Origin of the sequence: Lacisediminihabitans sp., assembly GCF_036569425.1 — a bacterium.
Taxonomy (GTDB): Bacteria; Actinomycetota; Actinomycetes; order Actinomycetales; family Microbacteriaceae; genus Lacisediminihabitans.
The window spans coordinates 1-54,184 of the sequence record NZ_DATCQQ010000076.1; the positions used below are offsets into that span (position 1 = coordinate 1).

The following is a 54,184-nucleotide window of genomic DNA, read 5'->3' on the forward strand; positions in this document are numbered from 1 at the left end:
GCAGCATAACCACCCGCGTTGCCCCCACCACTTGACAATGCCGGGTGTTGAGGTCGGTTTTCACACACAGGGTTTAACACCCTCCGCCAACGATTAACAGCCTCCACGCGGCCAAGCCCCGATTAGGACTCACTCATCTAGTGTCCTGCGCCGTTATTTAGTTTCCTAATTGTAGAATTGGGGTATGGCTTCTGTTGGGCGTCCGAAGGCGTCGTTGGTGTTGTCGGTTGATGAGCGTGAGTCGTTGTCGCGGTGGGCGAGGCGTGCGAAGACGGCGCAGGCATTGGCTCAGCGGTCTCGGATCGTGTTGGCCGCGGCCGAGGGGTTGACGAATCTCGAGGTCGCGGATCGGGTCGGGGTTTCGGCGCACACGGTTGCGAAATGGCGGGCGAGATTCGTGGCCGATCGTCTCGATGGGCTGCTGGATGAGCCACGTCCTGGCCGGCCACCGCTGATCAGCATCGACCAGGTCGAGGAGGTGATCGTGGCGACCCTGGAATCCACGCCGGTCAACGCCACGCACTGGTCGAGGGCGTCGATGGCGGAGCGCTCCGGCCTGTCGAAGTCGACGATCGGACGGATCTGGAAGACGTTCGAGCTGAAACCGCACCGGGTCGAGGGGTTCAAGTTCTCCAAGGATCCCCTGTTCGTGGAGAAGGTCTACGACGTCATCGGCCTCTACCTGAATCCGCCGGAGACCGCGGTCGTGCTCTGTGTGGATGAGAAGAGCCAGGTTCAGGCGCTGGACCGATCGCAGCCCGTGTTGCCGATGATGCCCGGGATGCCGGAGAGACGCACCCATGACTATTTCCGGCACGGCACCACCAGCCTGTTCGCCGCGTTCAACATCGTCGATGGCACCGTGATCTCCTCGATCCACCGCAGGCATCGTGCCGTGGAGTTCAAGAAGTTCCTGACCAAGATCGATACCGAGGTTCCGGCTGATCTCGACGTGCACATCGTCTGCGACAACTACGCCACCCACAAGACTCCGCTGGTGAAGAACTGGCTGGCCGCCCACCCGAGATTCCACGTCCACTTCACCCCGACCGGGTCCTCCTGGCTCAACCAGGTCGAACGCTGGTTCGCCTACCTCACCAGCCAACTCCTCCAACGCAGCGTCCACAAAAACATCCAGACCCTCGAAGCCGACATCCGAGCCTGGGCCGCTGGCTGGAATCAGAACCCGAAACCCTTCATCTGGACCAAAACCGCCGACCAGATCCTCGAATCCCTCGCCCGACTAATGAAACGAACTACCGGCGCAGGACACTAGTTGGCGACGGCAGATGTGACACGAAAACAAATCACCGGAATCACTGGGCAGCAGCGCCCGTCGTGGAAAAGTTTGGGTTTCCACGTGGAATGACTTTTTGCGGGTCCCGCCACTCCCCCGTGTTCGCGGGCTCAAATGGATTCTCCGAATTACCCACAGCGTGAAAATGGCCTCTGATCTCGGATTTTAAGTCCCGGGTTGGGGGCCATTTTTCGTCGAGGTGCTGAGAAAAGTGCTAAGCCCCATTCAGGTGCTGCGTGAGTTGCGGAGCCTGGTCATCACGCGAACCGAAGCGGCGCAGGCACTCAGCGTCGATCCCCGCACGATCACGGTGGGGGTCGAAAACCGTACGATCCCCTCGGTCCGGCTCGGCCGCCGCGTGGTGATCCCGCGCGAGAGGTTCCTGCGGCTGATCGACCCAGATAGCGAGTGACCGGTCGCTCGCACCCGCGCGCATCCGCACGGTCAGGTCCGCGTATTCGGGGTCGGTGAAGCGGTGCACGGTAGTCATGTCGAACGTGCGGGCGCGGAGTTGTGCGGCCATATCAAGGACGCCGCCCCGACCGACCGCGGGCAGCTGCGCACGATCCCTGACGAACGCGAGAGTGGCGCCGGCCTCGTCCGCGATTGTCAGGAGGGCGAGGGCGGTGTCCTGGTCGAGCATCCCCGCCTCGTCCACCAAGACCCGTTCACCCCGGACCAAGCGGGCGTCCTTCGGCGGGCCGCTGTACGGGCTGCCGTTCTCCGGGTCGGTGCCGCCGACCGCGAGCCGGGTCCAGACGCCGTCTCGGTTCCCACGCCACGCCTCCGCCGCCCACACGCGAGTGCCGATCTGAAGTGGATGTGCCGGTGCGGGTCGCCCGCCCGCGACGTCTTGTGGACGACCGAAACGGTCTCAAGCTGCTCGACCGCCACCACTTCCTGCCTCCCCCGCAGGCCCACCCGAGTGACCGAATGTTGCCCGAGCCACCCCATCGCGTCCTTCTGCGCCATATCGAGCGCCGCCGACCCGTCCGGATGCAGGGCAGCGGTGATCGACAGCGACTTCGGCGCGTTGACCACCATCTCCGCAAACCGCGGCGACCCGCGCCGACCCTCCCCGGCCGCCGCGGCGTACCCATCGACTCGCCTGTGAAAGGGTTGATCCAGTCCACCCAGGACGAGTACTGGTCGGGGGTCAGCGCGCCCTCGCTGACCACCTTCCACCAATGTTTGACATGACGCCATTGTCGCTCATGCAGGCAGACGGGCGTTCCCGAGCGCCGTCCTCAAAAGCTGTCAATAGCCCATCCGAACTTGGTGGCATGGCCACTAACAAAAAGCCCCTGTCCCCTGCTGACACATCTGATTCTGCCGCTAGCGCAGTGAAGTCCGTCTCGGCCAGCAACGGCCTCAACTCACGATGCTGGCAGGAAGTCGCGGTTGACGAAGGTGGAGTAGTTGGGAATCGTCGCGCTCGACGGGAGGTTCCCGGCGGTCTTAGCCCACATACCTAGGGACGTCAGCCCGGTCGGTAGGTCGGACGGCAGTTCAATGGTGTAGTCGAACTCCGGCAGGATCGTCTTGACGAGATCAGGTGAAAGTTGGGTGGCCTTTGCCACGGCGCTGACCGCGCTGGCCTTCTGGCTCGTCAGATCCTTGCTCGCCTTATTCAGTGCTAGCTCAAATGACTTGAGTGCACTCGCCTTGTTTTTCACCGCGCTTGTCGATGCCAGGTAAAGACTTTGTTGAACATACGTTCCTGCCGCCGGCTTGAGAACGACTGCGTCGCTTCCCAGAGCGGCGATGACCTGCTGCTGGAACGGTTGGAAGATGGAAACCGCGGGCACGTTTCCCTGTTGCATTGCGGTCACGATGGCCGACGGGGCGACGTTGATCAGTTGAGCGTTGGCGCCGGATTCCTTCAGGAAACTGGAGCCGAAATATGCGGCGCTGGTTCCGAGAGGCGTGCCAACCTTCTTGCCCGCGAGGTCGGACGCGGTTTTGATGCCAGCTTTCGCACTGCCCACGATGACGGAGCCCTTCCAGCGCGAGCCGTCAGCAATGATGTCCATGTTCTTGGAGCTGGCAAGAACTGCGGAGACGGGGACGTCCGCAGAAGTGGTGACGTCGACTTGCCCGGCGGCAAGAGCTTGGAGTGCTTGAACTCCCGTGGAGAAGTCGATCACCTTCACATTCAGGCCTTCGGATTTGAAGTACCCGTTCGCTTCGGCGACAGGCACTTGTGCCCATGAAGGGTCTGGAACGAAGCCGACGGTCAAGGTTTTGGACGAGGCGCCGTTGTTGGCAGCGGTCGTGTTCGAAGCGGAACAGGCGCTGAGAGACGTAGCAACGATCGCCCCAAGGGCGAGTACGAAGACGCGATTTGCGATGGGCCGGCGAAATGTGGAGGGCATGTGAATTCCTTCTGTATGCGGTGGTGGGAAAGGGGGTGTGGTGTTAGTTGAAGACGGGAAGAGAAGAACAACTAATTGGGCATTTATGCTGTTCTGATGTCGGCCCCCTCATGAAGTTCATCGTGGAGTCGACGACGGAGGTCGCTGTAGCCTCCGGCGTCCGCCAGCTGGCCAGCCGGCCGTGCGGGCGGCAAGGGGTTCTCGATCGTGGCGGCCAGTCGGCCGTCTCGGAGAACGAAGATTGTCTGTGAAAGCCGGATGGCCTCGTCCACGTCGTGCGTGACGAAAACAACGGTTCGGCCTAGTCGTGACCAGAGGCCTGTTACGAGGTCCTGCATCCTCAGGCGAGTCTGTGCATCGAGGGCGGCGAAGGGTTCATCCATGAGCATGACCTCAGGCTCGCCGGCTAGCATTCGGGCGATGCCAGCACGTTGACGCATTCCTCCGGACAAAGCAGCGGGACGCTGACGCTTCACCTCGAGCGGCAGTCCGACAACGGTCAGGAGCTCGTCGATGATCGGTTCCATGTCCCGTTTCGGCGTGCCTTTGGCCTGCAGGGCGAACGCGATGTTGGCTCTGATGGTTGCCCAAGGAAAGAGGATGTCGCGCTGGAAGACCATGCCGCGGCTCGGGTCTCTTCCGAGGATAGGTTCGGCGTCGGCGGTGACGTGTCCGCTCGTCGGGCTCTCTATCCCGGCTAGGCATCGTAGGAGAGTGGACTTACCGCTGCCGGAGGGGCCGACCAGCACCACGAACGAGCCGGACTTGATTTCGAGGTTCACCCCGTGAAGAGCAGGTGCGGCTTTGCCCTTGTATGTGACGCCGAGGTCACGAACTGTGAGATCCATGTCAGTTCTCCTCTGAGGCCCAGGCGGTGAATGGCCGGGCCACGTTGACAATGAGTTGGTCGCAGATCGCTCCGACGACCCCCAGAACAGCCAGCAGGAAAATCAGCCGGTCGGCTTGGGAGAACAGCTGTGCCTGTGAGATTCGGTAGCCCAGACCGTTGGTGGTCCCGGTCATTTCCGCGACGACGATCACGACGAAAGCCGTCGCGCAGCCGACGCGCATGCCTGCGACGATGTCGGGGAGGGCTTCCGGCAGGATGACCCTCCGGAGTGTTAGCCAGCGGGATGATCCCAGGCAGCCGCTGACCTGCAGGTAGTCGGACGGCGTTGAGGCAAGGCCCGCGTGAGCGTTGATCCAAACGGGAACGAACACGCCTAGTGCGACGACCACGTACTTGCTTGTGTCGCCGATGCCGAACCAGAGAATCGCGAGCGGAATCAGGCCGATAGTCGGAATCGGCGCAAGCAGCCTCAGGACGGGCTGAAGGATAAACCTTCCCGCCCTAGTCGTCGCAGTCGCGAGCGCCAGGGCGATGCCGAGGACCGTACCGATGACGAATCCAACAGCTGCCTCTCGAATGCTTGCCGTGATATCGGGGCTGAGCACGCCCTCTTGCCACATCTGGACGCCAGCACGCCACACAGCAGGCACGCTCGGAAACAGATTGTCCGGGAACAGACGGGCGGCGTAGAGAACGGACCAAACCGCCATGAGAAGGGCGATTCCGAGGATGGCGCCCCCTCCGAATGTCCCGGCAAGACGTGCCAAGTTTCTGGAACCGGTAAATCGAGGGCTAGAAGATTTCTTCGTCCACTGCCTTACCATCGGGTCCGCGCCGAGGCCGGGACGCGTGGCAACCGTCTCCTTCAGCATGAGCGTTGCTGCTCGACGAACTCGCCGACCGGTTCTGTCGCGGCCGGTACCCATTCGAAGGGCACCGCCTGCGACCTGTAGACGAGCTTGGTCATGGAGAGGCGGTCGACGCCTGGGACGGTAGCGGCCTGCACCTCGGGTTCACCGGCGATGCCAGGTGCTTCGTATGGGGAGTGGTACTCCCAGACGATCTCGCCGGCTGGGGTCACCTGGAACAGGCGCCCTCTCATGCCCTCAGTGATTAGCGTGTTGCCGTTGGGTAGGCGCTGAGCGTTGCTGACGAAAGAGCTGTGGAACTCCCAAGACGGGCGCCCCGAGTCCTCGGCCGTGTACTGCCACACGATTTCTTTGGTCGACGGGTCGATCTCGAGGACGCGCGATCCCGCGTAGATGCCGAGCGGGGCGGGCGGATAGCCAGCGCCGCCCTGATTGTCGAACACGAGGATATTACCGGCGCCGGGCAGCCCCTCGGCAATGAAGTGCGGGTTGTGCTGGCCGGAAATTTGGTCGACCGGGCGCGGTACGGAGAACCGGTTGATGCGCTGGTGCTCCGCTCCGGGCTCTTCACGGTAGTAGGGCCCGATGCGCCAGACCAGAGCACCCGTCGCCTTGTCAATTATTCCGATGACGTTGGCCTTTCGTGTGCTGAAAATGATGTTGTCGGGCTGAAAGACAGTCGTCGGATCGGCGTCATGCCATTTGTTCGGGCCCAGCGTCTTCATGCTGTTCATCTCGAGGTAGCCCCATACATCGTCGGGGCGACGGGCGACGGTCGCCCGGAGGTGCTCCCAACCGGCGACGGAGAAGCCGAACTCGTTCAGGTGGTCACCAGCGCGCCAGGTCCAGACGATGTCGCCGCCCGGTGTGACTTCGTAGATGCCCTGATCGCCCACGATGTGCTCACCGAGGTCGGGAACGACGCGGGGCATCGTCACCAGGAACAGGCGGTTGCCGTTTGGGAGAAGCTCCCAGTCATGGTTCTGGCGAGCTGCGCCGCCAGGCGCCTCGCTGCCCCACTCCCACAGGATCTCGCCACTCCATGACACCTGACCGACAGTTCGGTTCGCGTAGATGCCGCCCGGTGAGCCCTCGACTTCAGAAATCTGCACCCCGATGTCGCCGATCCTGCCGCTGTTCATTTCGGGATCGATGATGCGCGCCGGGACACCGTAGAAGGGCCACTCATGCCGGACTTCACCGTCAAGATCGATCAGCCGAGAGATTCCGTCCGGTCCGCCGAAGAGAACGTAGCTGTCATGGACCTGGGTGCGGTCGAAGTGCACGACACCGGTTGCGGTTTTCACGGTCATTCTTGATTCCTTTGTTGAATGGGGCTTCGGGACAATGCTCGGTGGCGTGGCGTCAGGGATGGCCGTTCAGGATCGGGGGCGGGTTCCCCGATCGCTGTGCCCGGTCATGGCGGCTCGGTCGCCGCGCAGTCGGAGGAACTCAAGAGCGAGGACGCTTCCTTCGTCCAGCCGTAGGACGCGATCAACGGAGAGCACCGGGTCTCCAGGGGCAATTTGGAGCTGGCTTGCCAACGCGGCACCCGCCGTAGATGCTTCGATGACGAGATCGGCGCTCCCAAGGGGGAGGCCGAGCTTGTCCTCCAGGAGTGACACGAGATCGTAGCTCTCCAGCACGCAGTCAAGGAGGCCAGCAGCGAGATCGACATTCAGGTAGCTGGTGTCAAGTGAGAAGGGCTGATTGTCCAGAATGCGGACTCTTTCAATCAAGAGCACCGGTGATCGAGCTGGAAGGTTGAGGGCGGTGCTGATGGCCAAAGGCGACGAGACCACGTCGGCCACGAGAACTCGGTTCGTCACTCGTCCACCATTGGCACTCGCGGACTCGTTCAATCCGCGAAGCTCGGCAAGATCCGACCAGTCCCAGTGTCGGCTGATCGTGGTGCCGATGCCGCGACGGCGGGACACGACGCCCTGTTTCTGCAACGCAGCGAGAGCCGCCCGGATCGCGTTCCGGCTAGCACCGAATTCAGAGATCAGCGCTTCTTCGCTCAGCGCTGTGGGCGTTGCCGAGTTGCGAGCTTCAGCGCGCATGAGATCGCCAAGCCGACGAGAGGATTGCTCTCGATCTCCTCGAAGGAGGCCATCGATGTGCGGATCGAATTCCATGGCCCGAAGCTACGCGCGAGTTGTGTCACCTGCGTGTCCGTCACATTGTGGATAAGTTTCGCCACCTGTTTTGGCTTGACTCCGAGGGGCGAATTGAGGTATCGCCGGAAACTTTTTCTCTTCCCTGCGATAAAAGGTGTCGCGACAGCAATAACGGGGGCCTCTGTGCTGCCGCAGCGAACGTTCTTCATCCCTCCCTGAGCGACCTCCAAAAGTCTCAATTGAGAGCCCTCCGGGATCCCTTGTCTGTGCGGCATCTCGGCTTCCACGCATGGTTTCGAGGGTGCGTTGAAAGCCATCATCGGAGTTCTGATATTGAGTCGTTGAAGTCCTCATACGCGGCCACATCGTCAAGTTTCTGCGCGGGCGTGAACGACCGCCGCGCAGTCGGACCACCCACGCGCGGACCGGGATTGCTGCTCTTACTCGTCGGACTATCGTCGCGCACAGCGATCAACGATGGACCGCACATGATCGGACTTCCTGATTCTCAGTAGTTGGCACACTCGCCGGCGCACGAAGGGGGCCGAAGTCGGAACTGCCTTGAGGGCCTCCTCGGCGCGCTGCTCACCGCAGGCCAAGCTGGTCAGCACTGCTAAAAGTGCTAACTCAGGTGCTAAGCGTTGTGTAGGTGCGGGTATCTCGATGCAATTGTCCACAGGAGGACCCGCCTACTTCCCTTTGTTTGTGGACAAGAGTGCCGATTCGTGATTCTGCGCGCGAGGGGCAACAGAACAGTTCAAGTCCCCCTTCGCGCACAGAGGGTGGTTCGGCCTATTGGGCTGTGCCAGTTCGGAAGATGGGTCGCGACAATCGGTTTCGGTTGTCCGGCCCATTTTTTGCGCCCGAGCGAGATACCTCGAGTCCCTATGGTCTGGAGTTGGGAACCGCCGGAGCGCCTCCCGGCTCAGCCATCCCCGCCTGCCCGAGTTGCCTGGACGAGAAGTTGTCGCGGCCGCGCACTCCGCCGACCAGAACCAGAACGATGGCGACAAGCCCCCAGCGCGCGACGAGCATCACCACGTCGACGGGCAGGGTGGGGGCAACGCTCGATTCCGCCAATTTAAGGAACCCCACTACGGCTCCGTAGGACAGCAAGGCGAGGCAGACCACTGCGAGCGACAGCGCTTTCACGCGACGTGGGTTCGAGTGGCGGTTGAAACCGGAGAGGGCGAGGACGCAGGCGATGACCAGTCCGACAATGAGCCACGCACTGAGCATGGTGGCAACCAGATCCTCGAACTTGACTTTGAGCGTCAGCCAATCTTCGAACGTAGCACGGTTGGCATCGGTGAATGCAAGGTTGAACCTCAGGGGTGCGCGTGCAGCCCACACAATGCTGGCATCAGCAAAGCCCAGTACGAAGACCGCGGCAACGACGAAGCCCCCCAGCGCTGAAAGGAGCAGCGAACGGGAGCGGGGCTCCGGCCGTGGGTTCGGCCCAAGGGGGCGGTATTCGCGCCACAGGTTCGAACCGGCAACTATGACGAGGGCGATAGCCGCGAGATAGACGAGGTTGGCCGCGGAGATGAACGGCACGCCGGAATCCAAGAGAAATTGCCAGTTGATCACGTCCCGGAGGGCGGAAACGGCGCTTGCAAGCACCAGTAGTGCAACTCCGACGCGCACCCGGGAGGTCACGCCCCGGGTGGCCAGAACCATCACCAACGCGACGACCGGCGCGAGGATCGAATAGACAGCCAAATAGGTCGATAAAGTCAAGACGGCAGAGTCGTACAGATCTGGGCCGGTCCGCCCGTCCCCGGTCCCGACGATGGCGTACTGGGTTATCGCGACGATCGCCGCGCTGAGGGACAGCCCGACGGCCAATCGCGACCGTCGTGTCACCGACTCGATCGTCACGCGCGCTCGACCCGGAACCGGACGGGCGAGCGTCGCGGCGAATGCGATCGAGCCGATGGCAATCTCTGACGCGCGGATTCCGACCCCGGGTGCATCGCGCAGCTCACCAAGCCACTGTTCCCGGTACCGGTCACGTGAATGCCGCGGGAGCAGCGCTGCGGCCACGCGCACGATGAGAGTTGGGGAGGTGATCATGCGGTCACCACCGAAGGTATGACGAGGCGCGGGGTCGTTGCCGGATGGACTCGCAACGCGAAGGCAGCGATGGTTTCTCCCGCAGCTGCCGCGCCGCCCTCAGTGAGTTCGTAGTAGCGGCGGCGCGGACCCGACCGGGAGTCGTCTGCCTCCCACGAGGAGGTGACCCAGCCCAGGGATTCCAGGCGTTCGAGGATCGGGTAGACAGTGCCGGCGGGTCGCCCGCTCGACTTGATCACCAGCAGGCCCCAGCAGGGGTCAGAGGATTCTTCCAGCACGCGGAGAACGTCGACTGTGGCGGGGGTAACTCGCGCTAGTGGGTCCATAACCCAAACCTAGCTATATAGAGATAGAGACGCGTCCCCCAGTCCGAGGGCCGGCGTCACGACAACTCCACGGGCGGGCCACGAAGTTCGGCCGCTGCCTCACACTCGGCGCAGCGCAGCGTCCAGGTCCGCGATGAGGTCGTCGACGCCCTCGATTCCGATCGAGAGGCGAATCAGGCCGGGGCTGATGCCGAGCCGGTCGCGTAGCTCCTGGCTGAACGAGAAGTGCGTGGTCGTTGCCGGATGCAGCGCCATCGATCGCACGTCGCCGATGTTGGTCATGCGGCTGAACACGCGCAGGCCGTCCAGAAACCGTCGAGCGCCATCCTCGCCGCCCCGCACGGTAACCGCGAACACCGACCCGGTCGCTGCGCCGTACAGGCGCTGCGCGAGCTCGTAGCGAGGGTTGCCTGGCAGGCTGGAGTAGTCCACCGATTCGACCCGCGGATGCTCCGACAGCCACTCTGCGATCGCCCTCGAGTTGGAGAGGTGGCGCTCCATCCGCAACGAGAGCGTCTCGATCCCCTGGTGCAGCAGGAACGAGTTGAATGGCGACAGCGCGGGTCCCATGTCGTTGACGACCGCCTCACGGGCGAGTCGGGCGTAGGCGGTGCGCCCGTGCCGTTCGAGCACCGAGGGCACTCCGGGCGACTGCGCCTCCGTGAGCATCGGGTAGGACCGCTCAGACCCGGCCCAGTCGAAGTTTCCGCCATCCACGATCGCGCCAGACAGCCCAGCACCGTGGCCACTGAGGAACTTCGTGGCGGAATGGACGACGATCGCCGCACCGTACTCGATCGGACGGATCAGGTAGGGCGTCGCGATCGTGTTGTCCACCACCAGCGGGATCCCGTGCCGCGCGGCCACCCGCGCGAGGTGCTCGATGTCCACGATGTCGTTCTTCGGATTGGGAATGGTCTCGGTGAAGATCGCCTTCGTGTTCGGCCGGATCACACGATCCCACTCGTCGTCGTCCGATTCGTCCCAGACGTAGTCCACCGTGACGCCGAACCGGGCGAAGCTGCGCCCGAAGAGAATGCGGGTACCACTGTAGATACTCGCGGTCGAGACGATCCGCTCACCGGACTCGGCCAGAGCGAACAGGGCCGTCGTGATCGCCGCCTGCCCAGAGGCGACGACGATGGTCTCGGTGCCACCCTCGAGCGAGGTGATCCTGCGCTCGGCGACGGTTCCGGAGGGATTCCGTTGCCGAGAGTAGATGAGCCCGTCCGCCTTACCGGAGAAGCGATCCCGGCCATCGGCAAAGGAGTCGAATCGGTAGCCCGCCGTCATCGCGATCGGCGTGATGCGGGCGCCGCTGTTGCGCTCCTCCTGCTCACCGGCGTGAACCTGGCGGGTCTCGAACTGGTAGCCGTGCCAGTCGTACTCCGGGTCGAGTACCGCGTCGGGGTCCGAGTCGAACCCCTGCTCGTGATCGGTCATGAGGGCAGTTCTCCCGCGCGGTGGCGGGCGACAGCATTCGCCATGCCGATCACGGCCTCCTCGAGCAGCGGCCTGGGCAGCGCGAAGACGAGCCGCACGTACTGCTCGTACCCTCGGCCGCACTGGGCGCCATCGGTGAGGCTCACGCCCGCTTCCGTGCGGAAGAAGTCTGCGATGGAGCCGTCGATACCCAGCCCCGAACAGTCCAGCCAGGCGATGTAGGTCGCGTCGGGGAGCGAATATCCCACCTGGGGCAGGTGGCGTCGCAGAAGGTCATCGAGCAACCGCCTGTTGCCGTCGAGGTAGTCCACCACCTCGTCGAGCCACGGCCGCCCCTCGGTGAATGCGACCGTCGCCGCGACGAGCCCCAGCGGAGAAGCCCCCTGAAGAGCCGCGAAACCGAACGCGCCGAAGAGTTCCTCGTCGGCGTCGTTCGAGGTGATGAGCTGGGCGGTCTTGAGCCCGGGAAGATTCCACGCCTTCGACGCGGACGTGGCGGTGATGGTGTGCGCCGCGGTGACCTCCGACAGCGAGGCGTACGGGATGTGGCGCTGGCGCCCATAGAAGAGCGGGGCGTGCACCTCGTCGGCAAAGACGCGACCGTGGTGCGCCTCGACGATGGCCGCGATGGCCTCGAGCTCGTCCCGGGTGAGCGCGGTGCCGGTGGGGTTCTGCGGATTACAGAGCACGAGCGTGCGGGCGCCGGCATGAAAGGCCGCGTCGATGGCCGCGAGATCGTGGGACCACCGCCCGTCGGTGACGATGCCTGGCACCTCGAACACCTCGCGACCCAGGGCCGGAATAACGCTGAAGAAGGGCATGTAGGCGGGAGTCGGCACGATGACTCCGCTTCCGGCCGGCGAGAACTTCGTCACCGTGAGCTCGAACCCGGCCATCACGTCGGCCACGGCGTGAACGCGCGCCCAGGGGATGTCCCAGCCGTATTCGCGTCGGTGCCAGTCGGCGGTGGCGCGAGCCATGTCCTCGACCACGGAGGGTGAGATGTATCCGAAGTGGCCATCATCGATCGCTTCGTGCAGTCGCCGGGTGATCTCCGGCGCGGTTCCGAAGTCCATCTCCGCCACCCAGGCCCCGACGGTCTCCGGGTGAAGGCTCCACTTGCGACTGCTCGGCCGATTGAGCTGTTCGCGGGTGAGTCGGTCGAAACGACTCGATGACGATGAGATGGGGGAACCTCCGGTCTCGACGCGGGCCGCAGGGGGCAACCGAGGTTGGCTCAGCCTCGAAGTCAGTGTCGGCAAAGCAATCTCCTCGATTCAAGCGGCTCTCCGCCTCATAGTCGAGTCTGATCTAAATCCCTCCCGGTGAGCGAATCGGTCGGGCCAAGGTGACCGAGTGTGACGAACAAGCCGATCGACAATCGACACTCGTGTCCAGCCCTGTTGCGAATTGAGTCGGAGGTTTACCGAATGTGACCCCCCGTGAGCGTCGGGACCGCCCGGTGCCTACGGTCGAAGGATGAGTCAGAGTGACAGCAGAGGCGATGCTCCGGTTCGTCGCGGGACCATGATCGTCGGCGCCACCGTGCGCACGCTCGGTGCGTGGCCCTCGGGCTGGCGGTACCCGGGCGCCCATCGGCACCCGTCGGATGACCCCCGCGCGCTCCGCTCCCTCGCGCTGACCGCCGAGGCGGCCGGGCTCCACTTCCTCTATTTCGGCGACTGGCTCGCGACCGGTCCGGAATTCGAACAGACCGACCCGTATCTCCTCGCGCGCATCGAGCCGCTGGCGGCCATCAGCTTCCTCTCCGCGGTCACCGATCGGATCGGGCTCATCGCGACGGTGAGTTCGGCGCATTCTGAGCCATATTCGACGGCCCGGGCATCCGCGTCGATCGACCTGCTCAGCAACGGGCGTGCCGGGCTCTCCATTTCCAGTGGCGCGGAGCCGCGCTCGGCGGCGAACTTCGGACGGACGAGTGTGCATCCCGATGAAGACCGGATCGAGGCCGCCGGCGAGTTCATCGAGATCCTCTGCGGACTCTGGGACAGCTGGGAGGACGACGCGTTCGTCGCGGATGCCGCCACCGGCCACTTGATCGACCAGGAGGGCGTGCATCAGCTCGGCTACGTCGGGCGTCACTTCTCCTCCGCGGGCCCGCTCAATGTCGTGCGGCCGCCGCAGGGGCATCCGATCGTCTCAGTGGTCGGCAGCGCACCGAGCGCCCGTGCCCTTGCCGCTCGCCAGGCCGACATCTCCTTTCTCGCGCCGATGTCCCTGGCGGAGGCGGTCGACTTCTATCGGGCGACGAAGGAGCAGGCGCGGGATCTCGGGCGCGACCCAGCCCACTTTCTCCTGGTCACGCCGATTCTCCCCATCGTCGCCGAGACGCGGGAGAAGGCCTGGAGGATCTACGACGACCTGGTCGACCTGGTGCCGGTCGAGACGGCCGCCGGCGTGGACAATGGGGTCACCCTCCCCGCGAATCGCACCATCCGCCGCCTCGCCGGCCTGCTCGGAGTGTCCCTCAACGGAGTGATCATCGACGAGGCCGTACCTCCCAAGATCGCGGCGAGGTTCAGCCCGCTCGGCACCGAGCTCGTCGCGCTCGTCACCTCGCGCTCCGGTCGCACCGTCGGAGGATATCGCCCCGTGACCTACCGGCACCTGCTCGTGGCGCACGCGGTCGCTGCTCCCGTGCTGGTCGGCTCGGGAGTCGATGTCGCCGACTACATGGAATCCTGGTTTCTCGCCTCGGCGACCGACGGGTTCACGATCCTCTCCGCCTATCTCGGCGGGCAGTTCGAGAGCTTCACCGCACTCGTCGTTCCCGAGCTCAAGCGCCGCGGCGTCTTCCCCGAGAACTATGCGGGGGCAACCCTCCGGGAGAATCTCGGCCTGCCTCGCCCCGCCAACACTCTCACGCCGGGAGCGTTCGGTATTGAATCTTCGCGGTCACTCCGCTACCGCTAGATTTCGTCCCTCACGAAAGGCCCCGATGTCCGCCGTCTCTCCCATCACTGCCGCCGCCGCCGCGCGCAGCCTCATAGAGGGCGGTGCCCTCCTGGTCGACGTTCGCAGCAGCGGCGGGCGCGCCTCGGCCGGCGCCATCCCGCAGGCACTCGTCGTGGCCAAGGATGACGTGGCGTCCTTCGCCCAGTCTCAGGACCCCGACCGTGAGATCGTGGTCTTCTGCGGTTCGACCGACGGCTCCGGCCCCTTCGTCGACTACCTCGATGCGCACGGCTTCTTCGCCGTCTCGCATGTCGACGGCGGATTCGATGCGCTCACATCGTCGGGGCTGGCAGCCGACGCGCCCACCGGACAGCCGGGCTGACCGATGCCGAGCACCGCGGATGTTGTGGTCGTCGGCGGCGGCGCGATGGGCTCGGCCGCCGCCCGAGAGCTGGCCCGCCGCGGTCGGGACGTCACGCTGCTCGAGCGCTTCGAGCCTGGTCACGTCAACGGAGCCTCCCACGTCCCCCGCGGTGTTGCGAACGCCCCGCCCGTTCCACCGGGCTCCCCGGTGAAGGCGACGGTGCGGTCCACGGTGCCGTCGATGATGCCGCACCGCTCGAGCCGAACGGGGTTGTCGCGACTTGCTGGGCTTTTCAGTTAATGATTGCTAACCTTGCATCACAGTTAACGCTTCCTAACTGAAGTCCCGGATCGCCATCGCGAGAAACACATCCGCGAGAAACACATCCACGAGAAACACATCCACGAGAGGTCAACGATGACCGAGGGCCTGACGACGGGGAATCTCCCCGACGAGTACCAGCAACTTATCGACAGCGTCGCTGACTTCGCGAGAACCGTGGTCGCGCCGGTCGCCGCGCAGCACGACGAAGCGCACAGCTTCCCATACGAGGTTGTCGCCGGAATGGCCGAAATGGGGCTCTTCGGGCTGCCGTTCCCCGAAGAGCTCGGCGGAATGGGCGGCGACTACTTCGCCCTCTGCCTCGCGCTCGAAGAACTCGCCAAGGTCGACCAGAGCGTGGCGATCACCCTCGAGGCCGGCGTGTCGCTCGGCGCGATGCCCATCTTCCGCTTCGGCAACGTCGAGCAGAAGGAAGAATGGCTGCCGCAGCTCACGAGCGGCGAGGCCCTCGCGGCCTTCGGCCTCACGGAGCCCGGCGCGGGAAGCGACGCCGGCGGGATACGAACCCGCGCGGAGCTGGAGGGCGGCGACTGGGTGATCAACGGCAACAAGCAGTTCATTACCAACTCGGGAACTACGATTTCGAAACTCGTGACCGTCACCGCCGTCACCGGCACCGACGCCCAGGGCAAGAAGGAAATCTCGACGATCCTCGTGCCGACGTCGACCCCGGGGTTCACGGCGGAGCCGGCGTACAACAAGGTGGGCTGGAATGCGTCTGACACGCATCCGCTCAGCTTCGTCGACGCGCGAGTGCCGGAAGAGAACCTGCTCGGCGAACGCGGTCGCGGCTATGCCAACTTCCTCCAGGTGCTCGATGAGGGACGGATCGCGATCGCCGCGCTGAGCGTCGGGGCGGCGCAGGGCTGTGTCGACGAGAGCGTGAAATACGCGAAGGAACGCGAGGCCTTCGGTCGCCCCATCGGCGCTAACCAGGGCATCGCCTTCAAGATAGCGAGGATGGAGGCGCGAGCACACGTCGCGAGAACGGCATACTACGACGCGGCCGCGCTCATGCTCGCGGGAAAGCCGTTCAAGAAGCAGGCGTCGATCGCCAAACTGGGCGCCTCCGAGGCCGCGATGGACAACGCGCGGGACGCCACCCAGATCCACGGCGGCTACGGCTTCATGAACGACTATCTCGTCGCCCGGCACTACCGAGACAGCAAGATCCTCGAGATCGGCGAGGGCACCACCGAGGTGCAGCTCATGCTCATCGCACGGGACCTGGGGCTGTAACGCACCGAGTCGCGTCCCGTGCGCGCAGTGGGCCCCCGATGATCGATGGGCGGAGCGTTGCCCCGCGCCGGGAGCCCGCAAGCGGTCGCAGGACCGCCGCGCTGCGACCGCTCTCGAAAACGCTGTACGGCCGCGGGTCTATTTTCTGCCGCTTGCCACCGGGACGGATAACTCAACGGCGAACCTCCCGCGGCCGAACGAAGGGCGATTCTCTCGAATGGGTTCGTTTCTCGACATCAGCATCATCGACGGACCGGTCGTCATCGGCTTTGTGGGAGTCGGCGATCGCGGGACGGTGATCTACGTGAAGGCCGACGCCGGGGTCTCGTCCAGCGCGCTGAAGGACCGCCTCGAGCCGCTGAGAACGGATGTGAGACTCCAGACCCCCGAGCAGCTGACGGCGGCCATCCAGGATCAGATCGGCATCGAGTGGGCCATCGGGATCACCGCCACGGCGACGGTAGGCAACTACGTGATCAAGACCAGCGTGAACGCGATAGTCGGAACGCTCGTTGGCCTCGCCGTGTTCGTGTTCTCCATCACGCCGTTCGTGGAAAGCCACCCGTTCCAGTTTCCCAATGGACCTGTCACCCTCGCCCTGGATGCCCAAGAGGCCGCCAGGAACATGGTCGTGCTCGTCGTCGTTGCCGTCGTCTCCGTGTTGATCCCCGCGCTGCAGGCGATGCGGATGAAGATCCTCGACGCGATCTGGGGTACCTGATACCGCCGGGAGGCGGAGATCACCGCGCCGTAGTTGCGTGGAGGTGAACAGATACTGAATACTGGTGCTCGCCGAGCCAGTTCGGGTCTGTCACGGCGTGTCCTCGCGGAGGACGGGTGCGGGCTCGGCCATGGGCCGAGCCCGCATTCGAACTTCCGCGTGCGTCGGAGCGTAATCGTCGTCGGTCCGCTGGGCATCCGCGACACGGGACCTTCCTCCGTCCGGTGTGCGAATCGGCCCGGTCTCCCCGAAGAATGCAGTCTGCACGGTGATCCCCTTCACGACCAGCGACATACGGATGCTGCGGCATCACGACCAGAAGTGCGTTCGCGATGTGGTGGGCTGACCCCGAGGCAGCCCGGTACTGACGAATACTGCTGAGTCTGGGCCGAACATGATCGATTGTCAATGGACAGATCATGGGGCGGGTCGGCTGACCGTCGCCACCAAACTCGCAGCCGGCGATGCCAGCATGGAGTCATCACCCCGCACACACGCAAGGAAGAAGCCCCATGACTGTCATCAAGATCAACGCAATAACGGTTCCCGGCGACAGCGGCGACGAGTTGGCGCAACGGTTCGCTGCCCGTGCCGGCGCGGTCGATGATCGGCCGGGCTTTGAGGGCTTCGAACTTCTCAAACCCACCGACGACCGGAATACGTGGCTCGTCGTCACTCGCTGGTCTGACGAAGAGTCATTTCAGTCCTGGGTAAATTCACCCGCATTCGGGCACGGTCATCGCAGCGAGGCCGAGCGGTCCGGGGGGCCGGCTCCGGCGCACGTCGGCATCAGCAGCGAACTGTGGTCGTACGAGACCGCCGGGGGCAGCACCCGCTGACCAGTGTCGCCGAGCTGGTTGTCTAGCCCTTCGGCTGCCTCCACTGGTTCGCGCGCCGCCCCTCGGCGGCCTCCGCGGCGGTCGTCAGCACCCGCTGCTGCCTCGTCGACTCCGCCCGGGCCGTCGATATCCACTCGAGAATTGCCTGTTTAGTCGAGCCGGGAAGACCGTCCCAGTTCGTTCGGGCTCCCGGTTCGCTGTCGAGGGCCGCCGCCAGATCATCCGGTTCGACGAGCCGTTCAACCTCGTCGAACGCGCTCCAGCTGCCGTCGGCTGCACCGCACGGATGACGGCGGAGGCTTCTTCCGGGATGGCCAGTCGCTCGGCTGGAAGTGGTCGCGCGGTCCGGCCGCATTCGAAGGACTTAGGACCATAGACCGCCGCACGGCTGCCGTCACTCTTGAACAATGAATGCCCCGGACTCGAGTGACCAGCGAAAGCCGGGCTTCTTCGGCAGGCACCAGTGGATCCGCTGGGTCGCGCTCTCCGCGCTCCTGATCGCCGCCGGTGTCTACCTCTTCTCGATCGGTCTGCCCGGGTCCTCCGCCGAAAACCTGAGCTACTCCAAGTTCCTCACTGCCGTCGAGGGCGGCAGGGTCTCCGAAGTCTCGATCTCGGCGGATGGCGAGGCCGCGGGCACGCTCGTGTCCGGCGCCCTCTTCACCACGGTGATCCCGGTCGTCGACCAGAGCCTGCTCGACACTCTCAAGGCGGAGAAGGTGGATGTGACCGCCATTCCCGCCGCGACCTCATCGATCTGGTCGACGCTCGCCGGATGGGCCTTCACGCTGCTTCCCTTCCTGGTGCTCGGCTGGCTGTGGTGGCGGATGTCCAGGTCCCAGGGAGACGCGCAGGGTCTGTTGGGGTTCGCCCGCTCGAGGGGCAAACTTTTCGAATCGACGGGCCCGAAGACCACCTTCGCCGATGTCGCGGGATACGAGGGGGCGAAGGCCGAGGTCTCGGAGATCGTCGACTTTCTCCGGACGCCCGATCGATACCGCAGGCTGGGAGCGAAGATCCCCCGTGGTGCCCTGATGGTCGGTCCACCGGGCACGGGCAAGACGTTGCTCGCGCGGGCGGTGGCCGGCGAAGCCGGGGTGCCGTTCTTCTCCGTCGACGGATCGAGTTTCGTCGAGATGTTCGTCGGCGTCGGTGCCTCGCGCGTGCGCGACCTGTTCAAGGAGGCCCGCTCCCGGGCTCCGGCGATCGTCTTCATCGACGAGATCGAGTCGATCGGTCAGCGGCGATCGGGCACGACGTCGTTCGTGTCGAACGACGAGCGCGAGCAGACCCTCAACCAACTGCTGGCCGAGATGGACGGTTTCGACGCCGCCAGTGGCGTCGTGGTGCTGGCTGCAACGAACCGGCCGGACCTGCTCGACGCGGCCCTTCTTCGCCCGGGGCGCTTCGACCGCAAGATCAGCGTTCCTCTTCCGATGGTCTCGGAACGGCGGGCCATCCTCGCCGTGCACTGCCAGGGCAAGCCGATCGAGACGGGCGTGGACTTCGACGTCATCGCGCGCGGGACTCCCGGCTTCTCGGGGGCTGACCTGGCAAACCTCGCCAACGAGGCCGCGATCGAGGCTGTGCGGAAGTCCCGCGACAGCATCACCCAGGCCGATTTCGACGCGGCCCGGGACCGGTTGGTGTTGGGACGCCGGGACAACTCGACCGTGCTGCTTGCCGAGGAAAAGGAGGCGATCGCCGTGCACGAGTCCGGGCACGCCCTGGTGGCGGCGTTGTGCCCCCGGGCCGACCCCGTCTCGAAGATCACCATCCTGCCGACCGGTGAGAGCCTGGGCGCGACGCATCAGTTGCCGGAGGTGGAACGCCATCTCTACGGGCAGGACTATCTCACCGACGATCTCGCGGTGCGGCTCGGTGGCCGGGCCGCGGAGCTCGTGGTCTTCGGTCAGGGCTCGTCCGGCGCGAGCAACGACCTGCTGGGGGCGACTTCCGTGGCGACGAGGATGGTGCGCGAGTTCGGCCTGTCACCGCGCCTCGGCCCGGTGAGCTACTCACGGGCCGACAACGGAAGCGGTTCGGTCTTCGATCGGCCCTATTCTGACGACACGCAGGCCGCCGTCGACAGCGAGGTGGCGCGACTCCTGCGGGAGGCCGAGTCCCGCGCCATCCAACTCATCACGACCCACCGCGGAGTTCTCGACTTGCTGTCAGCGCTGCTCATCGAACGCGAGACGGTGGATGGCGCCGTCGTCTACGACCTCATAGTAGCGGAGCACTCCCCCGCGACCGGCGTCGGCGACCAGCTCCGTCGAGCGTGAGCGAGAGGTAGGCCAGCAGGGACAGCGGGATCGGCAGCCAGTACTGGAGCAGGCGCCACCCGATCACCGCCAGAACCGCCGTGGAGTGCGGGGCGCCGAACGCGACCGTCGCCGGAACGAGTACGCCCTCCACGATCCCCAGCCCACCTGGCGTGATCGGCAACAGGGCGAGGATGCTGCCGACCCCGTACACCGTGAGGAGAGGCCCGAGCCCGAGCGGGTGCCCGAATGCCGCGAAGAGAACCCCCAGCGCCGCGGCGTCGAGGAGCCAATTGGCGACGGCCAGTGAGAGCACCACGGCCATACGCCTCGGGTCGGTGAGCAGTTCGCGCACCCGGCGTGCCATCGTGCGCACAACCGACTCAGCGCCGGCCTCGGTGACGATCGGCACCCGCCGGGCGATCCAGCGCGCGGCGCGGACGGAACGATCGGTATGGCGCGTGAGCGCCCACACCGCGAGCGCCGCCCCGACCAGGAGCGCGAGCACGGTGGAGGCGGCCGCGACGTAGTAGTCGTTCTCACCGAATTCCTTCAGGGACAGCGCGATCCCGGCCGCGAAGACGACACCGAGAACAATGTTCGAGCCGGTCGTCTCGATCGTGGCCGCGGTCAGGGCGTCTGCCGGGCGCACGCCCGCCTTGCCGAGCAACCGGAACCGCGTGGCCGCCGAAGTGGCGCTGCCGCCGGGCAGGACATGGTTCACTCCGAGAGCCGTCAAGTCGATGCGCAGCAGCGTGAAGTAGCGGGGCGACTCTGCACCGAGCAGCGACGAGGTGAGGGCACTGTAGACCAGCAGCGAGGCGAGCTCGAGCGCCACGGCAGTCACGGGCAGCGGCAGGGATATGCGCGCGAGCGAATCGAGAGCACTCGCTGCCGCGACGAACTGCGGCACGACGATGAACCAGACGACGAGCACGAGCAGCACTGTCGGAACACCGATCCGGAGCCAACTCGGAATCCGCGGCTTGCTCTCACGGTGTGGCTCTGCGCGCCGAAGGGAGGGTATTCTCATCGCGAACCTTCGGCGACCTGCGGGCGGTGGGGCTATTTCGGCGCGGCGAAATGCACGGAGAGCGGAGTGGCGGCGGAGACCAGGAGCAACTCGACGCCCTCGCGATGCAGCAACGGCACGAGTTGCGTGTCACCGTCGTCGATGAGCCGCTGGGCGTGACGCAGGAAGATCCCCGCCATTTCCGCCGAGGCGACGAACCTGCGACCGCCGTGATGGATGCAGACGGGGCGAGGGTTCCTCGTCGTCAGGGCGCGATCCTGCGACGTCTCGCCGAGCGGCACCCCCGCGATGCTGATCACGGGTGGACATCCATGGTTCGCTCCAAGGGTCTGTTCGCTCCGGTTGTCTGGGGAGGTGTGGCCGAGCGGATGGATAACGCCCAAGCCGCCTTGCACCTTCGATCCTTCAGGACTTCCCAGGGGCGATTAGGGGCTTAGGTCCCCTCTCCGACGGAATCCGCGAACGGGGAGGTAGTCCCGCGGCCGGCCGGCGCTGTTCGGGTCGGCGCCGCCCGGCCGCGGTGTCCTGGGGGTGGCGGGCACTGGGCCACTCCCGCGAGCGTCGCATGCCGCACGGATCGCAAATGTGTCGTAAGTCCCGAACCGGCCTTGGGCGCTCGGGTCGCTTCACCGACGGTCGTTCGGCACGCCGAGGTGCCATTAGTCCCTGTCGGGCGGTGGGCGCCGAGTGGGACCGTTGGCCTCGAGGCTAGCGATTGTCCGTGACGGAGGTAAGTGACCATGGGAGACGAACCCCGCGTGTTTTCACCTGGAAGTGTCGATTTTCCCGATCCTGAGCATCCCTATGCACCGGTGCCGGCCCTGTCGGCACCACTGCTGCGCGTGGTCTCCTCGCAACTCATCGATCAGGTTCAGCGCTCTCTGCGACATGCCCGCCCTGGGCCGCACCCGATGGCCCACCGGCGGAGGGCCCACGGCTCGCAAGGCTAGACCGGGGCTGCCGCCGTATCGGGCACGGTGCCCGCCAACACGATGTCGTCGAGCCATGCCAGCCGGACCACGTAGTGGATCGCGCCGTCGAAGTCGTCGAAATACGGGCACTCGGACGGAAAGCGGACCGAGCTCGCGCCGTACAGGTTGCCTATCTTGCGCACGTTCCCGATCAGGCGCCGTGGCGTCTCGGCGGTTCGGCGCAGGTCATGGATTCGCCAGAGCGTGTTCGAGATCTCCACCACGGCGACACCTTTGAGCATCCATTCGCCGGCCACGGCATTCATCGCCATTCACGTCTCGCTTCGCGGAGACGACCCGAGACGCCGACTCAGTCACACCGCAGGACTCCTGAGGGGAGGGCCTCCGGGACTTTGGTCCGGCTGGTCGGCGCTGCCGGCCTTGTGTGCGGGGATCCAGCGCCCCCGATCCGTCAACGTATCCCCTGGTCGATCCTTGGGGCGGGTCGCGGCAATCGTCCCCCGCGCTCGATACGCTTCTCCCAGCGAACCACGCCGGCAGGAGCCCATGTGCCTCATCCATACCCACTCCATGTGGCGATCGACGCGGAGTGCTACTGCTGCCGAATGGCACAGCCGTTCAGGTTCGCCTCACCAACCGACCAGGTCGTCTGCGCCTTCTGCTCGCGGCACGTCGGCGGAGACAAGGCCGAGAAGCGGGACGCGGATCACGTGGCGATGTGGGCTGAACGGTACGGCGAGGCGGTCGAAGAACACCGCCTCTTCGTCGCCGAGGCAACCGCCGAGCGGCTTGCCGACGATGCCGTGATCGCGCAACTTCGAGCACGGGTCGGCGAACTCACCAGGTCCATCGCCGACTCGTTCGAGGGTTCAGACCTCGGCGGTGCGCACAGCCTCGTCGAGACCGAGGTCATCAGGCGGGCAGAAAGAAAAACCGAACTCGCCCAGCGCCTGAACGATCGAATCATGGCCGCGCTGTGGCGGGTCGAACGCCTGCACCGGGACGCTGACGCGGGAGGCAACTCGTGCACGTGCGGCCGGCCCACCGCGACCTGCGCGGAATGGAGGGCGGTCGAACCGCAGCGGCGGACACTGCGCGACTGGGAGGCTCGAAACGTGGCGTTGCTGAAGGGCGGCAACCGCCATGCGCTCCCCGAGGAGCATCCGGAAGCGCGGGAGGCAGGCGCCTCGCTCCGGTGACGCGCCTCCGCCCGTGCTCGCGCCGGCCGCGAGATCTGCGGCAGCGTCGCGAAATCATGGTGTCAGTTGCCCTTGACATCATGTCGAACTGACACTGCAAAGGCGATGCCCCGCTCGGACCAGGATGCCGAAGCACGGCAGGCGGCGTTCAGGCTCGTGCGCCGATCCAGCCTTTGACGCCATCACGACATGGGTGCAAAATTAGCGAATGGATGCCGCTAGGGAAGCTGAGGCCGTCGCCCAGGTCATCGACCGTCTCGCCGACAGATTCCCCGGGCTCGGCCGCGACGAGGTCGAGCGCGCCGTCCAAGCTGCGCACGAAGCTTTCGACGGGAATCCGATCCGCGACTACGTCCCGGTGCTAGTCGAACACGACGCTAAGCCTCGATCCACCGTTCGGTTTTGGTGAGCGCGGTGGCCCGGGTTTGATTTGAGTTTCCTGTTGGTGGGCGTGGTGAAGGGGCCGGCCTTGCTGCCGGAGTGTTCCGTGGGTCTTGGTTGCGCCGTGGGGCTGTGTGGTCAGATGGTCGCGGTTCGGGGTGGGCCGCAGGCGGCCGCGAACAGTGTGGTCCATCCGGTTTCCCAGGGCCAGCGGTCGGGCAGGTGCAGCACGATTCTCCGGGCCGAGGTTGAGATGCGTGCCGGGATGTTGATGAGTTTGCGGCGGATGGTGCCGCTGCGCGCTTTGCCCAGCTCGGTGCTGGCGAGAGTGCCGATGGTGCGGGAGAGGTTGAACGCGATCGTGGCCAACACCAGCCAGGCCGCGTTCGCGGTGAAGGTCCCGGACGGCAGGTGCGCCAAGGCACTGTCTTTCAGATCGGCGTTGACTTGCTCGATGATGGCATGCCCGCGGTGTGTTTTGTCCGCCGTGACCGTGTCCAAATCGCTGGTGGTGAAGAAGGCGTGGAAGCGGTGGGTGTCGAACAGGGTGGGTTGCCCGTCGCCATCGAACGGGTTCAGTTCCGGGATCCGTCCGATGACCAGGCGTCCGACGATGCGTTCGCTGGTCTTGCGGGAGCTGAACGCCGTGAACGGTATCTCGGCGACCTCGGCGGAGGAGATCCAGGTCCCGGTCGTCTCATCCCGGATCGCGTCCGTGTAGTTGATCGTCGTCCAGGCGTCGTCGGCGATCGCGGCGATGGCACGTTTCACGGCCGGGTCCATCCGGGCGGTGATCGATACTTTCGCGCCGGCCCGGTGGGCGGCGGAAACGACCGCGTGGCCGTAGAACGCACTGTCAGCGCGTAACAGTACGAGCCCCGACGCGGACGCGGAGCGCAACCGCCGAACGGTGGCGAGGATGTCGCCGACGAACTTCCCCGCCCCGCGCGGGGACCCGGCTGCGCCCTTGCGGAGCCGGGACCCGATGATGATCGGCGCGGACGTTGTCGTGGAGACGATCCCGAGCAACGCGTTCAAGCCGCGCACCCCGGAATAGCCGTAACCGGAACCCTGCTTCTGGTAACCGTGGACTTCCTTGATCGTGTCGTCAATATCCACCAGCGCGTACTCATCGATCCCGGTCACGATCGGAGCGGCCGCGGCGACGTTGACCAACCACCGGCAGGCGATCGCGTCGAGTTGGCGGACATGGCCGAAGGTGAACGCACGAAGGAATGATCCCAACGTGGACGGGGCATACGCGCCGACGAAGAGTTTCTTCATCCCGCCGTGGCGCAGGATGGCCATGTCGTCGATGGAATCAGCCCCGGCCAGCATCCCGGCGACCAACGCGGTGACCTTCAGCCCGGCGTTCGCGCCGAAATAGTCGGGCACTGTCAGCCACTTGTCAGCCAACTCGGGAAGGCCGCTCTTCACCGCCAACGCCATCGCCGGGACGAGCCCGGCGGCCGACACGAGATTCGTTTCGTCGAAGGTCGCTGACAGGGACGCGGATCTATGGAAAACTTGCATCTACGAGATGTCCTCTTGAGCTGGTCGATAGTTGTTGTGGTAACCACTATTTTTCCTGATCAACAGGACATTCTCTGTTTAACGCGCCGCTACCGACCCAAGCCGAACGGTGGATCGAGGCTAAGGAGCAGCTCAGGCGGGTCATCGCGGGCGATCCCTCTGAGCTGACGCTGACCTGAGCCGGCTCGATGGCTACTGGCTCGCGTTGTAAACGTCGAGGCCGAAGCGGTTGAGTCCTGTGCTGCCCGCGTAGCCGAGGTACGGCAGGGCGAAGGCGTCCTCGATGCTCGCAAGCAGGCTGTAGTGGTTGTAGGGGGTCGTCGACCACGTGCCGCCCTTGACGAACGGCGACAGCACGAGCGCTCCAACCCGTCCACCGCCCGGGCCGCTGATACCGGGAAGCAGACTATTGGGCCCTGGTCCCTCGCCGCAGCATGCGGTCGCGTCGGACTGCGGGCTGTCTGACTCATCGAAGGTGATCACGAGCATCCCGTCGTTGCGGAACGCCGGCGACCCGGTGATCGTCGGCACCCATCTCTTGAGCCACCCGTCGGCGCTCGCCAGCCCGCCGGGTTGGCCGTCGACGCACGGCGCGTCGTGCCCGTCGTGGCACAGGTTCGGCGTGATCATCGAAAGGTTCGCTGTCGTCGCGATTGACGCAAGATCTGACGTGAGACCGGCGAGGTCGACATCGTTTTTCGCGCAGTCCGGCGAACTCGTGATGGCGGCGAAATACACGAATGGGTTGTGCCTGGCAGCGTATTGGTCACTCACTCGGGCCTTCTGGGTGTCGTCGACGGCTCCAAGCGCCGGGTGACGGCACGCCGCCCCCATGTCTTCTGAGTAGCCCTTCCAGGTTCGGCCGGAGCCACTGAGCTGACCGGCGAGTGTCTTCACATTCGAGGGATAAACACACCCATCGCCGACGGCCTGGCCGGGCGCCACGGTGCCCGTGCCCACGAACGGCGAGTACGTTTGGCAGTCCGCCTGTGTTTGTGCGTTCGGACCCTGGCCCGAGATCTGGGCGATGTAGTTCGGCAGGGAGTTGTGGGCCACGCCGAAGTACTGGTTGAGCAGAACTCCCTTGGCTCGCAGAGTCTTCGACAGGTATGGCGCGGCCGAATCGGCTCCCCAGGCGCTGTCGTATCCCTTGTTCTCCAAGTTGATCACGAAGACGTGCTTTACCCCCGGCAGGTACTGTGCGGAGGCGACTGCTGCCACGGCCGGGGACGGGCTGACGGGTTGCCAGAGCGACACCGAAACCAGGGCGGCGGAGACCAGCGCCACCGCGGCAAGCGCTGCGGTTCCTACGATTCGGCGCGCTCTCACCGCGGCACTCATCTGCGCGGCGGGCCGAGTGAGACGTGGATTCACGGCAGTGTCCATCCGTCGGCGAGTGCTTTGTCTTTCAGGCCGGACCATTCTTCGGCGGCGGGAGGGCCGACAGGTGCGCAGGCCGGTCCTGCGACGAAGGGGGCGACCAGGTATCGGGGTGCGAGCAGGTTCGGAGGGCTCGTGAAGTCCAGGACCTCGGCGATGTTGCGCGCGGCCCTGTCCCGTGGGGTCAGCGGCGCCAGATTCCAGCGCCACTCGATCGCCCGTAACACCGAGGTGTGGTCATACGTCTCGTGGGCCACGTGCCGTCGACGGGCTCGCGGCGAGATCACGAGTGACGGCACCCGAAAGCCGCGGAGCGCGTTCGCCGGGTCGGCATCCGGAGCCGTCGACGGGGCGACGTGGTCGTAGAAGCCGCCCCACTCGTCGTAGTTGACCACGAGCAGTGTGCGACCCCAGGCCGGACTCTTGGTGACAGCGCCGTACACCTCGGCGAGAAACTGTTCTCCGGCGCGGACATCGGCGTGCGGATGATCGTCCCCCGACGTGCCTGATCCTTCGTCGCTGAACCGAGGGTCGAGGAACGTGACCTCTGGCAGGTCGCCGGACGCACAGTCGGCCAGGAACTGTGGGTACGGATGGGAGATGTCCAGGTACTTCGTGCCCCACAGCGCCGTGAATGGCACATCGTTGAAGTAGTAGCGGCCGCGAAGCCCGGCTGTGCTCAGGCGATCCCAGATCGTGGGGAGCGTGCTCGTCACCGTGGAGTTGTGCGAACGGTCGGTCGCGGCGGAATGCTGGTAGAAGCGATTGGGATATGTCTCTGCCATCGTCGCGGCGAAGTACCGGTCGCATACCGTCCAGTCAGGACCGGCCTGCCGCCAGAAATCCAGGTCGCTCGAGTCGTAGTAGCCCACAGCGAAGTCGTCGTTCTCCCCCGCGCTCAACCAGCCATTGCACCTGCCGGCGTTGAACTCGATGCGCCCGCCCTCGTATGAGTGGTCGGGGTCGGGATGGCCGCAACCCTGGAAGTCCCCCAGGTGGTGGGTCGAGTGCCGTTGGCCGTAGCGGTCGACGTAACTGAGTCCGGACTGCGCGCCGTCGGCCCCGGGCAGCCAGCCCACGAAGTGGTCGAACGAGCGGTTCTCCATCATCACCACGATGACGTGGTCGATCCCCGAGTCAGCCGGCGGAGGCAGGGTGGACACGGTAGCAGACGAGGCTCGTGGTGCTGCGGTGCCCGCGGTCGCCACCGCGCCGACGGCGAGCATCCCCGCGGCCGTCAAGAACTGTCGTCGGTTGGAAGTCATTTGAGCGATCAGATCACGAATTGGTCACGAAGCCGAGCGGATACACCATTTGGAGCGCACCTGTTGATCCGACGTTCACGCGCCGTTGGCGTGCCAGGATGGTGATCGCCGTGATGCTCGGCGTCGCGGTGCGGCTCCTCTCGAACGTGCGCGTTCCCTGGCTGGCCTGGATCTCCATGATCGCTAGGGTGGCAGTCGGCGTGCTGGACATCGTCATCGCCGTGACCACGGCACCGTCCTCTGGCGCAGCGGGTGGCGTGTTGTCTCCCCTGTCCGTAGTAACGCTGGTGCTGCCCTGGGCATACCTCCTCGGCGTCCTCGTCACCCTGGCTGGCGCGGTGATCTGCATCCTGTGACTCGTCGCGTCGCGTCGCTCGAGAGAAACCGGCGATGATCGCGCCACCGGCGAAACGAGAAGCTCGGGTCTTTGTTCCCTACGCGACCGGCTCTCCTGCGCGCATCATGGCCGCATGAATACCTCACTCGATTCCCAGGCTGGCGACGATCTCACCGTGAAGGAGGAGGTCGAAGAAGAACTGCTGTGGACTCCGGAAGTGGATCCCGCCCGTATCGGCGTGTCGGTGCACGACGGCGTGGTTACCCTCAGCGGCGAGGTGCGCACGTTTGCCGAGCGGATCGCGGCGACCGAGGCTGCGATGGGAGTTCGGGGCGTCTTGAGCGTGGCGGACGACCTCACCGTCGACCTCGCTGCCGAGGCGGCCCAGAGCGACGCGCACGTCGCTCGCGCCGTGTTGGACGCGCTCGCGCGCGACACCGCGATCCCCGGCGGCGCCATCACGGCGGAAGTGAGGGACGGCACGGTCACGCTCAAGGGCGAGGTCGAGTGGAACCACGAGCGGGAAAGCGCGCGGCGGGCCGTCGAACACCTGCCGGGTGTGCGCTTTCTCGATAGCCGCATCGAGCTGAGCAGACGGCCGTCGGCGTCCGACACGGAGGAACGAATCCGCCGCGCCATCGTGCGCAACGCGCAACTGGACGCGAGCCACATCCACGTCTCGATCGACGGAACGGTGGCGACGATCACCGGGGAGGTGCGCTCGTGGGCGGAGAAGAGGCAGGCGTCACTCTCGGCCTGGCGCTCACCGCATGTCACGTCCGTGCACAACGAGATCAAGGTCAAGCCCAGCTATTGAGAGACGCCCCGACTAGTCATGGCCGCCCGCGGACCGCGACCACCTCGGGCGGAATTGCACGCTGATTCTGGGTCCGACGGCCTGTTTCGTCTTGAGGATGGCGTGTTCGTGGGTGCGTTGGCAGCTGCCACCCATGACGATGAGGTCCCCGTGCCCGAGGGGAAACCGCTGCACCTCTCCCCCGCCCCGTGGCCGTACGGAGAGGGTTCGCTCGGCGCCGACCGAGGCGATGGCAACCATCGTGTCACGCTCGATGGCGCGGCCGACCCGATCGCCGTGCCAGGCCACGCTGTCGTCACCGGTGCGGTAGAAACACAGGCCCGCGGTCTCGAATACCTGTTCGCGGGGCGCGTCGTAGTAGTCGTTCAGAGCGATGACGGCTTCGCGGAGGAGCGGATCCGGAAACGACTGCGGCGAGCCGAACCACGACACGAGCCGCGGCACCGCCACGACCCGGTCATACATCTGCCGGCTGTCGGCCTTCCAGGTGACCCGGTCGACGAGTCGCTCGAAGAGTTCGTCGGAGTTCGCCACCCAGGCCGGCCTGAGGTCGAGCCATGCCCCGTCCTGGAGGATGATCCGGCGCACCGTGCCCGCGAGCGGCTCCAGGGTGGCGGTGGCACCGGGGACGTCGAAGAGGGAGTTCTGGAAGGCGATGGTCATGCCTCGAGCGTACGTCGGTTCGAACATAAATTCGAAACTAGAGCAATCGTGGCACTGGCGCGCCCCGATAGTGCGACGTAGTGTGGAAGGGAGTTACCCCAGACCCCGGCGGCTCCACCTGCTGGGGCGCCGTTTTACCGAGTGGCGGGAGCAGTCGTGGCCAACCAGATGGAAGTGACCGATGACCGGGCGCGCCGTCGGCCGGCCGCCGAAGGCGCCGCCACAGCGCCTGTCGACATAGCGCGCTTCGACACAGCACACTTCGACACTGCGAGCGACGATCGCGCCGCCCTGCGCGTTGTGCTGAGACGCCTGGTGACTGCAGCGGTTAACGCAGGGGGCGCCGATTGTGGCGCCCTCGCGCTATTTTCACCGGAGGGCGCACTCACCGAGTTCATTTCCGTCGGTCGACCCGAGAAGGTTGATCCCGCCGGTGCCGTCGACTCGCCACTCGGAATCGTCGACCTCATTCTCGACGATCCACGACCGATAAGGCTTAGCGTCCGGGTCCCCGCCACGGCATCCGGAACCGTCTCCGAGCTCCGCACCGTCGAGAGCCTGTTGGGAGTGCCGGTCGCAATCGGCGAAGAGGTTTTCGGCTGCCTGTATCTGTGCAACCACGAGTCCGGGCTGTTCGGCGACCGCGACGAGAGGATTCTCGAGGAATGGGCAGCGGCCGCGGCGCTGGCTGCTGACCACGGTCGTCTGCTCGCGGAGGTGCGTCGCCGTCGTGACTGGACGGCAACCTCCGCCGAGGTGGCCTCCGCGCTCGTCATGAGCGCAGACGGCGAGGCGATGGACCTGTTCACCGACCGGCTGCTCGGACTGACCGGCGCGGACTTCGTGGCGCTGCTCCAGGTGAGCCAGCTCACCGGTTCCCTCGTCGTGAGTGCCGTTCGCGGGCTGGAAGAAGACACCCTGGACGGCGCGGTTCTTGCGGTGCCGGGCGCGCGTGCCCGCGGCATCTTCGAGGGTCGGCACCCGATCATGATCGATGACTGCGTCGAGGCCGGACTCAGCATCCTGCGGGAGGGCGCGCTCGGGCCCGGCATGGTGATGCCACTCATCGCACCCAACCGGGCGGAGTCGATCCTGCTGGTGGCGCGTTCATCCGGGGCGCCACAGTTCCGCGGTACCGATCTCGAGATGACGGCCGATTTCGCCGAGCTTGCCACGGTGGCGCTCACGCTCGCGACGCCGCACGCGGCGCTCTGAGCACACCCGCGGGCAGGCATGATCGGGGCCGAAGGTCCCTCGCGGTGATCTGGCGACCGGCCCAGGTTGGATCCGCATCGGCGGTGATCTGGTGACCGGCCCAGGTCGGATCGCATCGGCGGTGATCGGTGCCGTGCTGCGGGTGAACGAGAGCGGAGCATCACCATGAACGTCGAACGAGTCGAGCTTGAGCCGCGCACAATCTGCGGCGTGCGCGAGGTTATTCCGATGAGCGAGATGAGCGAGTTCTTCGGGCGCGTCTTCGCCGAGGCGGTGGAGGCCACGCATGTCGGCCCGTAGGATACCCTCGCGGAGACCTACGCTCAGATCAGCACATGGATGGCGGACCAGAAGCTCACTCCCACCAAGGACATGTTCGAGGAGTACCTCGTGGGACCCGATGGCGAATCCGACCCGGCGCACCCGGATCGTCCTCCCACTTGCCTGACCGGTCACGCGGAGTCGGCCGGTGCGCACACGATGATGGGCACCCGGTAGCTGAGCGAGCCGCTGTACAGGCGAATGATTGCGGCGCGGGATTGAGCCTCGCCGCAATCCCCCGGGCAGCTCACCGGCGGCTGGCTCTCGACCGACACGTGGGTGCGCGTGAGAATTGCCACCTGCAGGTCGTCCGGTAGCGCCGTCCACCGCCCGTCGGCATCCGTGGTCGCCCAGTCGAGGGTTACGAGCCCGAGCGCTCGGAGGTTCTCTACCAGCTCCCGGGTCTGCTCGTTCGGAGCGGTCGTGAGCGCAAGCGAGACCGAGTTGCCCGCGGCGGCGCAGGCCGCAACGTGCAGGGCGATTCGAAGCGTGGAGGCCTCCGGGCCTGCGACGATCATCACTCGCCCCAGGGGATGGACGTCGATGGCCTCGATCGCCTCCTGGTCGATGCGAAGTGCTCCGCCCAGATTCTGGGCCAGGTCACTCTCGAGCAGGAAGACCTGGGCGGCCGCCTGCCGGAGTGCCGATCCCTTGCAGGCGGCAAGTCGGGTGGCGAACACCTTGAGCATCCGGGAACGGGACCGCAACTCCCTCGTTGCCCGCGGAACGGATGCCCGTGGCCAGTCGTGGACCGCGGAAATGAACTCCATCCGCCCACCGTGGCACCGCCTCGTGCCGCCGTGACAGTGCCATTGGTCCCCAGGCGACCGCAGTACTAGCCGTCCTTGCCGTGTCCATTGTCTTTGCCGTTTCCCTTGCCCTTGGTCGAAGTGGGCGATGGGGTCGGTGTGGGGCTGGGAGTGGCCTTCGGTCCGAGGTCCGCCCGCACCAGATCGATGGCGGCCTGGATCCGCGCACCGCGATCGCGGCTCACGAGTCCGGCGGCGATGTCCCCGTCGAGTTGGCTCTGCAGCGAATCGAGCGATGCGAGGGCGGCCGCGTAGTCTCTCGACGCGGCCTGCTCGGCGACGAGACGCACAGAACTCTGCAGGGACGTGGCGGCATCCTTGCTGAGATCGGTGGTCTGGGCGCAACCGGCGAGTATCACGACGGCGAACACCAGTGCTGCGAGACCCGAGAGCCGCCTGCGGCGCGCGTCCATCACTTGGTCACGCTCTCGAGAAGCTGGCGAAGGTGGGTGTCGAGCTGGCCGCCCACCGCGGGCAGGCTGGCGGTCGGTACCGGAGCGGGGTTCACATGGGTCCACAGGAAAACCGCGAGCACGACGGCCGCCACCGCGAGCACGCTGAGCAGCGTGGCCAGGACGCGTCGAGGGAAGCGCCGTCGAGGGCGCGGCATCGGTTCGCGACCCATGACCTCGGTGCGCTGGCCGGTGTCGCCGGCGGGCCGGGCAGCGGTCGCCGGCGCGGTGTGCCCACCGAGAACCGCTGTCGGCGCGTCCGTCATCAGCGCCGTCGGTGAGTAGCCGGGGGTATCGAGGCTGTCTTGGGCCGTGGCGAAGGCCAGAGTGTCGCTGCGGTCGAGCTGGGAGCCCGCGCTGCGCTCGATGGCGTGGGCGGCCTCGGCTACCTCGAGCGCGGTCGGGCGCTCCGCCGGATTCTGCGCCGTCATCCCCGTGAGCAGCTGCACCCAGGCGGTTCCGAGGCTAGCCGACACCACAGGGTCCCTGGCGAGCCGCGCACCAAGCGATTCAACCATCGACCCGGGGAACTCGCGCGTGCCGGTGAGCGTCTCGAGCAGCACGAGGCCGAGGGCGTAGATGTCGGTGGGGGCGCCCGGTGCCTCTCCCTTGGCCTGCTCCGGGCTCACGTACGCCGCCGTACCTACGACGGTGCCCGGGGTCGTGAGGCGCGTCGAGTCGATGAGGTGAGCGATGCCGAAGTCCGCGAGCTTTGCCCGGAACTCCCGGTTCGATACAGGAGAGGGGGCGAGCAGAATGTTGGCTGGCTTGATGTCCCGGTGCACGACCCCTCGTGCGTGAACGACGTGTAACGCTTCGGCGAGGTCGGCGGCCATGGCCGCGACATCCGATTCGGCGACCGGGCCGCGTTCGATCCTGGTCTGGAGCGTCGGCCCGTCCACCAGTTCCATCGCGAGGTAGGCGCGCCGGTCCGACCTGTCGCCCTCGACGTTGGCGTCGAACAGCGTGACCAGGGCGTGGTGGTTCAGCGAGGCGAGCAAGCGGATTTCGGAGGTCTCTCGCCTGAGCGCGTCGGCATCCGTTGCGTTGCTGTCGAAGAGTTTGAGCGCGACCGTGCGACCGAGCGACTCGTCCCGCGCCCGGTAGACCGACGCCATCCCGCCGCGCCCGATCAGGCCTTCGACGCGATAACGATCGCCGACGAGGGTGCCCTCGAGCGCCGCGTCTCGTCCGTGATTCTGTGGCACACTGCTCCTTCGCGACGATCTCACCGCGAGACGTCGCCGTCCCCCATGCTAATTCACGGGCCGGGAGGGGGGCTCCGACCCACTGCGGGTCTTCGGCGGCCTGATCTGCCGGTACTCCCGGTAGACGAAGAAGATGATCAGCGCGTCGAGGACCGTGAAGACGGCCAGCCCGATGCTCGGCGCAGTGGCGAACGCATAGGCCTGGTAGGCGAGGAACACCACGAGCACGCCGATCGCGATCGGATACACCCGATGGAATTTGCGAAGCAGGCAGTAGACGAGCACAAGCTTGACGACTCCGTGAATGATGAGAAACGCGATGAGGAATGCGAGACCGCCGCGGGCCAGCTGCGAGTCGAGTCTGGCGACGTAGTCGGTGATGAAGGTGTTGGTGGCTGAGCTCCCCTCCCGCGCTTCGGATGCCACCGCCGACAGGACGGCATGGACAAGGCCCGGCGCTACCAGCAGCAGGAGCCCCACCACGAATTCAATCGCGCCGTCGATTCCCTTGACCACTACGCCGATCGTGTACGCGACGTCGATGAATCGCCGGGTGTGGTTGGCCATCATGGCAGTGACACTAATCGCCGGAGCGGTTCGGCGCGAGGGCCCGGGCCCGGGCACGTCGCGATGCTGACAGAATCGGCGGATGCGAGAGTTCAGCCCGACCGCGACGACGAGCGCGCTGCGCCGCCGGGGTCTCGGCCTCGAATGGGCGACACTGGCCTGGAATGTCGTCGGGCTGGCGGTGCTCGCGGTGCTGGCCGTTCGCGCCTCGTCGGTGGCACTGGCCGGGTTCGGGCTCGACAGTCTCATCGAGATTGGGGCGAGCACCGTCGTGATCTGGGAGCTGAGGGGCACCGGGGAGGCGCGGCAGCGCCGGGCTCTGCGCTTCATCGGAATCGCGTTCCTCTGCCTGGCTGCCTACCTGCTTGTGCAGTCGCTGTTCGCCATCCTCACCCGGCACCACGCCGCCCCCAGCGTGGGCGGACTCGCCTGGACGGCGGTGACCGCAGTCGTCATGTTCGCGCTGGCGTTCGCCAAGAGACGCACGGGCCTCGCTCTCGACAATCCGGTGCTCGTGAGCGAAGGCTCGGTCACCTTCATCGACGGGCTGCTGGCGGTCGCCGTGCTCGTGGGGCTCTCGCTCAATCAGCTGGCCGGATGGTGGTGGGCCGATCCGGCCGCCGGGCTTGTGATCGTCTTCTATGCGCTGCGCGAGGCCGTGCACCTGCTGCGTCCGACGGCAGAGTGAGGTTCGGTGCCGTGACGATTCGAGCTGTGGCGATTGGTGCTGTCGCCGTCGATGGGCTGCAGGTGCCCCTCGGGCTTCGGGCACACTGAGCCGGGTATCGTCGAGGGGCCAAAGTCCCTTTCCAGCGCCGCGTGTCGCCGTACCGTCGATCGTGGAGGCGACAAAATGATGTACGGTTATGGCGGCCAGTGGGGCGTCCTGGGCTGGGTGGTGATGGGCCTCGTGATGCTGCTGTTCTGGGGCGGCGTTGTCACGGCGGTCGTGTTACTGCTCCGACGGCGCAGCGACGGTGATGTTCCGCGTCCGCGCGGGATCGAGGACGCCGAGCGGATCCTCAACGAGAGGTTCGCGCGCGGTGAGATCGACGAGCAGGAGTTCACAGCGCGTCGTGCAGCGCTGAGGCGTTCGGAATGACCGGGGGCCGGGGGCGGGTGCTGCTGTGGAGCGCGCTCGCGACGGTGCTGTTCACCGCCGGCTCGCTTGCCACGATCGGCCTTCTTACGGCGACAGACCCCTCGGGCGTCCGGCTCGGGCAGTCCTGCGCCGGGCCGACGTCGTCGTCGGGCACGGTGGTGCACGCGACGCTGGTCAACATGGGGATGCGCCGGTCGCCGATGGCAGGCGGGATGGGTGCCGGCGCGATGCGTCTACTCCCCGACCGGGCGACGGTGCAGGCGGGGTCGGTGACCTTCGTCGCGACGAACACCGGAACCGTGAGTCACGAACTCGTGATCCTTCCCCTCCGGAGGGGCGAGCTCGCCGGTTCCCGTCCGATCGGCGGCGACGGCACGGTGGATGAATCGGCGAGCGTGGGCGAGGCGTCGGCGAGTTGCGCCGAGGGATCCGGCGAGGGAATCCTCCCCGGCGCGCTCGGCTGGGTCACCGTGACCCTGCGTCCCGGTCGCTACGAAATCGTCTGCAACCTGCCTGGCCACTATGCGGCGGGCATGTACGCGCAGATCACGGTCACCTGACCGCGGCGCACCGGGCGCAGGGCCACGGCCAGCACGAATTCGGCGACGGCGTGTCGAACGGGTTATGCGCTCACGAGCAGCCGGGCGACCGAGTCGAGCGCGCCGGGAACGAGGGCGAAGTAGGCCCAGGTTCCTCGCTGGGTGCGGCTGAGAAAGCCGGCGTCGGTGAGTACTTTGAGGTGGTGCGACACGGTGGGCTGGCTCAGCCCAACTGGCGCGGTGAGGTCGCATGCACAGGCCTCCTGGCGCTCGGAAGCGGCGACGATCGAGATGAGCCGCAGCCGCGTGGGATCGGCGAGTGCCTTGAGCAACCGGGCGAGGTTCTCCGCGCTCTCGGCAGGCAGGGTCCGCCGCGTGAGGGGCGAACAGCACGCCGTCACGTCGACGACCGGGAGCAGGGATGTCGTGGTCACGCCGCAATCCTAGACTCATATTGACAAGCATCGATATAGCCGGGCATACTCGGATATCGACCATCGTCGATATAAGGATGAATAGCGCTGCCATGACCCTGATAGACCTCTCCCCCACGGTGCTGCGCTCGCCGCGTCTTGACGGCCTCCCCGTGGCCATCATCGGCTCCGGCCCGATCGGGTTGGCCGCGGCGGCGAACCTCGTCGAGCGCGGAATCGATTTCGTGGTCTACGAGGCCGGAGACACCGCCGCGAGCAGCCTCGCCTCGTGGGGCCACATCCGCCTGTTCTCGCCCTGGCGGCACCTCATCGACCCGGCCGCCCGGCGACTGCTGGCCACCACGGGGTGGACCGAACCCGATCCGGGCGTCGCTCCGTATGGAGCCCAGCTGGTTGACCTCTACCTCGCCCCGCTGGCCGCCCTGCCCGAGATCCGGTCGCGAATTCGCACCGGGTCGAGGGTGCAGGCGGTGACCAGGCAGGGAATGGATCGTGCGCGCTCGGCTGGACGATCGTCCGTGCCGTTCCAGCTGCGGCTGCTGCACGACTCCGGCGAGACCACCGAGGTCCTCGCGCGCGCCGTGATCGACGCATCCGGAACGTACTCGACACCGAACCCGATCGGTTCGAACGGACTCGACCCGCTCGGACTCGCCGAGGTCGCCGACCGGATCAGCCCCGCCCTTCCCGATGTGCTCGGTCGAGACCGAGCGCGATTCGCCGGGCGCCACACCGTCGTCGTCGGTGCTGGGCACTCCGCGGCGAACACGCTCATCGCCCTCGCGAAACTCGCCCGCGAAGAGAACGGCACAACCGTCACCTGGCTCATTCGGAACGACACGGCCTCGCGCGTGTCGGCCATCGGGGACGATGAGCTTCCCGGTCGCGCCTCGCTCGCTGACCGGATGCGACGCCTCATCGACTCGGGGGCCATCGGCGTGGTCGACGGCTTCGAGATCGAAGGGGTCGCTCGCACGCCAGGCGGTGTCGCCATCGCGGGCAGTCGCCGCGGTGCGCCCGCCAGTGTGGACGCGGACGTCATTGTCTCCGCGACGGGTTTCCGGCCCGACCTCGGGATGCTGCGCGAGATCCGTCTCGACCTCGATGACATCGTCGAGGCGCCTCGACGGCTCGCGCCGATGATCGACCCCAACGTGCACAGTTGTGGCACGGTCGAGCCGCACGGCTTCGCCGAGCTTCAACAGCCGGAGCCCAACTTCTTCATTGCCGGAATGAAGAGCTACGGCAGGGCACCCACCTTCCTGCTCGCGACTGGGTACGAGCAGGTTCGCTCGATCGTCGCCTGGCTCGACGGGGATCATGCCGGGGCATCCGCGGTGAAGCTTGTGCTTCCCGCGACGGGTGTGTGCTCCGCCGGCGACGCGGGCTCGCAGTCCTGCTGCTCCTAGTGGAGCCCGCTGACAGTGGCTGCCTGGGTCAGCCGCCCACGTAGGCCGCAAGATACTGGCCGGTGAGGGTGGAGCGCGCGGCGACCAGGTCGGCGGGTGTGCCGGCGAAGACGATCCGCCCGCCGTCGTGGCCGGCGCCGGGGCCGAGGTCGATGATCCAGTCGGCGTGCGCCATGACCGACTGGTGGTGCTCGACGACGATCACCGACTTGCCGGAGTCGACGAGCCGGTCGAGCAGTCCGAGGAGCTGCTCGACGTCGGCCAGGTGGAGGCCGTTGGTCGGCTCGTCGAGCACGTAGACCTCGCCCTTCTCACCCATGTGGGTGGCCAGCTTGAGCCGCTGGCGCTCGCCGCCGGACAGCGTGGTGAGCGGCTGGCCGAGGCTCAGATAGCCGAGCCCGACGTCGGCGAGCCGGTCGAGGACGACACGTGCAGCCGGCGTGTGCGCCTCGCCGGCGCCGAAGAACTCCCTGGCCTCGGTCACCGGCATCGCGAGCACTTCGCTGATGTCGCGTCCGCCGAAGTGGTAGTCGAGCACCGATGCTTCGAAACGTTTGCCCTCGCACACCTCGCAGGTGGTGGCGACGCCGGCCATCATGGCCAGATCGGTGAAGATGACTCCGGCACCGTTGCAGTTGGGGCAGGCGCCCTCCGAGTTGGCACTGAACAGCGCCGGCTTCACGCCGTTCGCCTTCGCAAACGCCTTGCGGATCGGGTCGAGAAGCCCGGTGTAGGTCGCCGGGTTGCTGCGTCGCGAGCCGCGAATCGCGCCCTGGTCGACCGTGACGACACCGTCCCGTCCCGAAACCGAGCCGTGGATCAGCGAGCTCTTGCCCGAGCCGGCCACCCCGGTGACGACGACCATCATGCCCAGCGGGATGTCGAGGTCCACGTTCTGCAGGTTGTGTTCCGACGCGCCGCGAATCTCCAGCGTCCCGGTCGGCGGACGCACCGCCTTCTTGAGCGCGGCCCGGTCGTCGAGGTGGCGACCGGTGAGGGTGTCGCTGGCCCGAAGTCCCTCGAAGGTACCCTCGAAGCAGACGGAACCGCCCGCGGTACCGGCACCGGGACCGAGGTCCACCACGTGGTCGGCGATCGCGATCGTCTGCGGCTTGTGCTCCACGACGAGAACCGTGTTCCCCTTGTCGCGAAGCTGCAGCAAGAGCATGTTCATACGGTCGATGTCGTGGGGGTGCAGCCCGATGGTGGGCTCGTCGAAGACGTAGGTGATGTCGGTCAGAGGGGAGCTGAGGTGACGGATCATCTTGGTGCGCTGGGCCTCGCCGCCCGACAGCGTGCCGGTCGGTCGGTCGAGGGAGAGGTAGCCCAGCCCGATCTCTACGAACGATTCGAGGGTCTGCTGCAACGCGTCGAGCAGCGGCGTCACCGTCGGCTCGTCGAGACCTCGCACCCATCCGGCCAGGTCGCTGATCTGCATGGCGGAGGTGTCCGCGATGCTGAGGCCGGCAATCTTCGAGGAGCGGGCGCCCTCATTCAGCCTGGTCCCGCCGCATTCCGGGCAGGTGGTGAAGGTGACGGCCCGGTCGACGAATGCACGGATGTGCGGCTGCATCGCCTCCTTGTCCTTGGAGAGCATCGACCTCTGGATCTTCGGGATCAGGCCCTCGTAGGTCAGGTTGATGTTGTCGACCTTGATCTTGGTCGGCTCCTTGTACAGCAGGTCGTGTAGTTCCTTCTTGGTGAACGAGCTGATCGGCTTGTCTGGATCGAAGAAGCCGGAGCCGCTGAAGATGCGGCCGAACCAGCCGTCCATGCTGTAGCCGGGGATGGTGAGCGCGCCGCCGTTGAGGGACTTGCTGTCGTCGTAGAGCTGGGTCAGATCGAGGTCGGTGACGCTGCCCATCCCCTCGCAGCGCGGACACATTCCCCCGGTGACGCTGAAGCTCCGACGCTCCTTGACGGTCTGTCCGCCACGTTCGAGGGTGACCGCGCCCGCCCCGCTCACCGACGCGACATTGAAGGAGAACGCCTGGGGTGAGCCGATGTGCGGCCGTCCGAGCCGGCTGAAGACGATCCGCAGCATCGCGTACGCGTCGGTGACGGTGCCGACGGTGGAGCGCGGATTGGCACCCATCCGCTCCTGGTCGACGATGATCGCCGTGGTCAGCCCGTCCAGCACGTCGACCTCGGGCCGCGCCAGCGTCGGCATGAAGCCCTGCACGAATGCGCTGTATGTCTCGTTGATCAGCCGCTGCGACTCCGCGGCGATCGTGCCGAACACCAGCGAACTCTTGCCGGATCCGGAAACCCCGGTGAACGCCGTCAGTCGACGCTTCGGGAGCTCGACGGTGATGTCCTTGAGGTTATTGGCGCGCGCGCCCTGCACGCGGATCAGATCGTGGCTGTCGGCGAGCCTCGGCTCGGGCGACTGCGCGTCTGTGGTCGTGCTGGTGGTCATGCTCATGGTCCCTCCTCTGTGCGGCGGCGGCCTTCGCGGTCTCCGTCGGCGTCGGCTGGTTGACTTTCACCAGCATCGAACGCACGTCGTTTTCTCCTTCGCCTCGAGTGAATGGCGATGTCCCTCGCCTTCAGGCTATGCCGTGGGTGCTGACCGGCGCTTCTCCGAGCCTGCTCGAACAGCGCGGCAACGAAAGATCCTCAGTCCGCGCCTAGGCTGGTGGCGCGCAGGAATATCCCTGCGCCCGGTGGATGCGCCGGAAGCCGCTCCGCCGAAGCCGCGCCTCGTGCGCACGAAGGGCAACCCGTGTTCGACTTTCTGTTCTCCCCGGTGCCGGCGATCATCATCGGTGTCATCGTTCTCTTCTTCGTTGTGCTCATCTACGCGAAGTCCGTCTATAAGAACGCGGGCCCGGACGAGGCGATCCTGATCACCGGAAAGCGCTCGAAGGTGAAGACCGTCGGCGGAGTCGCGACCGAGGAGTCCGGCATCCGCATCGTCGTCGGCTCCGGCGTGTTCATCACGCCGTTCTTCCAGAAGGCCTTCAAGATCAGCCTCCGCTCACGCGCCATTGAGCTCGCCGCCGTCGCGCAGGACGCTCGCGGGATCACCCTCACGGTCGAGGCCGTCGCGATCGTCAAGGTCGGCGACACCCACTCCGCCATCCTCGCGGCCGGCCAGCGCTTCATCGGCAACGACAAGAACATCGACGGCTTCGCGCTCGAAGTGCTGTCCGGGTCGCTTCGCTCGTCGATCGGCGGCACGGATGTGCAGACCATCATCCAGAAGCGGGACGAGCTCGGTGCCGCGGTTCTCTCCACCGCGCGCGAGTCGCTTCTCAGCCAGGGACTCGACGTCGACTCGTTCGAAATCAAGGGCATCTCCGACGACAACGACTACATCCGAAACATGGGTCGCGCCGAACAGGCCGCGGTGCTTCGGGCCGCCGAGGTGGCGGAGGCCCAGGCCGGGCAGGCGTCGCAGGAGGCGGCGATCGCCGCCGAGCAGGCCGTCGCCATCGCCCAGAACACGCTTGCCCTCAAGCGCGCCGCGCTCCAGCTCGACACCGACAAGGCGACGGCGGAAGCCGCAGGAGCCAAGCCGCTCGCCGAGGCCAAGACGCGGCAGAACATCGTGCACGAGCAGGAGGTCACCGCCCAGGCGGCCGCCAAGCTCCGCACCGCGGAGCTCGCGTCCGAGGTCAACGCGGTCGCCGACGCCGATGCGTACAAGGTGAAGGTCGCGGCGACCGCCGAGGCTCAGGCGCGCGTCATCGCGGCCAACGCCGAGCGCGACAGCCGCATCGCGAACGCCGACGCCATCCGCGCCGAGGGCCAGGCAACCGCCGACGCGATCCTCGCGAAGGGTACCGCCGAGGCCGAGGCGACGAAGCTCGCGGCGGCCGCCGTCGCGCAGCGTTCGGAGGCGCTCATCCAGCTTCGCCTGGTCGAAATGCTCCCGCAGATCGCGCACGAGCTCGCCGCGCCCCTGGGCAACATCGACCAGCTGACGGTCGTCTCGACAGACGGCGCGAGCCAACTAACGAAGAATGTCGCCGGCGGCTTCTCCGAGATCGACGCGGTGTTGAAGTCGACCACCGGCCTCGACATCCGGAGCCTCCTCGGGAGTTTCGTCGGCGGTGCGGCGGCCGGCTCGGTCGCCGCCCACGCTGCGCAGCCGACCGCCGCCGTCACCCTGCCGAGCGAAGTGAGCGTGGCGCTGCCGAAGATACGGCTGGAGCCTGCCCTCGCGGCGCAGGTGCCGACCGTTTCTGTGGAGGAGTAGACACGGAGGGCCGTTCGGCCAGGCCGTTACCCGGCGGTGTGCTCGTTCACGAAGTCGAGAGTAATCTTGGCGACCTCCTCCCACCCGCTGTCGATCGTGAGCGAGTGGCCTCGGTGCGGGATGGAGACGATCTCCGTGACTCCCACGTTGCGCTTCTGCCGGTTGTATGAGGCGTTGACGATCGCCCACGGCACGGTGTGGTCGTCGGCCCCTGAGATGAGAAGGAGTGGACCGCGGTCGGGGTTGGTGGTGTCCACCTTGTCGTCGGACCACGGGTTGACGTTGGCGGCGGCCGCGGAGAAGAGGGGGCGGCCGGGGGCGGCGACGTGGTACTTGTCGTAGATCTCCCTCGCCTCGTGCTCGTCGAGCGCGTTGGCCCATCCGTAGGCGAATTGCTCGAAGGTGAGGGTGACCGCTCGGTCGAAGTTGGCCGGATTGGCCAGCACCGCAGACGACGACCTGAGGGAGGAGACGGGCAGGGGAAGCACTCCCTGGAACGGGGCCGGGTCGATCGCGACGGTGGCGCGCGAGGCGCCGTCACCCGCGAGCTTCTGCGCGATGACCCCGCCAAACGAGTGGCCCACGATCGCCGGCTTCGAGCCGAGCTTCGCGATCGCTTCGAGGTAGTGGTTGGTGACGGCGCCGATCGACTTCCTGGCGAAGACCTCTGGATGCTCGCGGGCCTCGCCCACGGTCTCCGGGTCGTCCGGCCACCCTGGCGCGATGGTGGCGTAGCCGTTCTCCTCGAAGAGCGCGCGCCAGTCGTCCCAGCTGCTCGGCAGAAGCCAGAGTCCGTGAACGAAGACTACGGGTGTGAGTCCCGTGGAATTCGCCCGCTGGATTTGCTGCAGTTCCTGGTCGGTGATCGTCGCCACGGCCACACCTCCAAACGAATGGGATACCTCGATCGTCCTCGCCTCGGGTGCTCCGGGTCAAGACCGTGCGGTGCGCCGCATCTGCGGCCGGCACGACTTCCCCGATCGGGGTTCCGTACCGCGCTCGAGGCGTCTATCGTGACGACTAGCGGCCCGAACCGGGGCGCGGAGTTCGACTGCCGACAACTCAACGACGAGAGCAGGAGAAGCAACTGATGGCTGACAACACAGGCGAACGCGACGCCAAGGGCATGTATCAGGACGAGCAACTACCCGACGGAAATCGCTCGACCTCATCCGGTGAAGACGGCATGTACACCGACGAGCAATTGCCGGATGGATCGCGCAGCACCGCCACGGACCAGCGCGGAGCATACACGGACGAAGAGCTGCGGGACGGCTCCCGCACTCGCGAAGATCAGACCGAGCCCGACATGGGCAACTACACGGAATCGGAGACGCGCGAGGACGAAAAGGAGCGGAACGACCAGCACGACTGACGGGTCGGTGGAGGCGCGATGGTCAACCAAAGCCCCACGTTCTGGGGTACGGACGGGCATCGCGGTACGGTGAGCATTGCCCGTAAACTCCCGATAGGGCCCACAACGGGCCTGACTATCGGGGGATGTCAGCGTGTCAACGAATCTGCAGTCCGACGTGGTGTCGGCCGGCTGGTACGCCGACCCCGAGGACGACGGTCGGCTGCGCTGGTGGGACGGCGAAGCCTGGACCACTGACGTCATTGCCGTGCCGGAGATCGACCATGAGGCTGTGGCGGAGGCCGTCGTCGTGCCCGAGGTGTTTCTCAGCCGCCGGGAATTGCGGGAGAAGACCGGTCCGCTCATCACGGGATCGCCGGAGGAGCCGGAGGAGCCGGAGGTGCCGGAGGTGATCGCTCCCCAGGAGCCGGCGCCGCACACGGACGAGCCGCAGCATCCCACGTCGTCCGGTCGGGTGGTGCCGACGCCGCCCGTCGCGCGACCGTGGCTGGGCGCTCCCCCGCCCATGGTTCCCAAGTCCAGCATCCGCCGGCCGTCCACTGCGCCCACCGACCTCGGGTCGCTCCTGGCGCAGGATCGCCCGGCCTATGTGCCGATGGGATCGCACTACGGGTCGGAGGCGTCCGCGAGCGGGGCGAATCTCACGATTGCCAAGAAGTCCATCACCTGGGCGGTGTGGGTGCTCGCCCTGTTGCCGATCGTGCACTTCGCCCTCATCTGGCTGCTCATCGACGAGTTGCACACCTCCCAGGGCCTGTCGCTGCGCTACGTGCTCTTCGGAGCACCGACGATTGTCTACCTCGCGCTCGCCCGCGCCGACCACCAGGCGCTCATCCGCAACGGCCACGGCACTGTCGCGCACACGGGTTGGGCCGTGATCCCGCCGCTCTACCTCCTGATCCGCTGCGTCCGGGCGGGTGGTGCGAGCGTCTGGCCGCTCATCGCCTGGCTGCTCCTCGAGGGTGCAGCAATCGCCTTCCTCGTACTGCAGTCGCCGGCCGTGTTCGGCTCGTTCGACGCGGCGAGCACCTCCGGCAGCACGCTGACGGCCTCCACGAGTGTCGGCCGTCCGCTCACCGAGGCGGAGCGTGCCGCGCAGCTGACGCCCACCGGCATGGCGGCCAAGCTCCAGAGCGACCTTGTCGCGACCAAACTCAAGTTCTCGGACGTGACCTGCCCCGCGATCCCCTCCACCGACGACGGCACCAGGGTCGTCTGCACGGGAATGCTCGCTTCGGTGAAGATGGATCTCACCGTGTTGATCGACTCGGCTGAACCGAACGTGGCCTTCGGCCTCGTCGGCGAGAGCGTGTCGGCGCAGTGAGCGCCAGGCAGCAGACGGAGAGGCTTCGCCGTGGATGACGAAGAGATGGTGATCGCTCCGGCCGGCTGGTTCGACGACCCGACCGGTCTCGAGCTGAACCGCTGGTGGAACGGCACCGAGTGGACGGAGCACACTTCGCCGAGACCGGCCGCGCTCGTCGGCGCCGGATCGGTTGCCGCCGGGCCTGCGGGCTCCGGGTCGGCCGCGGTCGGGCCTGCGGGCTCCGGGTCGTTCGGCGCCGGGTCGCTCGCGCCCGCCCTTCGCCCCCGCGCGCCCGAGATCGAACCGCTCCCGCACGACGTGACCCACACCTACGTGCCGTTCGGCGAACACCGCTCCTGGCAGGGACACGTGGCACCGGTCGCGACGGCCCCGATCCGGTGGAACACCCCGGGCGCCATCGCCGTCGGCTTCACCCCGTGGGTCGGCCTGATCGCCTCGGTTGGGCTCGTTGCGCTCGCCCTTCTCGGCTCCGGAGCCTGGTGGTGGTGGTTCGTCGGCGCTGCGCTTTTGCCCCTGCTCTGGTCGATCGCCTTTGCCGCGCGCGACCGCAACAAGTTGGAGGGGTGGGGGTACGAGGCGCGACCGAGCCTCGCCTGGCTCCTTCTCGGCCCGCTCGCCTACCTGATCGCTCGCACCGTTCGCGTTCACCAACGGGTGCGCCGGGGTTCGCTCCCCCTGTGGCTGTTCATCATCAATTCGGTGCTCATCTCGGCTCTTGTCGTGGGAGTGGGCGCCGGCCTGGGGGCGAGCCTCGCGGCCCGCGGCACCGCGGCGATCGAACAGCGCACGGAGTCCGAGCTCGGCAGCCAGGGCTACGACTACTCGGTGGCCTGCCCGGCGTCGCTGGCCATTTTCGCGGTCGGCTCGACGTTCGACTGTGTCGCGTCCGACGCCACGGGAACCGTCGGCACGGTGACGGTGAAGATTACGGGCCCGAACGGCACCTTCGCCTACCGCTTCATGCCCTCTCCCTCGGCGGGTGCGTGACGACGGCTACCTGCCCGTGATCGAGCCGAACCGATTGTCCGGGTCGAGACGGCCGAGCATCCTGGCCATGATGCGGTCGAGATCTGCCACATCGTCGTCGTCGAGAACGTCGATCACGTGCTTGCGCACGGTGCGCACATGGCCGGGTGCCGTGGCGACGACCTTGTTCCAGCCGGCATCCGAGAGCACGGCGTTCGTCGCGCGACGATCCTCCGGGCACGGGACGCGGTCGAGGTAGCCGCGGGTTTCGAGTCGCGAGACGACGTGCGACAGCCGCGGCAGGGTGGCGTTCGTCTCGGCGGCCAGCTCCGTCATCCGCAGCTTTCGCCCGGGCGCCTCGGAGAGCATCGCGAGCACGAAGTACTCGAAGTGGCTCAGTTCGGCGTCCCGCTGGAGCTGTGAGTCGAGCGCGCCAGGGAGCAGTTCGACCACGGAGATGAACTTTCTCCATGCGTCGAGCTGGGGGGCGGTGAGCCACGGCGAATCTTCCATTCCCCCATCCTACCAAAATCACTTGACGCTACAACTAAAGCGACTATATTGGTTGTATCAACAACTATTGGGCGTGGGCCCAACGACAACGGGAGAAGAACAATGGCTGACATCACGATCATCGGTGCGGGAAACATGGGCGCGGCGATCGCCGCCGTGGCCGTCGCAGGCGGCAACGCGGTGCAGGTGCTCGCCCGCGACGCCGCGAAGGCAGCCGCGGCCAACCCGTCTGCGTCGGCCGGAGTCATCGGCGACCCGATTACCGGCGACATCGTCGTGCTCGCGGTGCCGTTCGGGGCGGTTCCGGCGGTGGTCGCCGAGCTCGGTTCGCAGCTCGACGGCAAGATCCTGGTCGACATTTCGAACCCGGTCGATTTCTCCACATTCGACTCCCTGGTGGTTCCCGCCGACGGATCCGCGGCTCAGGAGATCGCTGCCCTCGTGCCGTCGGCGAAGGTGCTCAAGGCCTTCAACACCAACTTCGCGGCGACACTCCACAGCGGGCGGGTCGGCGACGAGGGCACCACCGTGATCGTCGCCGGGGACGACGTCGAGGCGAAGGCGGCCCTCATCGGCGCGCTCGCGGGAAGCGGCGTCGCCGCGGTCGACGGCGGGAGCCTCAGGCGCGCCCGCGAACTGGAGGCCCTCGGCTTTCTGCAGCTGACCCTCGCCGCCGGCGAGAAGACGTCCTGGACGAGCGGATTCGCCCTCGCCGGCTGACGTGGGCAGTGGGCGGGGCGCGCCGGTCTGCTCCTGACGATCCGCCGCCCGGGATGATCCGGCCGTGTCATTGGTGATTCTTTCACTCGCGCTTCCGCCCGCTTTCTGGCCCGCGCCACTCCGCGTCTCGCGTCTCGCACGCGTTTCTCCGGAGGTTTCGGATCGCTCGCTCAACTTGTACGTTCAAATGGCCCGGTTTGATGCGAATTCGCGAAAGCGACGCAAATCCTCCGGAGAAATGTTGGTTTCGAGCGAGCCGTGGGCACTGGGCGGGCGGCGAGACGGGTGGGCAAGCGGCCAGCAGCGGGACGAGTGGCAGCAAGCGGCCGGGCAGCGGATGCGCGAGGCGGCTCCTAGACGAACCGGATCTTCTCCTGGAGCTTGGCGCGAACCTCGAACAGCTCGGCTCCCCCGGCGAGCGATCGGCCGGGCAGGCCGTCGCGCAGGAGCGCGGGAAGGTATGACCGCTGCACGGCGACGCCCGCGGCCCCGCGCACGTTGCCCAGGGAGACGATCGGCGCGTCCAGTTCGTCGTCGGGGAGCACGATCACGAGTGCGGTAAAGCGCACACGAACAGCGCGGACGAGGGCCTTGGCTCGAAGGCCGAGCTGGTGCATGGGACGATCCTCGGTGAGGTCGTAGGTGGCGACGGCCCCGACGAGCTCGCCCCGGCGAACGCGCACCGGGGCGCCGTAGTCTTCGGAGAGGATCGCGAACAGGCCGGTCGGGCCGAGCACGACGTGGTCGATCTTGTTCTCCGGGTCGCCGGTGGCCACGTCGTGCCAGACGGTGTAGCCGATCCCGAGCAACGACAGGGTGCGGGCCGTCGCCTCCTCGGCGAGAGCGTCGGCGAGGATGTGCCGGATCTCCCGCGGAGCGCTCCTGACGAGTGCCGGGTCATAGGGGTCCGCGAGCACCTCGCCGCGGCCCACCCATTCGCGCATGAGGGCGAGGTAGCGTTCGCGTCGCCAGCCCCCGGGGTGGCCGTAGGCCCGAGCACGCGGGCGCGTGTCCCGCTGCTTCGGTGCAGACCGGGGCGCCCAGGTGAAGGAGCCGTCCCCCTCCGCGTCCTGGTCTGCCGTCGTCGTGCGCGCGAAGCCGCCGCGATTGTAGGCCTCGCGATCGGCCGGCGTGCCGATCCGCTCCCAGGCCAGCTGAACGGCGACGAACCGTGCCGTGCTCCCGCCGGTGTCCGGATGGGACTCCCGCAGCAGCCGGCGGTACGCGCGCCGGAGCTCGTCCTCGCTCGCCGAGGAGTTCACCCCGAGCACCTCGTACGGCGTTGCCGAGATGGGACTGTCTGGCATGGGCTCTTTCTGGCAGGGGCGCGTCGGTCGCGCCGGGAACGCTGTCGAGAATATCGAACCGATCCTGTGACCCGGATGGTGGAGAGCGGTTTTCCAGCGTAGGGCATCCGGCGGCGTTCTCTCCGCTCGCGCGACTGGATGGTAGCTCCCAACTGCTCACTGCAGCATCACAGTTACCCGAGAGAATGCAGCCCCAACATTGGAGTCCTCACATGAAGGGCGCGTGCCCTTTTCCTCGCCGTGCGCGTGCGATTAGCGTCGAAAGGGCAAGTAACCACATCGGAATGTACAGAGATTCACTGAGTCAGGGGAAGACAATGACATCGAGTACTGGAACCGCAGAACGAACGACCGCCGAAACCACATCGGCAAACGAAGCATCGGGCGAGCGCGTAACCACGCAACTGCACGCCCGTCGGCTTCGCCTTCAATTGGAAAGTCGACGCGCAGCGATGGGGATTGGGGTGGCCGCCGTAGCGGCGATCCACGTTCTCGACCTGCCGGGCAAACTCAAGGAAACGCCATATCTCGGGTACCTCTACATTGTTCTCATTGTGGCGGCGCTCGTGATCACGGAACGGCTGTTCACGGTCGCGACGAAGCTCGACTACCTCGCGGCCGGAGCCCTCGCGGCCGCGGTTCTCGTGGCGTTCGTGATCAATCGCACGGTCGGAATGCCAGGCGCGATGGACGACATCGGCAACTGGCTCGAGCCGCTCGGCCTTCTCTCCCTCGTGGTGGAAGTGTTTGTCGTGTGGCAGTCCGTTGCCGCGGTGAGGGCGATAAGTCGCATCCGCGTGCTCGTGGTCGACTGACGTAGAGCTCGCGCACGGCCGAACGGCCGCGTCCGACCGGTATCTCCCCGACCACTCTGGGAATACGGGCCGGGGCGCGGCCGTTCGCTATTTCATGGCCATCAACGACATCCCGATCACCACCATCGACGGACAGACCACCTCGCTCGGCGCCTACCAGGACAAGGTGCTGCTCATCGTGAACGTCGCGTCCCGTTGCGGGCTCGCCCCGCAGTACGAGAAGCTCGAAGCGCTGCAGAAGAAGTACGGCGAGAAGGGGTTCACTGTTCTGGGCTTCCCGAGCAACCAATTCCTGCAGGAGCTCAACAGCGAGGACGCCATCAAGGAGTACTGCTCCACCACGTGGGGTGTCACCTTCCCGATGTTCGCCAAGGTCAAGGTGAACGGCCGCTCGCAGCATCCGCTCTATGGGGAGCTCGTGAAGACCCCGGATGCCGACGGCCAGGCGGGCAAGGTGAAGTGGAACTTCGAGAAGTTCGTGGTCACTCCGTCCGGGGACGTGCACCGCTTCCGGCCGACCACGGAGCCGGACGACCCGGCTATCGTCGGCCTGATCGAGGAGTCGCTCCCCTCCCGCTGATATGTGGTCGGTTTTGTCACGTGGGCAGGGCGAAGCGGCGTCCCGCTGCTCTAGCGCGGCGCGGCCGGTCGACTCTGCGGACGCGCGTGCGCCAGATCATCGGTCGCTCCCCCGCACCGGAAACCGGTAGTCGTCGGGTGCCAGCCAGCGCACGCCGCGTCGATGGCTGAGAAGGAAGCCGCGCACGCGCAGGCCCTTCTCGCGGAATTCCTCGTCGATGGTGCGTGCCCACTCCGTGTCGGCGGGGGTGACAGCCTGGTCGGCGAATCGCTCAATCACGACGATGACCGAAGCCGCGGCCGCAGACTCCATGGCGATGGAGATGCCCTCCGCGAGGTTACGGACCGAGGCGTCCGGACGAGTCGGCGGATCGCCGACGGGGATGATGAGTGGCAGTTGAACCTGGTGTTCGTCGAGGAACAGAAACCAGAGTTGGCGCCGGCAGGCTCGCCCCACGAGGGCGGAGACCCTCTGCTCGACAAGGGCATCGGTGGTGAGCGGCTGCAGGAGCGACTCGCTGTAGGTCGGTGGTCTCATGGCGCAATGATGGTCGCCACGGCGAAGCGGTCGAGGAGCCCGGGCGCGATCGGTGCACACGGCACTCCCCTGCACGGCTGGGAGGAGGAGGCCGCCTACTCGGTGCCGATATCGTCCGCGAGCCGGAGCTCCTCGAGATCGATCCGCGCCTGCATGCGCCGGAGAATCACGTCGTCGATCTGATTCTCGTCGCGGAGCCTCAGCAGCGTCTTGCGTTCGACCGGCAGGAGCGCGAGCCGGAGAGCCGCCTCGTGGTCGGTGTCGATCTCGTCGCGGCGGGCCAGCTCGGGGTTGACCTCCTCCCGGTGGATGCACTCCAATAGCGCCTCATAGGGGCAGTTACACACTGCGGGTGTCAACGGTTCACGAGCATGCGCGCGAGATCCGCGTGGCGTACGGGTACCGCGACTTCGATGGTCCGCTGGCCGAGGAACTGACGCTGTTTGTCTACTCGCGGGCCTGGACTCACGGTGACGGGTTGACCGTGTTGTTCGAGCACGCGACGGCATGGCTTCGTCGGGAGCGGGTGCTGCTGCCCGGGGTGAGCGTGCTGGCGCGTCTGGCGCGGAGGCACCGTGACGTAACCCCGATTCAGATCGGTGCTAGCTCCGAATTGTCCGCATGTGGATTGGACCCCGATTTCGATCCGCATATTGGAACCGCCCAGCGACCCGTCGCTGGGCTCTCCTGTTCCGCTACTACCAAGACCCCAGGTCGGATGGCCCTTGTGGCCGAGAACGTCCTCCGTTCACAATTGGCCGCATGGACCATTTCAACGTCGATTCTCCGGGTGCGGTGATTTCGGTCCGGCAGAGCATTGACAGTGGCGAGCCGCTCCTCTTGCTGCACGGCGGTCCCGGCGTTCCGGACTACATGTATGACTCAACCGTCCCGATGCTGCCTCAGTTCCGAGTCATCGGTTTCGACCAGCGCGGTGTCGGCGGATCGAAGTGTCTCGATGAGCGCTTTGACTTAGCCGCCTACCTCGAGGATATCGAGAGCATTCGGACCTCGATGGGTATCGACTCCTGGCACGTGTTTGGACACTCATGGGGAGGTCTACTCGCCCAGGCGTACACCTCTGCTCACGTAGGCAGGGTGAGGAGCCTGGTGCTTTCCAGCTCATCGCTGGGGGTGGGCGACGATTGGAAGCGAACTAAGCGGGAGTCCTTCCATATTGAACACGCTCGGGCCGGATTGACAGGCACCATCCGGTTCTACGCCTTCGGTTCCAGTCTGATCATCCCCGGTACAATCGGCACTTGGGCGATGCGTCATGTGATGACTGAGACGTGGCACAACTACTTCTTGGTCCCTCGATCCGCACCGGATCCGGACCCGCAGTGGCTGGCCGGCTGTTCTCGAGTCGCGATGATCAAGACCGACAGAGCCATATCGAAAGAGCACTCGGCTGTGCTGCAGGGAGCGGGGAGTTTTCGAGGACCCGTGCTCGTCGTCTATGGCGCCTTTGACATTTTCGAAGACGGCGCTGGGATCGTTCGGCGTCGTTTCCCGCATGCCACGCAAGTGACGCTAGAGAACTCTGGTCACGTCCACTGGCTACAGAACCCTTCTGGTTACGCCACCGTGCTGCGCGAGTTCTACGACGAGGTGTCCGGCCGGGAGTAGCCGCTGTCAGCCAGGATTGGGGGTAAACGCTTCGGTTCGCTGCCAGGGGTCTGACCAGTATCGGAACGGTGGTTGGCGCTAAGCCGTTGCTGCGGGTCATGCCCGTATCGTCGGACATTTCACGAATTCACAAGCCGCCCCTCATAGGTCGTGGCCAGGCGCTCCGATGCCTCTACCGGCCCTCCGCCCGATCAGTCCAGACTGCGTTGGGCACTAACCTACCGCCGGGTGGGCGCGAGGCGACCGCGTCCGTTGCCGGGGCGGTCGGTCAGTTCAGGCCGGGCACGCTCGCGAAGACGAGCGACACGGCGCCCCACCAGACGAGCAACTCGACCACGATGCCGGTTAGCGGCAGCCACCAGGTCACTCGTCGTCTCACCAGGCTCACGACCGTGAGCACGAGGGTGACGAGCATGATGACGCTCGGCCCGATCATGGCGATGAGCCAGCCGGCCGTGAGCTGCGGAAGGGTGCACTCGCGGTTGCCTCCGCACGAGTCGGCGGCCATCACGAGGAAGATCGACGACAGCGAGACGAGCGCGGCGATCCCGAGCCCAAGCGCTGTGAGCAGGATCGACAGCACAACGTCCCAGACGATGATGGGCCGCCGCAGGGCGGGAATGATGATGCTCACTACTGCTCGACGCTCGCTTCTGCTGCTCGCCGCCGGTTGTGTCGGGGGCCGGTTGCTCCACCCTACGGCAGGCGGCGTCGGATCAGTCTGTGGAGTACCAGGAGGGATCGTCCGCTTCGCGATCCTCCGATTCCAGGGCCCCGTCTGGCACGTAGGCGCCGACTATCGCCTCGAACTGCGCCGTCGTTGTCGGCACCTGGAGGAGCGGCGTCGGAGCGTCGTCGAAATGCTTGCCCATGGCTCTCTTCTCTCACTCGTGTTGGTCGCTCTCGGCGGCAACCTTTCTGCTGGTCATTGCACACTGCGCCCTGGGGCGCCGTTGCCGCAATGGTTGCCGGATGAACACGGGCTGAATTCGGAGGGAATTCGGCGCGAGAGAGCCAGACCCCGCGTCAGACCCCGCCGCCGCCTCCGCCGCCTCCCCCGCCGCCCGACGCCGCGCCGCCGCCCGATCCGCCGCTCGACGCGCTGTAGGCGGATGAGGCGCTCACCGACACCGAGCCGATGCTGCTGGCGAAGAGCGCGGCATTGAAGGCGCTTCGGCCCGCGTACCAGGTGGGCTGCTGGCCGAGCTCCTCGTAGTAGCGACCGAGTTCCCTGGCCCACTCCCTCTCGTTGCCGAACAGCACGGCATAGGGCAGCAGCCTCTCGTTGAGCTTCACGAGCTGGGCCTTGTCGTCGGTGGGTATCGCCGCCCGCTCGGCACCCTGCGGGGACTGCAGGTAGCGCAGCCGGTCCGCCTCGGCGAGCGAGATGTACATGTCGAGTCCCTTCAGGTACTCCCGCAGTTCTGCCCCTCGCGGCTCGAGCGGTACGTGGGAGATGGCGATCACCGTGATGACGAAGCCGAGGACGCCGACGCCGATGAACACGGCGGGCACGAGACCTCCCACGGCGTCGCCGAACGCCAGCGCACCGAAGATGAAGCTGACGGCACCCGCGACGGCGGAGGCCGCCACGACCAGGAACATGCGCGCGGCCGGAAGCTTTCGACGGTACCCCTCGGCCGTCGCATCCGAACGCACCCTCCGCATGAGGGCCGTGATGCGTTTGACGGCCCGCTGGTCGGGCTTCTTCAGCGTTCGTTGCTCCCCCGGGGTGAACGAGTCGCCGAAGAGCGCATGCAGGAACTCGGTCTCATCGGGGTTGGCCCCCTCGGCGGTGACGAACTCGAGGGCGAACCCCGGCTTGCGGCTGAAGCCGGTGGGCTCCAGCTCCAGCACGCGCAGCCTGCCCGACACCGCGAGGTCCAGGATCTGGGCCGGGTTCGCCTTCGCCGTCTTGCCCGCGATCGTGGAGGACAGCAGCAGCGGAACGCCCTTCGGCGGAAGGTACTCCGGGATGATGATGCCCCGGCCAGGTGCATCGCGCAGGCGGGTGAGCCTCAGCACGATTCCTCCGATGGCCGCGGCGATCGCACCGAGGGCGCCGACCAGGGACAGCGACGGCCAGGGGGCGGCGAAGAACCCGCTGTCGCGCGGGGTGAAGGTGCCGGGGGCGAAGCCGATCGCGAAGGTGAGGTTCTGCCCCGCCCCGAGGCTCTTGGCTCCGAAGGCGAATCCGTCGTCGGTCCTGGCGACCGTTGCCGGGCCGCTTGCGCCCTGGGCGCCGGACGCGGCATCCGCCTTGCCGGTGAGCCTGGGCAGGAGCGACGGCGCGAGGTGCACCGTGGCGGTGACCTCGCCGAACGGCTGTGCCCAGCCGGTGCCGTTGGTGTCCCAGTAGAACTCGTCGGCTCTGGTGTCCGCGAAGTAGCGGGTGACGTTGTGCTGCTCGTAGGTGATCACATAGGTCTGCGCGCCGTGCACGAACGAGTCGCTCGCGATCGTCACGTCGAGGAACTCGTTGTTGGTCTCCGTCGTGAAGCCGCGGGGCCCGCCGTTGCCGTCGGTCACCGACTTGACCGTGAGGTCGGTGGGATGCCCGTCGTATGTGTCGAC

The 54,184-nt window shown here is 66.3% G+C and carries 59 protein-coding genes and 1 pseudogene (1 of these 60 cut by a window edge); 27 read left to right on the forward strand and 33 right to left on the reverse strand.

What is annotated here, in order from left to right; all coding sequences use genetic code 11:
- Positions 1-184 precede the first annotated feature (184 nt).
- Complete coding sequence (locus VIM54_RS12795; protein ID WP_331901857.1) at positions 185-1,276, forward strand: IS630 family transposase; 1,092 nt, start codon at positions 185-187, stop codon at positions 1,274-1,276.
- Positions 1,277-1,511: 235 nt separating this feature from the next.
- Here VIM54_RS12795 and VIM54_RS12800 read toward each other — a convergent pair whose 3' ends face one another.
- The 11 genes from VIM54_RS12800 to VIM54_RS12850 all read right to left on the reverse strand — a co-directional run bounded on the left by VIM54_RS12800 (position 1,512) and on the right by VIM54_RS12850 (position 12,432).
- Positions 1,512-1,940: an AAA family ATPase gene (locus VIM54_RS12800; protein ID WP_331901859.1), complete on the reverse strand. Its 429-nt coding sequence runs from the start codon at positions 1,938-1,940 to the stop codon at positions 1,512-1,514.
- On the reverse strand, positions 1,907-2,503 hold the full coding sequence (locus tag VIM54_RS12805; RefSeq protein WP_331901861.1) for a relaxase domain-containing protein: 597 nt from the start codon (positions 2,501-2,503) through the stop codon (positions 1,907-1,909). The genes VIM54_RS12800 and VIM54_RS12805 overlap by 34 nt, the downstream gene beginning before the upstream one ends.
- 170 nt (positions 2,504-2,673) lie before the next feature.
- Positions 2,674-3,672: an ABC transporter substrate-binding protein gene (locus VIM54_RS12810; RefSeq protein ID WP_331901862.1), complete on the reverse strand. Its 999-nt coding sequence runs from the start codon at positions 3,670-3,672 to the stop codon at positions 2,674-2,676.
- Positions 3,673-3,755: 83 nt separating this feature from the next.
- Complete coding sequence (locus tag VIM54_RS12815) at positions 3,756-4,520, reverse strand: ABC transporter ATP-binding protein (RefSeq protein WP_331901863.1); 765 nt, start codon at positions 4,518-4,520, stop codon at positions 3,756-3,758.
- Position 4,521: 1 nt separating this feature from the next.
- Positions 4,522-5,394 carry an ABC transporter permease gene (locus VIM54_RS12820; RefSeq protein WP_331901865.1) on the reverse strand — a complete coding sequence of 291 codons (873 nt, stop codon included), beginning with the start codon at positions 5,392-5,394 and terminating at the stop codon, positions 4,522-4,524.
- Complete coding sequence (locus tag VIM54_RS12825; RefSeq protein WP_331901866.1) at positions 5,388-6,704, reverse strand: aryl-sulfate sulfotransferase; 1,317 nt, start codon at positions 6,702-6,704, stop codon at positions 5,388-5,390. The genes VIM54_RS12820 and VIM54_RS12825 overlap by 7 nt, the downstream gene beginning before the upstream one ends.
- Positions 6,705-6,770: 66 nt before the next feature.
- A complete protein-coding gene (locus VIM54_RS12830) occupies positions 6,771-7,529 on the reverse strand; it encodes a GntR family transcriptional regulator (RefSeq protein ID WP_331901867.1) in 759 nt (252 codons plus the stop codon).
- Between the two features lie 867 nt (positions 7,530-8,396).
- The gene (locus VIM54_RS12835) at positions 8,397-9,587 is read right to left on the reverse strand and encodes a hypothetical protein (RefSeq protein ID WP_331901868.1); all 1,191 of its coding nucleotides are present in this window, start codon (positions 9,585-9,587) and stop codon (positions 8,397-8,399) included.
- Positions 9,584-9,865, reverse strand: a complete 282-nt coding sequence (locus VIM54_RS12840) for a PadR family transcriptional regulator (RefSeq protein ID WP_331901870.1) — start codon at positions 9,863-9,865, stop codon at positions 9,584-9,586. Before VIM54_RS12840 ends, VIM54_RS12835 begins: the two co-directional genes overlap by 4 nt.
- 147 nt (positions 9,866-10,012) lie before the next feature.
- On the reverse strand, positions 10,013-11,356 hold the full coding sequence (locus tag VIM54_RS12845; protein ID WP_331901872.1) for an O-acetylhomoserine aminocarboxypropyltransferase/cysteine synthase family protein: 1,344 nt from the start codon (positions 11,354-11,356) through the stop codon (positions 10,013-10,015).
- Complete coding sequence (locus tag VIM54_RS12850) at positions 11,353-12,432, reverse strand: MalY/PatB family protein (RefSeq protein ID WP_331901874.1); 1,080 nt, start codon at positions 12,430-12,432, stop codon at positions 11,353-11,355. Before VIM54_RS12850 ends, VIM54_RS12845 begins: the two co-directional genes overlap by 4 nt.
- 403 nt (positions 12,433-12,835) lie before the next feature.
- Here VIM54_RS12850 and VIM54_RS12855 point away from each other — a divergent pair, with 403 nt between their 5' ends.
- The 6 genes from VIM54_RS12855 (at position 12,836) to VIM54_RS12880 (ending at position 17,777) form a co-directional block, all read left to right on the forward strand.
- The gene (locus VIM54_RS12855; protein ID WP_331901875.1) at positions 12,836-14,290 is read left to right on the forward strand and encodes an NtaA/DmoA family FMN-dependent monooxygenase; all 1,455 of its coding nucleotides are present in this window, start codon (positions 12,836-12,838) and stop codon (positions 14,288-14,290) included.
- Positions 14,291-14,315: 25 nt separating this feature from the next.
- On the forward strand, positions 14,316-14,654 hold the full coding sequence (locus tag VIM54_RS12860) for a rhodanese-like domain-containing protein (RefSeq protein ID WP_331901876.1): 339 nt from the start codon (positions 14,316-14,318) through the stop codon (positions 14,652-14,654).
- 3 nt (positions 14,655-14,657) lie between these two features.
- A complete protein-coding gene (locus VIM54_RS12865) occupies positions 14,658-14,936 on the forward strand; it encodes an FAD-dependent oxidoreductase (RefSeq protein WP_331901877.1) in 279 nt (92 codons plus the stop codon).
- A 117-nt stretch (positions 14,937-15,053) separates the two neighbouring features.
- Positions 15,054-16,217: an acyl-CoA dehydrogenase family protein gene (locus tag VIM54_RS12870; protein ID WP_331901879.1), complete on the forward strand. Its 1,164-nt coding sequence runs from the start codon at positions 15,054-15,056 to the stop codon at positions 16,215-16,217.
- A 217-nt stretch (positions 16,218-16,434) separates the two neighbouring features.
- Entirely contained in the window at positions 16,435-16,938 is a 504-nt protein-coding gene (locus tag VIM54_RS12875; RefSeq protein WP_331901881.1) for an FtsX-like permease family protein, read from the forward strand.
- A gap of 512 nt (positions 16,939-17,450) precedes the next feature.
- Positions 17,451-17,777, forward strand: coding sequence for an antibiotic biosynthesis monooxygenase (locus VIM54_RS12880; RefSeq protein WP_331901883.1), 327 nt, complete (start codon positions 17,451-17,453; stop codon positions 17,775-17,777).
- A 22-nt stretch (positions 17,778-17,799) separates the two neighbouring features.
- On the opposite strand, the gene VIM54_RS15960 is transcribed toward VIM54_RS12880, so the two are convergent.
- Positions 17,800-18,132 (reverse strand): YdeI/OmpD-associated family protein, encoded by a 333-nt coding sequence (locus VIM54_RS15960; RefSeq protein ID WP_414673224.1) that lies wholly within the window; start codon positions 18,130-18,132, stop codon positions 17,800-17,802.
- 52 nt (positions 18,133-18,184) lie between these two features.
- On the opposite strand from VIM54_RS15960, the gene ftsH reads away from it, so the two are divergent.
- Positions 18,185-20,062, forward strand: coding sequence for an ATP-dependent zinc metalloprotease FtsH (gene ftsH / locus VIM54_RS12885; protein WP_331901885.1), 1,878 nt, complete (start codon positions 18,185-18,187; stop codon positions 20,060-20,062).
- On the opposite strand, the gene VIM54_RS12890 is transcribed toward ftsH, so the two are convergent.
- The 3 genes from VIM54_RS12890 to VIM54_RS12900 all read right to left on the reverse strand — a co-directional run bounded on the left by VIM54_RS12890 (position 20,004) and on the right by VIM54_RS12900 (position 22,317).
- Positions 20,004-21,074 carry a lysylphosphatidylglycerol synthase transmembrane domain-containing protein gene (locus tag VIM54_RS12890; RefSeq protein WP_331901887.1) on the reverse strand — a complete coding sequence of 357 codons (1,071 nt, stop codon included), beginning with the start codon at positions 21,072-21,074 and terminating at the stop codon, positions 20,004-20,006. The two genes, ftsH and VIM54_RS12890, sit on opposite strands and share 59 nt — an antisense overlap.
- 32 nt (positions 21,075-21,106) lie before the next feature.
- Positions 21,107-21,373: a hypothetical protein gene (locus VIM54_RS12895; RefSeq protein ID WP_331901888.1), complete on the reverse strand. Its 267-nt coding sequence runs from the start codon at positions 21,371-21,373 to the stop codon at positions 21,107-21,109.
- Positions 21,374-22,020: 647 nt separating this feature from the next.
- A complete protein-coding gene (locus tag VIM54_RS12900; RefSeq protein WP_331901889.1) occupies positions 22,021-22,317 on the reverse strand; it encodes a hypothetical protein in 297 nt (98 codons plus the stop codon).
- A gap of 294 nt (positions 22,318-22,611) precedes the next feature.
- Here VIM54_RS12900 and VIM54_RS12905 point away from each other — a divergent pair, with 294 nt between their 5' ends.
- Together VIM54_RS12905 and VIM54_RS12910 are read left to right on the forward strand one after the other, a co-directional pair.
- A complete protein-coding gene (locus VIM54_RS12905) occupies positions 22,612-23,205 on the forward strand; it encodes a hypothetical protein (RefSeq protein WP_331901890.1) in 594 nt (197 codons plus the stop codon).
- A gap of 208 nt (positions 23,206-23,413) precedes the next feature.
- A complete protein-coding gene (locus VIM54_RS12910) occupies positions 23,414-23,614 on the forward strand; it encodes a three-helix bundle dimerization domain-containing protein (protein ID WP_331901891.1) in 201 nt (66 codons plus the stop codon).
- 110 nt (positions 23,615-23,724) lie between these two features.
- On the opposite strand, the gene VIM54_RS12915 is transcribed toward VIM54_RS12910, so the two are convergent.
- From VIM54_RS12915 to VIM54_RS12925, 3 genes are all read right to left on the reverse strand, one after another.
- Complete coding sequence (locus VIM54_RS12915; RefSeq protein ID WP_331901893.1) at positions 23,725-25,119, reverse strand: IS1380 family transposase; 1,395 nt, start codon at positions 25,117-25,119, stop codon at positions 23,725-23,727.
- 192 nt (positions 25,120-25,311) lie between these two features.
- Positions 25,312-26,448 carry an alkaline phosphatase family protein gene (locus VIM54_RS12920; RefSeq protein WP_331901895.1) on the reverse strand — a complete coding sequence of 379 codons (1,137 nt, stop codon included), beginning with the start codon at positions 26,446-26,448 and terminating at the stop codon, positions 25,312-25,314.
- A gap of 41 nt (positions 26,449-26,489) precedes the next feature.
- Positions 26,490-27,764 carry an alkaline phosphatase family protein gene (locus VIM54_RS12925; protein WP_331901896.1) on the reverse strand — a complete coding sequence of 425 codons (1,275 nt, stop codon included), beginning with the start codon at positions 27,762-27,764 and terminating at the stop codon, positions 26,490-26,492.
- Between the two features lie 98 nt (positions 27,765-27,862).
- On the opposite strand from VIM54_RS12925, the gene VIM54_RS12930 reads away from it, so the two are divergent.
- Entirely contained in the window at positions 27,863-28,120 is a 258-nt protein-coding gene (locus tag VIM54_RS12930; protein WP_331901898.1) for a hypothetical protein, read from the forward strand.
- Positions 28,121-28,234: 114 nt separating this feature from the next.
- On the forward strand, positions 28,235-28,918 hold the full coding sequence (locus tag VIM54_RS12935) for a BON domain-containing protein (protein WP_331901899.1): 684 nt from the start codon (positions 28,235-28,237) through the stop codon (positions 28,916-28,918).
- A 12-nt stretch (positions 28,919-28,930) separates the two neighbouring features.
- On the opposite strand, the gene VIM54_RS12940 is transcribed toward VIM54_RS12935, so the two are convergent.
- Positions 28,931-29,581: an alpha-ketoglutarate-dependent dioxygenase AlkB gene (locus tag VIM54_RS12940; protein WP_331901900.1), complete on the reverse strand. Its 651-nt coding sequence runs from the start codon at positions 29,579-29,581 to the stop codon at positions 28,931-28,933.
- A gap of 141 nt (positions 29,582-29,722) precedes the next feature.
- On the opposite strand from VIM54_RS12940, the gene VIM54_RS12945 reads away from it, so the two are divergent.
- A complete protein-coding gene (locus VIM54_RS12945) occupies positions 29,723-30,796 on the forward strand; it encodes a GAF domain-containing protein (protein WP_331901901.1) in 1,074 nt (357 codons plus the stop codon).
- Positions 30,797-30,961: 165 nt separating this feature from the next.
- The gene (locus tag VIM54_RS12950; RefSeq protein WP_331901902.1) at positions 30,962-31,096 is read left to right on the forward strand and encodes a hypothetical protein; all 135 of its coding nucleotides are present in this window, start codon (positions 30,962-30,964) and stop codon (positions 31,094-31,096) included.
- Between the two features lie 152 nt (positions 31,097-31,248).
- On the opposite strand, the gene VIM54_RS12955 is transcribed toward VIM54_RS12950, so the two are convergent.
- From VIM54_RS12955 to VIM54_RS12970, 4 genes are all read right to left on the reverse strand, one after another.
- Positions 31,249-31,887: a hypothetical protein gene (locus VIM54_RS12955; protein ID WP_331901904.1), complete on the reverse strand. Its 639-nt coding sequence runs from the start codon at positions 31,885-31,887 to the stop codon at positions 31,249-31,251.
- A gap of 65 nt (positions 31,888-31,952) precedes the next feature.
- Positions 31,953-32,342 (reverse strand): hypothetical protein, encoded by a 390-nt coding sequence (locus tag VIM54_RS12960; RefSeq protein ID WP_331901906.1) that lies wholly within the window; start codon positions 32,340-32,342, stop codon positions 31,953-31,955.
- Positions 32,339-33,586 carry a serine/threonine-protein kinase gene (locus VIM54_RS12965; protein WP_331901908.1) on the reverse strand — a complete coding sequence of 416 codons (1,248 nt, stop codon included), beginning with the start codon at positions 33,584-33,586 and terminating at the stop codon, positions 32,339-32,341. Before VIM54_RS12965 ends, VIM54_RS12960 begins: the two co-directional genes overlap by 4 nt.
- A 48-nt stretch (positions 33,587-33,634) precedes the next feature.
- Positions 33,635-34,156 (reverse strand): DUF2127 domain-containing protein, encoded by a 522-nt coding sequence (locus tag VIM54_RS12970; RefSeq protein ID WP_331901910.1) that lies wholly within the window; start codon positions 34,154-34,156, stop codon positions 33,635-33,637.
- 79 nt (positions 34,157-34,235) lie between these two features.
- Between VIM54_RS12970 and VIM54_RS12975 the strand changes: the two genes are divergently transcribed.
- The 3 genes from VIM54_RS12975 (at position 34,236) to VIM54_RS12985 (ending at position 35,815) form a co-directional block, all read left to right on the forward strand.
- A complete protein-coding gene (locus VIM54_RS12975) occupies positions 34,236-34,841 on the forward strand; it encodes a cation transporter (RefSeq protein ID WP_331901912.1) in 606 nt (201 codons plus the stop codon).
- Positions 34,842-35,006: 165 nt separating this feature from the next.
- A complete protein-coding gene (locus VIM54_RS12980) occupies positions 35,007-35,255 on the forward strand; it encodes an SHOCT domain-containing protein (protein ID WP_331901914.1) in 249 nt (82 codons plus the stop codon).
- Positions 35,252-35,815 carry a plastocyanin/azurin family copper-binding protein gene (locus VIM54_RS12985; RefSeq protein ID WP_331901916.1) on the forward strand — a complete coding sequence of 188 codons (564 nt, stop codon included), beginning with the start codon at positions 35,252-35,254 and terminating at the stop codon, positions 35,813-35,815. Before VIM54_RS12980 ends, VIM54_RS12985 begins: the two co-directional genes overlap by 4 nt.
- Positions 35,816-35,877: 62 nt before the next feature.
- Here VIM54_RS12985 and VIM54_RS12990 read toward each other — a convergent pair whose 3' ends face one another.
- Positions 35,878-36,228 (reverse strand): metalloregulator ArsR/SmtB family transcription factor, encoded by a 351-nt coding sequence (locus tag VIM54_RS12990; RefSeq protein WP_331901918.1) that lies wholly within the window; start codon positions 36,226-36,228, stop codon positions 35,878-35,880.
- A 92-nt stretch (positions 36,229-36,320) separates the two neighbouring features.
- Here VIM54_RS12990 and VIM54_RS12995 point away from each other — a divergent pair, with 92 nt between their 5' ends.
- Positions 36,321-37,637 (forward strand): FAD-dependent oxidoreductase, encoded by a 1,317-nt coding sequence (locus VIM54_RS12995; protein WP_331901920.1) that lies wholly within the window; start codon positions 36,321-36,323, stop codon positions 37,635-37,637.
- Between the two features lie 28 nt (positions 37,638-37,665).
- On the opposite strand, the gene VIM54_RS13000 is transcribed toward VIM54_RS12995, so the two are convergent.
- Positions 37,666-40,056: an excinuclease ABC subunit UvrA gene (locus tag VIM54_RS13000; RefSeq protein ID WP_331902018.1), complete on the reverse strand. Its 2,391-nt coding sequence runs from the start codon at positions 40,054-40,056 to the stop codon at positions 37,666-37,668.
- A 306-nt stretch (positions 40,057-40,362) separates the two neighbouring features.
- Between VIM54_RS13000 and VIM54_RS13005 the strand changes: the two genes are divergently transcribed.
- Positions 40,363-41,841 carry an SPFH domain-containing protein gene (locus VIM54_RS13005; RefSeq protein ID WP_331901921.1) on the forward strand — a complete coding sequence of 493 codons (1,479 nt, stop codon included), beginning with the start codon at positions 40,363-40,365 and terminating at the stop codon, positions 41,839-41,841.
- A 26-nt stretch (positions 41,842-41,867) separates the two neighbouring features.
- On the opposite strand, the gene VIM54_RS13010 is transcribed toward VIM54_RS13005, so the two are convergent.
- Positions 41,868-42,716 carry an alpha/beta hydrolase gene (locus tag VIM54_RS13010; protein WP_331901922.1) on the reverse strand — a complete coding sequence of 283 codons (849 nt, stop codon included), beginning with the start codon at positions 42,714-42,716 and terminating at the stop codon, positions 41,868-41,870.
- A gap of 215 nt (positions 42,717-42,931) precedes the next feature.
- Between VIM54_RS13010 and VIM54_RS13015 the strand changes: the two genes are divergently transcribed.
- The 3 genes from VIM54_RS13015 (at position 42,932) to VIM54_RS13025 (ending at position 45,530) form a co-directional block, all read left to right on the forward strand.
- Positions 42,932-43,216 carry a hypothetical protein gene (locus tag VIM54_RS13015; protein ID WP_331901923.1) on the forward strand — a complete coding sequence of 95 codons (285 nt, stop codon included), beginning with the start codon at positions 42,932-42,934 and terminating at the stop codon, positions 43,214-43,216.
- 133 nt (positions 43,217-43,349) lie between these two features.
- Positions 43,350-44,540 (forward strand): DUF2510 domain-containing protein, encoded by a 1,191-nt coding sequence (locus VIM54_RS13020; RefSeq protein ID WP_331901924.1) that lies wholly within the window; start codon positions 43,350-43,352, stop codon positions 44,538-44,540.
- A gap of 30 nt (positions 44,541-44,570) precedes the next feature.
- The gene (locus VIM54_RS13025; protein WP_331901925.1) at positions 44,571-45,530 is read left to right on the forward strand and encodes a DUF2510 domain-containing protein; all 960 of its coding nucleotides are present in this window, start codon (positions 44,571-44,573) and stop codon (positions 45,528-45,530) included.
- Between the two features lie 6 nt (positions 45,531-45,536).
- Here the strand turns inward: VIM54_RS13025 and VIM54_RS13030 are convergent, their stop codons facing one another.
- Positions 45,537-46,022 carry a MarR family winged helix-turn-helix transcriptional regulator gene (locus VIM54_RS13030; protein ID WP_331901927.1) on the reverse strand — a complete coding sequence of 162 codons (486 nt, stop codon included), beginning with the start codon at positions 46,020-46,022 and terminating at the stop codon, positions 45,537-45,539.
- Positions 46,023-46,124: 102 nt separating this feature from the next.
- On the opposite strand from VIM54_RS13030, the gene VIM54_RS13035 reads away from it, so the two are divergent.
- Positions 46,125-46,742 (forward strand): NADPH-dependent F420 reductase, encoded by a 618-nt coding sequence (locus VIM54_RS13035; protein WP_331901928.1) that lies wholly within the window; start codon positions 46,125-46,127, stop codon positions 46,740-46,742.
- Between the two features lie 353 nt (positions 46,743-47,095).
- On the opposite strand, the gene VIM54_RS13040 is transcribed toward VIM54_RS13035, so the two are convergent.
- Positions 47,096-48,049, reverse strand: a complete 954-nt coding sequence (locus tag VIM54_RS13040; protein WP_331901929.1) for a J domain-containing protein — start codon at positions 48,047-48,049, stop codon at positions 47,096-47,098.
- 464 nt (positions 48,050-48,513) lie between these two features.
- Here VIM54_RS13040 and VIM54_RS13045 point away from each other — a divergent pair, with 464 nt between their 5' ends.
- Positions 48,514-48,864, forward strand: coding sequence for a hypothetical protein (locus VIM54_RS13045; protein ID WP_331901931.1), 351 nt, complete (start codon positions 48,514-48,516; stop codon positions 48,862-48,864).
- Between the two features lie 94 nt (positions 48,865-48,958).
- Positions 48,959-49,444, forward strand: coding sequence for a glutathione peroxidase (locus VIM54_RS13050; protein ID WP_331901932.1), 486 nt, complete (start codon positions 48,959-48,961; stop codon positions 49,442-49,444).
- A 96-nt stretch (positions 49,445-49,540) separates the two neighbouring features.
- Here VIM54_RS13050 and VIM54_RS13055 read toward each other — a convergent pair whose 3' ends face one another.
- Positions 49,541-49,981 (reverse strand): hypothetical protein, encoded by a 441-nt coding sequence (locus tag VIM54_RS13055; RefSeq protein WP_331901934.1) that lies wholly within the window; start codon positions 49,979-49,981, stop codon positions 49,541-49,543.
- A gap of 95 nt (positions 49,982-50,076) precedes the next feature.
- On the reverse strand, positions 50,077-50,301 hold the full coding sequence (locus VIM54_RS13060; protein WP_331901935.1) for a hypothetical protein: 225 nt from the start codon (positions 50,299-50,301) through the stop codon (positions 50,077-50,079).
- Between the two features lie 20 nt (positions 50,302-50,321).
- On the opposite strand from VIM54_RS13060, the pseudogene VIM54_RS13065 reads away from it, so the two are divergent.
- Both VIM54_RS13065 and VIM54_RS13070 read left to right on the forward strand, forming a co-directional pair.
- Positions 50,322-50,535: pseudogene (locus VIM54_RS13065) on the forward strand (DUF4158 domain-containing protein); the annotation flags it as partial.
- 208 nt (positions 50,536-50,743) lie between these two features.
- Positions 50,744-51,610 (forward strand): alpha/beta hydrolase, encoded by an 867-nt coding sequence (locus VIM54_RS13070; RefSeq protein ID WP_331901937.1) that lies wholly within the window; start codon positions 50,744-50,746, stop codon positions 51,608-51,610.
- Between the two features lie 268 nt (positions 51,611-51,878).
- Here VIM54_RS13070 and VIM54_RS13075 read toward each other — a convergent pair whose 3' ends face one another.
- The 3 genes from VIM54_RS13075 to VIM54_RS13085 all read right to left on the reverse strand — a co-directional run.
- Positions 51,879-52,367 carry a DUF6264 family protein gene (locus VIM54_RS13075; protein WP_331902020.1) on the reverse strand — a complete coding sequence of 163 codons (489 nt, stop codon included), beginning with the start codon at positions 52,365-52,367 and terminating at the stop codon, positions 51,879-51,881.
- Positions 52,327-52,482: a hypothetical protein gene (locus tag VIM54_RS13080; protein WP_187270559.1), complete on the reverse strand. Its 156-nt coding sequence runs from the start codon at positions 52,480-52,482 to the stop codon at positions 52,327-52,329. The genes VIM54_RS13075 and VIM54_RS13080 overlap by 41 nt, the downstream gene beginning before the upstream one ends.
- A 154-nt stretch (positions 52,483-52,636) precedes the next feature.
- Positions 52,637-54,184, reverse strand: partial view of a DUF2207 domain-containing protein gene (locus tag VIM54_RS13085; RefSeq protein ID WP_331901939.1) — the 3' portion only. It continues 219 nt past the right edge of the window; 1,548 of the gene's 1,767 nt are visible here — the last part of the coding sequence; its start codon lies beyond the right edge, outside the window — the gene reads right to left on this strand; the stop codon is at positions 52,637-52,639.

Bases quoted from the DNA above. Each gene is read 5' to 3' on its own strand.
- VIM54_RS12795 (WP_331901857.1), top strand. From the start codon at position 185: ATGGCTTCTGTTGGGCGTCCGAAGGCGTCGTTGGTGTTGTCGGTTGAT.
- VIM54_RS12800 (WP_331901859.1), bottom strand. From the start codon at position 1,940: ATGCTCGACCAGGACACCGCCCTCGCCCTCCTGACAATCGCGGACGAG.
- VIM54_RS12805 (WP_331901861.1), bottom strand. From the start codon at position 2,503: ATGGCGTCATGTCAAACATTGGTGGAAGGTGGTCAGCGAGGGCGCGCT.
- VIM54_RS12810 (WP_331901862.1), bottom strand. From the start codon at position 3,672: ATGCCCTCCACATTTCGCCGGCCCATCGCAAATCGCGTCTTCGTACTC.
- VIM54_RS12815 (WP_331901863.1), bottom strand. From the start codon at position 4,520: ATGGATCTCACAGTTCGTGACCTCGGCGTCACATACAAGGGCAAAGCC.
- VIM54_RS12820 (WP_331901865.1), bottom strand. From the start codon at position 5,394: ATGCTGAAGGAGACGGTTGCCACGCGTCCCGGCCTCGGCGCGGACCCG.
- VIM54_RS12825 (WP_331901866.1), bottom strand. From the start codon at position 6,704: ATGACCGTGAAAACCGCAACCGGTGTCGTGCACTTCGACCGCACCCAG.
- VIM54_RS12830 (WP_331901867.1), bottom strand. From the start codon at position 7,529: ATGGAATTCGATCCGCACATCGATGGCCTCCTTCGAGGAGATCGAGAG.
- VIM54_RS12835 (WP_331901868.1), bottom strand. From the start codon at position 9,587: ATGATCACCTCCCCAACTCTCATCGTGCGCGTGGCCGCAGCGCTGCTC.
- VIM54_RS12845 (WP_331901872.1), bottom strand. From the start codon at position 11,356: ATGACCGATCACGAGCAGGGGTTCGACTCGGACCCCGACGCGGTACTC.
- VIM54_RS12850 (WP_331901874.1), bottom strand. From the start codon at position 12,432: ATGGACTTCGGAACCGCGCCGGAGATCACCCGGCGACTGCACGAAGCG.
- VIM54_RS12855 (WP_331901875.1), top strand. From the start codon at position 12,836: ATGAGTCAGAGTGACAGCAGAGGCGATGCTCCGGTTCGTCGCGGGACC.
- VIM54_RS12860 (WP_331901876.1), top strand. From the start codon at position 14,316: ATGTCCGCCGTCTCTCCCATCACTGCCGCCGCCGCCGCGCGCAGCCTC.
- VIM54_RS12865 (WP_331901877.1), top strand. From the start codon at position 14,658: ATGCCGAGCACCGCGGATGTTGTGGTCGTCGGCGGCGGCGCGATGGGC.
- VIM54_RS12870 (WP_331901879.1), top strand. From the start codon at position 15,054: ATGACCGAGGGCCTGACGACGGGGAATCTCCCCGACGAGTACCAGCAA.
- VIM54_RS12875 (WP_331901881.1), top strand. From the start codon at position 16,435: ATGGGTTCGTTTCTCGACATCAGCATCATCGACGGACCGGTCGTCATC.
- VIM54_RS12880 (WP_331901883.1), top strand. From the start codon at position 17,451: ATGACTGTCATCAAGATCAACGCAATAACGGTTCCCGGCGACAGCGGC.
- VIM54_RS15960 (WP_414673224.1), bottom strand. From the start codon at position 18,132: ATGCGGCCGGACCGCGCGACCACTTCCAGCCGAGCGACTGGCCATCCC.
- ftsH (WP_331901885.1), top strand. From the start codon at position 18,185: ATGAATGCCCCGGACTCGAGTGACCAGCGAAAGCCGGGCTTCTTCGGC.
- VIM54_RS12890 (WP_331901887.1), bottom strand. From the start codon at position 21,074: ATGAGAATACCCTCCCTTCGGCGCGCAGAGCCACACCGTGAGAGCAAG.
- VIM54_RS12900 (WP_331901889.1), bottom strand. From the start codon at position 22,317: ATGGCGATGAATGCCGTGGCCGGCGAATGGATGCTCAAAGGTGTCGCC.
- VIM54_RS12905 (WP_331901890.1), top strand. From the start codon at position 22,612: ATGGCACAGCCGTTCAGGTTCGCCTCACCAACCGACCAGGTCGTCTGC.
- VIM54_RS12910 (WP_331901891.1), top strand. From the start codon at position 23,414: ATGGATGCCGCTAGGGAAGCTGAGGCCGTCGCCCAGGTCATCGACCGT.
- VIM54_RS12915 (WP_331901893.1), bottom strand. From the start codon at position 25,119: ATGCAAGTTTTCCATAGATCCGCGTCCCTGTCAGCGACCTTCGACGAA.
- VIM54_RS12925 (WP_331901896.1), bottom strand. From the start codon at position 27,764: ATGACTTCCAACCGACGACAGTTCTTGACGGCCGCGGGGATGCTCGCC.
- VIM54_RS12930 (WP_331901898.1), top strand. From the start codon at position 27,863: ATGGTGATCGCCGTGATGCTCGGCGTCGCGGTGCGGCTCCTCTCGAAC.
- VIM54_RS12935 (WP_331901899.1), top strand. From the start codon at position 28,235: ATGAATACCTCACTCGATTCCCAGGCTGGCGACGATCTCACCGTGAAG.
- VIM54_RS12940 (WP_331901900.1), bottom strand. From the start codon at position 29,581: ATGACCATCGCCTTCCAGAACTCCCTCTTCGACGTCCCCGGTGCCACC.
- VIM54_RS12950 (WP_331901902.1), top strand. From the start codon at position 30,962: ATGAACGTCGAACGAGTCGAGCTTGAGCCGCGCACAATCTGCGGCGTG.
- VIM54_RS12955 (WP_331901904.1), bottom strand. From the start codon at position 31,887: ATGGAGTTCATTTCCGCGGTCCACGACTGGCCACGGGCATCCGTTCCG.
- VIM54_RS12970 (WP_331901910.1), bottom strand. From the start codon at position 34,156: ATGATGGCCAACCACACCCGGCGATTCATCGACGTCGCGTACACGATC.
- VIM54_RS12975 (WP_331901912.1), top strand. From the start codon at position 34,236: ATGCGAGAGTTCAGCCCGACCGCGACGACGAGCGCGCTGCGCCGCCGG.
- VIM54_RS12980 (WP_331901914.1), top strand. From the start codon at position 35,007: ATGATGTACGGTTATGGCGGCCAGTGGGGCGTCCTGGGCTGGGTGGTG.
- VIM54_RS12985 (WP_331901916.1), top strand. From the start codon at position 35,252: ATGACCGGGGGCCGGGGGCGGGTGCTGCTGTGGAGCGCGCTCGCGACG.
- VIM54_RS12995 (WP_331901920.1), top strand. From the start codon at position 36,321: ATGACCCTGATAGACCTCTCCCCCACGGTGCTGCGCTCGCCGCGTCTT.
- VIM54_RS13000 (WP_331902018.1), bottom strand. From the start codon at position 40,056: ATGACCACCAGCACGACCACAGACGCGCAGTCGCCCGAGCCGAGGCTC.
- VIM54_RS13015 (WP_331901923.1), top strand. From the start codon at position 42,932: ATGGCTGACAACACAGGCGAACGCGACGCCAAGGGCATGTATCAGGAC.
- VIM54_RS13030 (WP_331901927.1), bottom strand. From the start codon at position 46,022: ATGGAAGATTCGCCGTGGCTCACCGCCCCCCAGCTCGACGCATGGAGA.
- VIM54_RS13035 (WP_331901928.1), top strand. From the start codon at position 46,125: ATGGCTGACATCACGATCATCGGTGCGGGAAACATGGGCGCGGCGATC.
- VIM54_RS13040 (WP_331901929.1), bottom strand. From the start codon at position 48,049: ATGCCAGACAGTCCCATCTCGGCAACGCCGTACGAGGTGCTCGGGGTG.
- VIM54_RS13050 (WP_331901932.1), top strand. From the start codon at position 48,959: ATGGCCATCAACGACATCCCGATCACCACCATCGACGGACAGACCACC.
- VIM54_RS13055 (WP_331901934.1), bottom strand. From the start codon at position 49,981: ATGAGACCACCGACCTACAGCGAGTCGCTCCTGCAGCCGCTCACCACC.
- VIM54_RS13070 (WP_331901937.1), top strand. From the start codon at position 50,744: ATGGACCATTTCAACGTCGATTCTCCGGGTGCGGTGATTTCGGTCCGG.
- VIM54_RS13080 (WP_187270559.1), bottom strand. From the start codon at position 52,482: ATGGGCAAGCATTTCGACGACGCTCCGACGCCGCTCCTCCAGGTGCCG.